General features: G+C 46.1%; 45 protein-coding genes (2 of these 45 only partly in view). 27 read left to right on the top strand and 18 right to left on the bottom strand.

Annotated features, from left to right (window positions below; all coding sequences use genetic code 11):
- The 7 genes from murG to lpxC form a co-directional block, all read left to right on the top strand.
- On the top strand, window positions 1-1,016 hold the 3' portion of the coding sequence (gene murG / locus DQX04_RS07065) for an undecaprenyldiphospho-muramoylpentapeptide beta-N-acetylglucosaminyltransferase (RefSeq protein WP_111915195.1). The gene continues 82 nt to the left of window position 1, outside the view; 1,016 of the gene's 1,098 nt are visible here — the last part of the coding sequence; the start codon falls outside the window, past its left edge; its stop codon occupies window positions 1,014-1,016.
- Window positions 1,017-1,022: 6 nt separating this feature from the next.
- Window positions 1,023-2,486: a UDP-N-acetylmuramate--L-alanine ligase gene (gene murC, locus DQX04_RS07060; RefSeq protein WP_111915669.1), complete on the top strand. Its 1,464-nt coding sequence runs from the start codon at window positions 1,023-1,025 to the stop codon at window positions 2,484-2,486.
- Window positions 2,483-3,409, top strand: a complete 927-nt coding sequence (locus DQX04_RS07055) for a D-alanine--D-alanine ligase (RefSeq protein ID WP_111915194.1) — start codon at window positions 2,483-2,485, stop codon at window positions 3,407-3,409. The genes murC and DQX04_RS07055 overlap by 4 nt, the downstream gene beginning before the upstream one ends.
- Window positions 3,410-3,412: 3 nt before the next feature.
- Window positions 3,413-4,150, top strand: coding sequence for a cell division protein FtsQ/DivIB (locus tag DQX04_RS07050; RefSeq protein WP_111915193.1), 738 nt, complete (start codon window positions 3,413-3,415; stop codon window positions 4,148-4,150).
- Between the two features lie 29 nt (window positions 4,151-4,179).
- Window positions 4,180-5,388: a cell division protein FtsA gene (gene ftsA, locus DQX04_RS07045; RefSeq protein WP_207916254.1), complete on the top strand. Its 1,209-nt coding sequence runs from the start codon at window positions 4,180-4,182 to the stop codon at window positions 5,386-5,388.
- Window positions 5,389-5,442: 54 nt separating this feature from the next.
- A complete protein-coding gene (ftsZ, locus tag DQX04_RS07040; protein ID WP_111915667.1) occupies window positions 5,443-6,627 on the top strand; it encodes a cell division protein FtsZ in 1,185 nt (394 codons plus the stop codon).
- Between the two features lie 150 nt (window positions 6,628-6,777).
- Window positions 6,778-7,692, top strand: coding sequence for a UDP-3-O-acyl-N-acetylglucosamine deacetylase (gene lpxC / locus DQX04_RS07035; protein WP_111915192.1), 915 nt, complete (start codon window positions 6,778-6,780; stop codon window positions 7,690-7,692).
- Here lpxC and DQX04_RS07030 read toward each other — a convergent pair.
- The gene (locus DQX04_RS07030) at window positions 7,668-7,994 is read right to left on the bottom strand and encodes a DUF721 domain-containing protein (protein ID WP_111915191.1); all 327 of its coding nucleotides are present in this window, start codon (window positions 7,992-7,994) and stop codon (window positions 7,668-7,670) included. The genes lpxC and DQX04_RS07030 overlap by 25 nt on opposite strands.
- A gap of 28 nt (window positions 7,995-8,022) precedes the next feature.
- Here DQX04_RS07030 and DQX04_RS07025 point away from each other — a divergent pair, with 28 nt between their 5' ends.
- From DQX04_RS07025 to mutT, 3 genes are all read left to right on the top strand, one after another.
- The gene (locus tag DQX04_RS07025; protein WP_111915190.1) at window positions 8,023-8,952 is read left to right on the top strand and encodes a M23 family metallopeptidase; all 930 of its coding nucleotides are present in this window, start codon (window positions 8,023-8,025) and stop codon (window positions 8,950-8,952) included.
- Between the two features lie 124 nt (window positions 8,953-9,076).
- Window positions 9,077-11,803: a preprotein translocase subunit SecA gene (gene secA / locus DQX04_RS07020; RefSeq protein ID WP_111915189.1), complete on the top strand. Its 2,727-nt coding sequence runs from the start codon at window positions 9,077-9,079 to the stop codon at window positions 11,801-11,803.
- Window positions 11,804-11,880: 77 nt separating this feature from the next.
- On the top strand, window positions 11,881-12,288 hold the full coding sequence (gene mutT, locus DQX04_RS07015) for an 8-oxo-dGTP diphosphatase MutT (RefSeq protein WP_207801100.1): 408 nt from the start codon (window positions 11,881-11,883) through the stop codon (window positions 12,286-12,288).
- Here mutT and yacG read toward each other — a convergent pair.
- From yacG to DQX04_RS06975, 8 genes are all read right to left on the bottom strand, one after another.
- Window positions 12,250-12,450 carry a DNA gyrase inhibitor YacG gene (gene yacG / locus DQX04_RS07010; RefSeq protein WP_111915187.1) on the bottom strand — a complete coding sequence of 67 codons (201 nt, stop codon included), beginning with the start codon at window positions 12,448-12,450 and terminating at the stop codon, window positions 12,250-12,252. The genes mutT and yacG overlap by 39 nt on opposite strands.
- A gap of 13 nt (window positions 12,451-12,463) precedes the next feature.
- Entirely contained in the window at window positions 12,464-13,093 is a 630-nt protein-coding gene (coaE, locus tag DQX04_RS07005) for a dephospho-CoA kinase (protein WP_111915186.1), read from the bottom strand.
- Window positions 13,090-13,920 (bottom strand): A24 family peptidase, encoded by an 831-nt coding sequence (locus DQX04_RS07000; RefSeq protein WP_111915666.1) that lies wholly within the window; start codon window positions 13,918-13,920, stop codon window positions 13,090-13,092. Before DQX04_RS07000 ends, coaE begins: the two co-directional genes overlap by 4 nt.
- A 55-nt stretch (window positions 13,921-13,975) precedes the next feature.
- Window positions 13,976-15,160, bottom strand: coding sequence for a type II secretion system F family protein (locus DQX04_RS06995; protein WP_111915185.1), 1,185 nt, complete (start codon window positions 15,158-15,160; stop codon window positions 13,976-13,978).
- On the bottom strand, window positions 15,148-16,128 hold the full coding sequence (locus DQX04_RS06990) for a GspE/PulE family protein (protein ID WP_111915184.1): 981 nt from the start codon (window positions 16,126-16,128) through the stop codon (window positions 15,148-15,150). Before DQX04_RS06990 ends, DQX04_RS06995 begins: the two co-directional genes overlap by 13 nt.
- Before the next feature lie 3 nt (window positions 16,129-16,131).
- A complete protein-coding gene (locus tag DQX04_RS06985; protein ID WP_165831959.1) occupies window positions 16,132-16,590 on the bottom strand; it encodes a prepilin-type N-terminal cleavage/methylation domain-containing protein in 459 nt (152 codons plus the stop codon).
- Window positions 16,591-16,690: 100 nt separating this feature from the next.
- Window positions 16,691-17,584: a carboxylating nicotinate-nucleotide diphosphorylase gene (gene nadC / locus DQX04_RS06980; protein ID WP_111915182.1), complete on the bottom strand. Its 894-nt coding sequence runs from the start codon at window positions 17,582-17,584 to the stop codon at window positions 16,691-16,693.
- A 21-nt stretch (window positions 17,585-17,605) separates the two neighbouring features.
- A complete protein-coding gene (locus DQX04_RS06975; RefSeq protein ID WP_111915181.1) occupies window positions 17,606-18,142 on the bottom strand; it encodes a TIGR02281 family clan AA aspartic protease in 537 nt (178 codons plus the stop codon).
- Window positions 18,143-18,245: 103 nt separating this feature from the next.
- Here DQX04_RS06975 and ampD point away from each other — a divergent pair, with 103 nt between their 5' ends.
- The 10 genes from ampD (at window position 18,246) to DQX04_RS06925 (ending at window position 32,721) form a co-directional block, all read left to right on the top strand.
- A complete protein-coding gene (gene ampD, locus DQX04_RS06970) occupies window positions 18,246-18,812 on the top strand; it encodes a 1,6-anhydro-N-acetylmuramyl-L-alanine amidase AmpD (protein ID WP_111915180.1) in 567 nt (188 codons plus the stop codon).
- Window positions 18,809-19,603 carry a regulatory signaling modulator protein AmpE gene (gene ampE / locus DQX04_RS06965; protein ID WP_111915179.1) on the top strand — a complete coding sequence of 265 codons (795 nt, stop codon included), beginning with the start codon at window positions 18,809-18,811 and terminating at the stop codon, window positions 19,601-19,603. The genes ampD and ampE overlap by 4 nt, the downstream gene beginning before the upstream one ends.
- 114 nt (window positions 19,604-19,717) lie before the next feature.
- Window positions 19,718-20,479 (top strand): pyruvate dehydrogenase complex transcriptional repressor PdhR, encoded by a 762-nt coding sequence (gene pdhR / locus DQX04_RS06960; protein WP_111915178.1) that lies wholly within the window; start codon window positions 19,718-19,720, stop codon window positions 20,477-20,479.
- 29 nt (window positions 20,480-20,508) lie between these two features.
- Window positions 20,509-23,175: a pyruvate dehydrogenase (acetyl-transferring), homodimeric type gene (gene aceE / locus DQX04_RS06955; RefSeq protein ID WP_111915177.1), complete on the top strand. Its 2,667-nt coding sequence runs from the start codon at window positions 20,509-20,511 to the stop codon at window positions 23,173-23,175.
- Window positions 23,176-23,185: 10 nt separating this feature from the next.
- Window positions 23,186-24,895 carry a dihydrolipoyllysine-residue acetyltransferase gene (gene aceF, locus DQX04_RS06950; protein WP_111915176.1) on the top strand — a complete coding sequence of 570 codons (1,710 nt, stop codon included), beginning with the start codon at window positions 23,186-23,188 and terminating at the stop codon, window positions 24,893-24,895.
- A gap of 117 nt (window positions 24,896-25,012) precedes the next feature.
- Window positions 25,013-26,440 (top strand): dihydrolipoyl dehydrogenase, encoded by a 1,428-nt coding sequence (lpdA, locus tag DQX04_RS06945; protein ID WP_111915175.1) that lies wholly within the window; start codon window positions 25,013-25,015, stop codon window positions 26,438-26,440.
- Window positions 26,441-26,556: 116 nt separating this feature from the next.
- Window positions 26,557-29,316 carry a bifunctional diguanylate cyclase/phosphodiesterase gene (locus DQX04_RS06940; protein WP_111915174.1) on the top strand — a complete coding sequence of 920 codons (2,760 nt, stop codon included), beginning with the start codon at window positions 26,557-26,559 and terminating at the stop codon, window positions 29,314-29,316.
- Between the two features lie 5 nt (window positions 29,317-29,321).
- Window positions 29,322-29,924: a GTP cyclohydrolase II gene (ribA, locus tag DQX04_RS06935; RefSeq protein ID WP_111915173.1), complete on the top strand. Its 603-nt coding sequence runs from the start codon at window positions 29,322-29,324 to the stop codon at window positions 29,922-29,924.
- Between the two features lie 121 nt (window positions 29,925-30,045).
- Complete coding sequence (locus DQX04_RS06930) at window positions 30,046-32,094, top strand: M13 family metallopeptidase (RefSeq protein WP_111915172.1); 2,049 nt, start codon at window positions 30,046-30,048, stop codon at window positions 32,092-32,094.
- A gap of 72 nt (window positions 32,095-32,166) precedes the next feature.
- Entirely contained in the window at window positions 32,167-32,721 is a 555-nt protein-coding gene (locus DQX04_RS06925) for a hypothetical protein (protein ID WP_111915171.1), read from the top strand.
- Here the strand turns inward: DQX04_RS06925 and DQX04_RS06920 are convergent.
- The 3 genes from DQX04_RS06920 to DQX04_RS06910 are packed head-to-tail and all read right to left on the bottom strand — an operon-like array spanning window position 32,687 to window position 36,402.
- Window positions 32,687-33,691: a LacI family DNA-binding transcriptional regulator gene (locus DQX04_RS06920; RefSeq protein WP_111915170.1), complete on the bottom strand. Its 1,005-nt coding sequence runs from the start codon at window positions 33,689-33,691 to the stop codon at window positions 32,687-32,689. The genes DQX04_RS06925 and DQX04_RS06920 overlap by 35 nt on opposite strands.
- 27 nt (window positions 33,692-33,718) lie before the next feature.
- Complete coding sequence (locus DQX04_RS06915; RefSeq protein ID WP_111915169.1) at window positions 33,719-35,044, bottom strand: glycoside-pentoside-hexuronide (GPH):cation symporter; 1,326 nt, start codon at window positions 35,042-35,044, stop codon at window positions 33,719-33,721.
- Window positions 35,041-36,402 carry a GH1 family beta-glucosidase gene (locus DQX04_RS06910; RefSeq protein ID WP_111915665.1) on the bottom strand — a complete coding sequence of 454 codons (1,362 nt, stop codon included), beginning with the start codon at window positions 36,400-36,402 and terminating at the stop codon, window positions 35,041-35,043. Before DQX04_RS06910 ends, DQX04_RS06915 begins: the two co-directional genes overlap by 4 nt.
- Window positions 36,403-36,500: 98 nt before the next feature.
- On the opposite strand from DQX04_RS06910, the gene DQX04_RS06905 reads away from it, so the two are divergent.
- Window positions 36,501-37,742: a sugar MFS transporter gene (locus DQX04_RS06905; protein WP_111915168.1), complete on the top strand. Its 1,242-nt coding sequence runs from the start codon at window positions 36,501-36,503 to the stop codon at window positions 37,740-37,742.
- Window positions 37,742-40,243: an exo 1,3/1,4-beta-D-glucan glucohydrolase gene (locus DQX04_RS06900; protein WP_111915167.1), complete on the top strand. Its 2,502-nt coding sequence runs from the start codon at window positions 37,742-37,744 to the stop codon at window positions 40,241-40,243. The genes DQX04_RS06905 and DQX04_RS06900 overlap by 1 nt, the downstream gene beginning before the upstream one ends.
- A gap of 369 nt (window positions 40,244-40,612) precedes the next feature.
- Here the strand turns inward: DQX04_RS06900 and DQX04_RS06895 are convergent, their stop codons facing one another.
- The 4 genes from DQX04_RS06895 to hexR form a co-directional block, all read right to left on the bottom strand.
- Complete coding sequence (locus DQX04_RS06895) at window positions 40,613-43,597, bottom strand: TonB-dependent receptor (protein WP_111915166.1); 2,985 nt, start codon at window positions 43,595-43,597, stop codon at window positions 40,613-40,615.
- Between the two features lie 34 nt (window positions 43,598-43,631).
- A complete protein-coding gene (locus DQX04_RS06890) occupies window positions 43,632-46,271 on the bottom strand; it encodes a glycoside hydrolase family 16 protein (RefSeq protein WP_111915165.1) in 2,640 nt (879 codons plus the stop codon).
- Between the two features lie 162 nt (window positions 46,272-46,433).
- Window positions 46,434-47,465, bottom strand: coding sequence for a type I glyceraldehyde-3-phosphate dehydrogenase (gene gap, locus DQX04_RS06885; protein ID WP_111915164.1), 1,032 nt, complete (start codon window positions 47,463-47,465; stop codon window positions 46,434-46,436).
- A gap of 10 nt (window positions 47,466-47,475) precedes the next feature.
- Window positions 47,476-48,333, bottom strand: a complete 858-nt coding sequence (gene hexR, locus DQX04_RS06880; protein ID WP_111915163.1) for a transcriptional regulator HexR — start codon at window positions 48,331-48,333, stop codon at window positions 47,476-47,478.
- Window positions 48,334-48,448: 115 nt separating this feature from the next.
- Between hexR and zwf the strand changes: the two genes are divergently transcribed.
- The 5 genes from zwf to DQX04_RS06855 are packed head-to-tail and all read left to right on the top strand — an operon-like array spanning window position 48,449 to window position 54,120.
- The gene (gene zwf, locus DQX04_RS06875) at window positions 48,449-49,933 is read left to right on the top strand and encodes a glucose-6-phosphate dehydrogenase (RefSeq protein WP_111915162.1); all 1,485 of its coding nucleotides are present in this window, start codon (window positions 48,449-48,451) and stop codon (window positions 49,931-49,933) included.
- Entirely contained in the window at window positions 49,926-50,621 is a 696-nt protein-coding gene (gene pgl, locus DQX04_RS06870; RefSeq protein WP_111915161.1) for a 6-phosphogluconolactonase, read from the top strand. The genes zwf and pgl overlap by 8 nt, the downstream gene beginning before the upstream one ends.
- Before the next feature lie 19 nt (window positions 50,622-50,640).
- Window positions 50,641-52,494, top strand: coding sequence for a phosphogluconate dehydratase (edd, locus tag DQX04_RS06865; RefSeq protein WP_111915160.1), 1,854 nt, complete (start codon window positions 50,641-50,643; stop codon window positions 52,492-52,494).
- Between the two features lies 1 nt (window position 52,495).
- Window positions 52,496-53,482 carry a glucokinase gene (gene glk, locus DQX04_RS06860; protein ID WP_111915159.1) on the top strand — a complete coding sequence of 329 codons (987 nt, stop codon included), beginning with the start codon at window positions 52,496-52,498 and terminating at the stop codon, window positions 53,480-53,482.
- The gene (locus DQX04_RS06855; protein WP_111915158.1) at window positions 53,479-54,120 is read left to right on the top strand and encodes a bifunctional 4-hydroxy-2-oxoglutarate aldolase/2-dehydro-3-deoxy-phosphogluconate aldolase; all 642 of its coding nucleotides are present in this window, start codon (window positions 53,479-53,481) and stop codon (window positions 54,118-54,120) included. The genes glk and DQX04_RS06855 overlap by 4 nt, the downstream gene beginning before the upstream one ends.
- Here the strand turns inward: DQX04_RS06855 and DQX04_RS06850 are convergent.
- Together DQX04_RS06850 and DQX04_RS06845 are read right to left on the bottom strand one after the other, a co-directional pair.
- A complete protein-coding gene (locus DQX04_RS06850) occupies window positions 54,106-55,332 on the bottom strand; it encodes an Nramp family divalent metal transporter (RefSeq protein ID WP_111915157.1) in 1,227 nt (408 codons plus the stop codon). The two genes, DQX04_RS06855 and DQX04_RS06850, sit on opposite strands and share 15 nt — an antisense overlap.
- Window positions 55,332-57,671 carry the 3' portion of a zinc-dependent metalloprotease gene (locus DQX04_RS06845; RefSeq protein ID WP_111915156.1) on the bottom strand. Its footprint extends 171 nt past the window's final position, so only the last 2,340 of its 2,511 coding nucleotides appear in the window; its start codon lies beyond the right edge, outside the window; it ends in the stop codon at window positions 55,332-55,334. The genes DQX04_RS06850 and DQX04_RS06845 overlap by 1 nt, the downstream gene beginning before the upstream one ends.

The raw sequence follows: 57,671 nt of genomic DNA, 5'->3' as shown, positions 1-57,671 counted from the left end.
CTGGCTTCACAATTAGCTGGTTAGGCACGGAAGATCGAATGGAAGCACAGGTGGTGCCAAAGGCGGGGTTCGACTTTACCGGAATAGAGCAAAAAGCCGTTCGCGGTAAAGGTGCGTTAGGGTGGTTAATTGCCCCCTTCCGTTTGCTTGCAGGAGTGATTAAAATGCGTCGCTTTTTGGCGCTGAAAAAGCCTGACTTAGTGCTGGGTTTTGGTGGTTATACAGCTGGTCCTGCGGGCGTTGCTGCGAAAAGTAAAGGTATACCGCTGATTATTCATGAGCAAAATGCTGCAGCGGGTATGACGAACAAATTACTGGCGCCATTATCTGCGCGAGTGTTACTCGGCTTTCGTGGCGCCAGTGAACAGTTAAAAAGAAGTGAATGGGTAGGAAACCCTGTGCGTCAAGACATCGCTCATCTGATGCAAGAGGCCGTGCCACTGCCGGAAATAGAATTAAAAATTTTAGTGGTTGGCGGCAGTTTAGGTGCTCAACATTTGAATGAAGTAATGCCTGAAGTTTTAAGTCAATGGACTGGCGGAAAGGTTAGCGTGCTACACCAAACGGGGAAAGGTAAGCGCGAGCAAGTATTGACGGCATATAGCGCCATTGATAATGACACCGTTAAAAGTGAAGTTGTTGAATTTATTGAAGATATGAAAGCGGCTTACTTAAATGCAAATTTAGTGGTTTGCCGTGCTGGAGCATTAACGTGTAGCGAGTTGGCCTGCGTTGGCCGTGCAAGCTTGTTGGTGCCTTATCCTTATGCCGTGGACGATCACCAGACTAAAAATGCAGGTGAACTAGTGAGCGCAGGCGCGGCAAGATTGATTAAACAACACGAGTTTACTTGTGCGCATGTAACTCAAGTTTTACAAGAGCTATCGGCTCACCCAGAACAAGTGAAAGAGATGGGAGAGCATGCCAGACAAATAGCTCAACCTGACGCTGCGGCGAAGGTAGCGGCTATTTGTGCTGAGGAAATGAATACTGAAATGAATGTGGAGCAACACTAAGTGACGATGCTAGCGAGCAAACAACCGTTTAAAGTGGTGACCGTACCCGAGATGCGTCGGGTGCGTGTGATTCACTTTGTGGGTATCGGTGGCGCCGGTATGGCGGGTATCGCAGAAGTGTTGTTGAACCAAGGCTACCAAGTTTCAGGTAGTGACATTGCTGAAAATAACAATACGACGCGATTACGTAGTCTAGGCGCGGAAATTAAGTTGGGTCATGCGGCGTCAAACATATCTAGCGCAAGTGTTGTGGTGGTGTCGTCTGCGGTGAAAGCTGACAACGCCGAAGTTGTAGCAGCGAAAGAACTATTGATTCCAGTGGTGCGCAGAGCTGAAATGCTCGCCGAATTGATGCGCTTTAGGCATGGAGTTGCGGTTGCTGGGACACACGGTAAAACCACAACAACGAGCTTAGTAGCGAGTATTTTTGCCGAGGCAGGCAGTGATCCTACATTTGTAATTGGCGGCTTGCTGAACAGCGCTGGTGCTAATGCGCGGTTAGGGTCTTCTAAGTATTTGATTGCAGAAGCAGACGAAAGCGACGCTTCATTTCTGCACTTGCAGCCGATGGTCGCTATTGTGACCAATATAGAGCCCGATCACATGGATACCTATCAAGGTGACTTCGCGAAAATGCAGGACACCTACGTAGAGTTTCTACATAACTTGCCTTTTTATGGGCTTGCAGTGATGTGTGCTGACGACCCGATAGTGACTGAGTTGCTACCTCGTGTAGGTCGTCAAATTACCACCTACGGGTTTAATGAAGGGGTAGATGTTCAGGCTGTGCAGTACGAGCAGTTTGGTAACCAAAGTCACTTTACTGTGTTAAGAAAAGAGCACCCACCACTAGCTGTAAAACTGAATTTACCGGGTAAACATAACGTATTGAATGCCCTAGCAGCGATAGCTGTAGCGTCGGACGAAGGATTGAGTGACGAGGCAATTGTAAGTGCGCTTGAAAAATTTGAAGGCATTGGTCGACGTTTCCAACAGTTTGGTCATTACCCCTGTGGTGATGGTGAAGTTATGTTGATAGACGACTATGGTCACCACCCTTCTGAAGTAGCAGCCACTATTCAGGCGGTAAGAAGCGGTTGGCCTGAGCGTCGTCTAGTGATGTGCTTTCAACCGCACCGTTACTCTAGAACACGAGACTTATACGAAGACTTCGTAGACGTGCTGGTAAACGTGGACGAGTTACTGTTGTTAGAAGTTTATGGCGCGGGAGAAGAACCTGTACCGGGCGCTGAAAGTCGAGCTTTATGTCGTTCGATTCGCCAACGTGGGCAGTTTGAACCGGTGTATGTGAAAGGCCCTGAACACCTTCCGAAAATGTTGGCTGAAGTTATTCAGCCGGGTGACATTGTGCTCACGCAAGGGGCAGGAAACGTGGGTGGTATTGCCAAAGAGTTGCATCGATTACAGTTGAACGTAGAGCAAATGAAAGCAACAGGAGGAAAAGCATGAGTGCTTTGAAACGTGTTGCATTGTTAGCGGGTGGAACTTCGGCGGAGCGGGAGATTTCGTTGCGCTCAGGTCGAGCCATAGAAGCTGCATTAAAAGAAAACAATATAGACGTTGTGTGGTTTGACCCTCAAGAGCGCTCTTTATTGACCTTAGCTAACGAAAATGTGGATGCGGCGTTTATTGCACTTCATGGCCGTGGCGGCGAAGACGGTGAAGTACAAGCGGTGTTGGATTACTTAGAGATTCCATATAGCGGGTCTGGTGTGCTTGCGTGTGCTTTAGCCATGGATAAGTCGAAAACTAAGGCGCTTTGGCAAGGTATGGGCTTACCTACGGCACAGTCTCTTACAGTGAACGCGTCAATGTTGGATTCGTTAGACTTGCGTGCTGTGCTGGAGCAGCTGGGTGGCGAGGTTATGGTTAAGCCGGCGCATGAGGGCTCTAGTATTGGTATGGCGCGAGCCACCAATGAACAAGAATTAGAAAAAGCGCTTAATGCTGCAAAGCAATTTGACTCAGAGTTATTAATTGAACAGTGGCTGGCGGGGCCAGAGTTGACGATTGGCATATTAGGTGACTCGGCACTACCAGTGATTCGAGTGAAAACGCCACATGTTTTTTATGATTACCAAGCGAAGTACGAAGAGCAGACTACTGAATATATATGCCCTGCAGGCCTTTCGAATGAGGATGAGTTTGCAGCGCGTGAGCTAGCTTTAAAAGCCTTTCAAGCCGTGGGTGGGGAAGGCTGGGGTCGCGTTGACATGATGTATGACGCAACCGGTAACTTGCAATTATTGGAAGTAAATATGGTGCCTGGTATGACCGAGAAAAGCTTGGTTCCCATGGCTGCCAAACAATTAGGATTGAGTTTTTCGCAATTAGTGATGCGCGTATTGGCAACTACGCAGCCTTCGGAGTAAGGCATGAGCGAGCCGGTGGCGCGCACAGGTTATGAGTTTTGGGCAGGTGTTGTCGTATTTATCTGCATTTTGGCAGGTTTAATTACCGGCATTGCGGTTTTGTTCAAAGTTGTAACGGACGTGGAGCAAACACCGTTTACGGAAGTGGTTATTAAAGGAGAGCGCGTATTCACAACAACGGATGATGTGGTAGGCGCATTACGAAGCGAGCGATTAGGTGGATTTTTTACAGCTGACGCAGACGTTTTGAGACAAAGAGTAGAAGGATTGCCGTGGATTTATTCGGCATCGATAAGAAGAGAATGGCCGGGAACGCTACACGTGTTTTTGGTTGAGCAGCAAGCACAAGCGCTATGGAATAACGAGGCTGTGCTTAATGTGCAAGGTGAAGTATTTAACGCTCCGGTCGCGGATGTTAAGGGCAGAGTTCCTGAACTCTACGGACCAGCGGACAATGTGGAAGAAACCTTAGATTATTTTCAGAGGTTTCAAACTTTGCTCGAGCAAGGTGGTTTCTCAATACAGGTTTTCCGTTTGAGCGACCGATTTTCCGCAAATTTGGTGTTACAAAATGGCATTGAATTGAGGTTAGGAAGAGAGTCACAAATTGAAAGGATTCAGAGGTTTATGGATTTATTGCCGGTGATTCGAGAAGAAAAAGAAGAACAAATAGATTATATCGATTTGCGTTACGACACTGGCGCAGCAGTCGGTTGGCAAGAAACCAGTACAGGTGAATAAACGTGATAGTGAAAAATGAAGAATCAAACATGATCGTTAGCCTTGATGTAGGCACCAGTAAGGTGACTGCGTTAATTGGTGAAATTATGCCTGACGGTGAATTGAGCGTAATTGGTGTGGGCATGACCCCAAGCCGCGGTATGGATAAAGGTGGCGTGAACGACTTAAACCTAGTGGTGCAGTCGATTCAACGCGCCGTGAATGAAGCTGAGTTAATGGCTGACTGCCGTGCGACCAATGTTTATTTGAATATTTCTGGTCGCCACATTGGCTGTCAAAACGAAAATGGCATGGTTCCCATCAACGACGTGGAAGTAACTTTAGACGACGTTGAAAGTGTCATTCACGCAGCGAAGTCTGTGCCAATTGCCCAAGAGAGAAGAATTTTACACGTATTGCCGCAAGAGTTTGTGATTGACTCGCAAGAGAGCATTAAGAGCCCTGTGGGTATGTCGGGTGTTCGTATGGAGTCGCGCGTACACATCATCACTTGTGCCAATGACATGGCAAAGAACATTGTGAAAGCTGTAGAGCGCTGTGGCTTACAAGTGGAAAGCTTAATTTTCTCGGCATTGGCTTCGAGCCATGCGGTGCTTACCGATGATGAGAAAGAATTGGGTGTAGCGCTTGTTGATATGGGCGGCGGTACTATCGACATTTCTATTTTCTCTGGTGGAGTGTTGCGTCATACAGCGGTTATTCCTGTTGCAGGAAACCAAGTGACCAACGATATTGCGAAGATTTTTAGAACACCACTTGGCCACGCAGAAGACATCAAAGTTCAATATGCGTGTGCGTTACGCCAGTTGGTTAGCATGGAAGACACCATTGAGGTGCCATCAGTAGGCGGAAGACCTGCCCGTGCCATGAGTAGACATACATTGGCAGAGGTTGTGGAACCTCGCTATATGGAATTATTTGAGCTGGTTAGAGACGAAATAGAAAAAAGTGGCTTAGACGAACAAATTGCTGCGGGTGTAGTGCTTACCGGCGGCACAGCAAAGATGGAAGGTGCGGTTGAGTTTGCAGAAGAGGTATTTCAAATGCCCGTGCGTATTGGCTCACCGTTAGGGGTGAAAGGACTTTCAGACTATGTCGACGATGCAATTCACGCTACATCTGTTGGGTTGTTGAGATTTGGTCAAATGGAGTTAGCGGAACAGGAGAGGGAGCGCAATCGCCAGCAGCAAGCACACTGGTGGGTTCGCGTGAAAAGTTGGTTCCGCGGTGAATTTTAAATTTTGGGGTAACACAAAAAACTACAGGAAAGTGGAGAGGTAATAACTATGAACATGTTCGAAGTGATAGAGCAGTTTGAGTCAGACGCGGTGATAAAAGTCATCGGCGTTGGTGGTGGTGGCGGTAACGCCGTTCAGCACATGGTGACGCAATCTATTGAGGGCGTTCAATTCATTGCAGCTAATACTGACGCACAAGCGCTTCGTCGCAATGGTGCTGATGTTGCCGTGCAGTTAGGTGGCGAAATTACTAAAGGCTTGGGTGCTGGCGCAAACCCAGAAATTGGTCGTTTAGCTGCTGAAGAAAACCGTGAAGAAATTCAGCGTTACCTAGACGGTGCTGACATGGTTTTCATCGCTGCAGGCATGGGTGGTGGTACTGGCACAGGTGCTGCACCAATCGTTGCTGAAATTGCCAAAGAGATGGGCGTACTTACGGTTGCGGTAGTGACTAAGCCTTTTCCATTTGAAGGCAAAAAACGTATGGAGTCTGCCGACGCAGGTATTGCTGAGCTTGCACAGCACGTGGACTCGTTGATCACGATTCCTAATGAAAAGCTTCTTAAAGTATTAGGTCGTGGAACTTCGTTGCTAGACGCTTTCGGCGCTGCGAACAATGTATTGCTAGGTGCAGTGCAAGGTATTGCAGAACTTATTACGCGCCCTGGTTTAATTAACGTCGACTTTGCAGACGTACAAACCGTAATGCGTGAAATGGGTACAGCCATGATGGGTACCGGTATTGCGAGCGGTGAAGACCGTGCTCAAGAAGCTGCTGAAATGGCAATTAACAGTCCGCTTCTTGAAGATATCGACCTTTCTGGTGCGCGCGGTGTTTTGGTCAACGTGACTGCCGGTATGGATATGAGCATGGACGAGTTTGATACTGTGGGTGAGACAGTTCGTGCTTTCGCTTCAGACAACGCAACAGTGATCATTGGTGCGGTTATCGACGTAGAAATGTCTGATGAAATGAGAGTCACAGTTGTTGCTACGGGTCTTGGTGCAGAGCGTAAGCCTGACATCGCTCTTGTAGAACCACGCAAGACCGAAGCAACCGGTATGCGTTCAAGCGGTAGCGTTTCTCAACCTTATTCTGGTTCTAGTTCTGCAGCACCAAAATTAGAGCCTGAAAGCGAAGTTGAAGAGCCGATGGTACAAACCGGAACTCAAAGTCAGCCGAGAAAAGAGCAAAACTTCCTGGACATCCCAGCGTTTCTGCGCAGACAGGCTGATTAAAAAATAGACTGGCTTGACCAGTAATGTGACTTTTGTTATAGTTTGCGCCCTTTAACTCCAGTTTTTCAAGGGTTGAAGGGGGCGTGAGTCACACGGTGAGGCAACGCGAGAAAGCGTTTGAGGTCTCAGCGATACAGTGAGGGTAGGTGTATGATCAAACAACGGACAATTAGAGAAGCAATTTCAACGACAGGTGTTGGCCTCCATAAAGGAAATAAGGTCAATCTGACGTTGCGTCCTGCTGCGCCAAATGCAGGCATTGTTTTCCGTCGCGTCGATCTCGAGCCTGTAGTCGAGATTAAAGTTGAGCCTGAACTGGTGCGCGACACGCGCATGTGTACTTGTTTGATCAATGAAGAAAACGTACGTGTTTCTACGGTAGAGCACTTGCTTGCGGCAGTTGCAGCAATGGGAATCGACAACTTGTATATTGAAGTTGATTCACATGAGATTCCTATTATGGACGGTAGTTCTCATCCGTTCATTTTCTTATTGCAGTCTGCAGGCGTGGAAGAGCAAGGGCCGGCTAAGCGCTTTATTCGCGTGAAGAAACCCGTACGTGTGGAAGAAGGTGATAAATGGGCCGAGTTGTTACCCCATGACGGGTTCAAAATCGACTTCTCGATCGACTTCGACCACCCCGCGATCGCTGATACTAACCAAATGGTTTCTATGGACTTAAGTTCACAGAACTTTATTCGCGACATCAGCCGCGCCAGAACCTTCGGGTTTATGAAAGATATTGAAGTACTTCGTGCTAACAACCTAGCGTTAGGTGGCAGCATGGACAACGCTGTAGTGTTAGACGAGTTCCGTGTATTGAATACGGAAGGTTTGCGCTATGACGACGAGTTCGTAAAACATAAAGTACTAGATGCGGTGGGAGACCTTTATATGCAAGGCCACAGTATTCTAGGACACTTGCGTGCCCACAAGTCGGGTCACGCTTTAAATAACAAGCTTTTGGTGGAATTAATCCAGAACCAAGAAGCTTGGGAATTTATAACCTTTGAAGATAAAGAAAGCGAAGCGCCAATTCGTTATTTAGATCCGGTTACAGCGTAAGACATACTCGGGTCTACTTGAACATTTAAGGCGTTGACTTTTATCTCAGGTATCTGATTAAATCGTTGAATAATCTCGGATTCGGTAATCCGGATTCGAGTAACCCAAGCGGGTGAAGCAACGTGAATAAATAGTGTGTCGTCGCGATGGGCGATACAACGAGAGGCTGCGGCAAGTGCAGGTGAAACGGCTTGCTGCCAGAGTGCGTTAAGATGCTCAGCCTGATGAGTACGTTTACTCAGTTCAGCAAGGGGTCCAGTGGACAATAATTGTTGTGCTGTTTTCGGTGGACGTTTGAGCATCTATCTACTGAAGTGAGTGAATTATTGCATGAGTTTAGCAATCCTTTATAAGGGTCGAAAGGTTAGATTTAAAATTAGCCTGTCGCGTCGGCGACTCCTCACCATATTAGGCATTTCTGCATTCCTAACTTTATCTATTACTCAACCTTGGAAAGAACAAGGTATAGACCCTCTTGTCGCGCAAGAAAGTATTCGTGCAGAACAACTCCGTATTGCCGCTGAGTCTGAAGCGGTCAAGCAAGTGCGAGAGCACGCTCAGCGCGAACTTACTGCTATGTCGATTAAAATGGGTGAGTTGCAAGGTCAACTTATGCGTTTAGAGGCTTTCGGTCAGCGTCTTGCTGAAGTGGCAAACTTCGATGATGGAGAGTTCCTATTCGACACACCTATGCCTTTGGGTGGCCCTGAAGCTTCTCTGAATGAATGGCCCGTCGTTACTGACCATAATATTCTTGATGACCTTGATCAGATGATTGCTCAGCTTGATGATCGACAAAATCAGCTTCACCTACTTGAGTCTGTGATGGTTAATCACCATATAGAAGAAGCACGCTTCATTGCAGGTCGTCCAATTGGCGCTGGCTGGTTGAGTTCGCAGTACGGTATTCGTCGTGACCCATTTAATGGTAACCCGACGATGCACCGCGGAATAGATTACGCTGCAGCCAATGGCTCACCCGTGTATGCTACGGGCGCAGGTATTGTGACTTATGCAGGAAGACGTACAGGTTATGGCTATTTAGTTGAAGTTGACCATGGTGCTGGGTTAAGAACTCGTTACGCACATTTGGGTGACTATGATGTAGCCGTTGGAGATGTGGTCACACGCGGTCAAGAAATTGGTAAAGTGGGTCAGACAGGTCGAGCAACCGGTCCTCACGTTCATTATGAAGTATTGCAGAATGGACGCCATTTGAACCCCGCTGAATATGTGACACGCCGCGCGCCAACTGAGTAAGGCGTAGGGTAGTTTCGCAACGGCACCTGACAGGTGCCGTTTTGTTTTTTAAATTTAATTATCTTTTTGTGTGGTGAAGCGAACGTAAGCTAGCCCAAAGCAAATTGCAGGAACCTCGAAGCAGATGATTGGTAGTTTAGTAAAGAGCATTTTTGGAAGTCGTAACGACCGGATAATAAGCAAACTTGGCAAGCAAGTTGACAAAATAAATGCGCTAGAAGCTTCTTACGAAAAGCTGTCTGACGATGAAATCAAAGCTAAAACAGCTGAGTTTAAAGAGCGCCTAGCGAATGGCGAATCTTTAGACAGTATTTTAGTTGAGGCGTTTGCAACTGTACGCGAAGCGAGTAAGCGTGTGTTTGGTATGCGCCATTTCGACGTGCAGCTTATTGGCGGTATGATTCTTAACGACAACCGCATTGCCGAAATGCGTACTGGTGAAGGTAAAACCCTAACCGCTACATTACCTGCGTATTTGAACGCCCTTACCGGTGGCTGCGTGCATGTTGTTACCGTGAACGATTACTTGGCGCGTCGTGATGCTGACTGGAACCGTCCTCTATTTTCGTTTTTGGGAATGACCGTTGCTTGTAACGTCGCAGGCATGCGCCCACAAGAGAAGCAAGAAGCCTATCAAGCAGACATTCTATACGGAACGAATAACGAGTTCGGTTTTGACTACCTGCGCGACAACATGGCATTTTCACCGAAAGAGCGTGTGCAACGCGAACTTTATTACGCCATTGTCGATGAAGTTGACTCGATTCTTATCGACGAAGCTCGTACACCATTGATTATTTCTGGCCCTGCAGAAGACTCTTCTGCGCTTTACAAGCAAATCAACCAGTTAGTGGGCGTGTTAAAACGCCAAATGGTTGAGGAAACTAAAGACACTGAAGTTGCTGAAGAAGACCGCGCAGACTTCACGATTGACGAGAAAGCACGCCAGTTACATTTAACGGAGCAAGGCCAAGAGCGAATCGAAGATATCCTTCGTGAAGCCGAGTTATTAAAGCCAGAAGATTCATTATATTCTGCTGCCAATATCTCATTGTTGCACCATGTAAACGCTGCATTACGTGCGCATCATTTATTTAAGCGCGATGTTGATTACATAGTTAAAGACAGCCAGATCGTTATTGTTGACGAACATACTGGTCGTACTATGGAAGGTCGTCGTTGGTCTGAAGGTTTACACCAAGCTATTGAAGCAAAAGAAGGTGTATCGATTCAAAACGAAAACCAAACATTGGCGTCGATTACATTCCAGAACTATTTCCGTTTGTACACTAAGCTAGCGGGGATGACTGGTACAGCAGACACCGAAGCGTTCGAATTCCAGGATATCTACGGGTTGGAAACAGTGGTTGTTCCAACCAACAAACCTATGATTCGTGACGATCGCGGCGATTTGATCTACCTAACTGCTGCAGAAAAATACGACGCCATTATTAAAGATGTGAAAGAACAACGTGACGCAGGGCGCCCGGTATTGGTGGGTACGTCATCAGTAGAAAGCTCGGAATTAGTTTCTAAGTTACTGAAAAAAGATAAAATCAAACACAAAGTACTGAACGCGAAGTATCACGAGCAAGAAGCGGAAATTATCGCTCAAGCCGGTCAAGCTGGCGCTGTAACCATTGCCACGAACATGGCGGGTCGTGGTACTGACATTGTACTCGGCGGTAACTTACAAACAGAGCTCGACGCTTTAGAGAATGCAGACGAAGCTAAAGTTGCTCAAGTTAAAGAAGATTGGCAGAAACGCCATGACGCAGTTATTGAAGCGGGTGGCTTGCACATTGTGGGTACCGAGCGCCACGAATCTCGCCGTATCGATAACCAGTTGCGCGGACGTTCGGGCCGTCAAGGTGACCCTGGTTCTTCTCGTTTCTATTTGTCACTCGACGACAGCTTAATGCGTATTTTTGCGTCGGACAAAATGGGTGCGATGATGAAGCGCTTAGGTATGAAACCTGGCGAAGCTATTGAACACCCATGGGTTTCAAAAGCTATTGAGAATGCTCAACGCAAAGTGGAAGCGCGTAATTTTGATATTCGTAAACAGCTGCTTGAGTATGACGATGTTGCCAATGACCAACGTAAAGTGGTTTACGAACAGCGCAATGAGTTATTAAACGAAGGCGATATTAAAGAAACCATCGAAGTGATTCGCGACGATGTATATAACGTGGTTATTTCTGAGTACATTCCGCCAGAGTCGTTAGAAGAAATGTGGAATGTGAAAGGCTTAGAAGACCGTTTGCGTGCGGACTTTGATCTAGATTTACCGATACAGCAATGGCTTGATGACGACGATAAGTTATTTGAAGAGCGTTTACGCGAACGTATCATTGAGGAAGCGGCAACTGCCTACCAAGAGAAAGAGCAACAGGTAGGTGAGAAGGTTATTCGTAACTTTGAAAAAGCCGTAATGCTACAAAGCCTTGATACCCACTGGAAAGAACACTTGGCTGCAATGGACCACCTGCGCCAAGGCATCCATTTGCGTGGTTATGCTCAGAAGAACCCGAAACAGGAATATAAACGTGAAGCGTACAACCTGTTCATGGATATGCTCGAAGGCTTGAAGGTCGATGTTATCGGGATCTTGAGTAAGGTTAAGGTTCGTGCTGAAGAAGACGTAGAAGCGGTTGAAGCGCAGCGTCGTAAGTCTGAGGAAGCGCCAAAGGAGTACAAGCATGAGTCTGCCCCGACTTCAGGCGGAGATTCAGCAGCTAGTGAAGGTGCGCAAACTGTTGTGCGTGAAGGCGCGAAGGTAGGGCGTAATGATCCTTGCCCTTGCGGTTCAGGTAAAAAGTACAAGCAGTGCCACGGAAAGCTAACCTAACCAATTAAGTTATTGCGTAATAAATACAGCGGTGTGACTGTTACAGTGACACCGCTTTTTTATAATCCGAGGACAATATTGTGAAACGAGTTCATGTTGCCGTTGCTGTTATTGTAAATAACGAACAAGAAGTTTTGCTTAGCTTTCGTGCAGCAAACCAGCACCAAGGAAATTTATGGGAATTTCCAGGCGGAAAAGTGGAAGTGGGTGAAACGGTACAACAAGCCTTAACTCGAGAATTGCTAGAAGAGTTAGCTGTAGAGGTGCGAAGCGCTGAGCCCCTTATTGAAATAAGTCATGACTATGGTGACAAGACAGTGCTACTAGATGTTTGGTGGAGTGAGGACTTTAGTGGAGAACCTCACGCGAATGAAGGGCAACCTTGGAAGTGGGTGCCTCTTCATACGTTGTCAGATTATGAATTTCCTGCGGCGAATGCGCCTATTTTAGAAGCCATCAACCGAAGAGTCGGATTCGTTGGCTGAGGGAGGAAGCTCTTCCCCTGGAATTCTTTTTTCCTCACTTGCCCATTCACCCAAATCAATGAGTTTGCAGCGTTCGCTGCAAAATGGACGGTACTTCGCTTCAGATGTCCACTTTACTTTGGTATCGCAAGTGGGGCATTGAACTGTAGTTGTATTCGGCATGGTTCCTCTAAATTTATTTAATGGCGCGAGCAAGCTCTAAGTACTTTGCGTGGAGCTCATCGACTTGTTTGTTCAAAAATGACTGAGGGCCGCTATTATCGATAATATCGTCGGCTTTTTCCAATCGTTCATTACGACTTATTTGTGCTTTAATAATCGATTCAACTTGTGTTTGGTTTACTTTGTCTCTTGCGGAGGTTCTTTCGATTTGAATATGCTCCGGCACATCGACGACAAGATCTCGATGTGTGATGGCATCTAGATTATTTTCAAACAATAGAGGGGCACTCAGAATAACGTACGCAGATTGTGCGGAACTTAGTGCATCTACGATATGTTTGCGTATAACCGGATGCATCAGTTGGTTTAGCTTGGTTTTTTCGTCTGGGTTAGAGAAAACGATTTCCCTGAGTTGAGCACGGTTGATACTCCCATCTTCGTTGATTACTTTGTCGCCAAAGTGTTTAGCAATTTCAGTAAGTAATGGGGAACCCACGGTAACTACTTCTCGTGCGATAATGTCAGCGTCGACAACCTTGATGCCTTTTTCTTCAAACAGGGCACTTACAGACGATTTACCACTTCCGATACCACCGGTTAAGCCAACAATAAATTGCGTTGAAGGAAGGTTGGGTGAAGTCATGTATTTAATTCCCAATACCAAGTATAGATTTCTGCACCCCAAAATAGAGCAACTACACCTGCAGCGGCAATAAATGGACCAAATGGCATTGCTTGTCCCGCCTTAGACTTCTTTAACAACAGAAAAGCTATGCCAACGAGGGCTCCAATGACTGATGACGCCAACACAATAAAAGGTAAAAACTTCCAGCCAAGCCACGCGCCAAGAGCGGCTAGCAGTTTAAAGTCTCCGTAGCCCATACCTTCTTTACCGGTTGCTAGCTTGAATAGCCAAAATACAGACCATAAAACCAAGTAGCCTGCTGTGGCACCGATAATAGAGTCGATGGGAGAGATAGGGAGAACGGAGATGCTGAGAATTAAGCCGAGCCAAATAAACGGTAATGTTATTTGGTCGGGTAACAGCATTTCATCGAGGTCGATACAGCTTAGCGTAAGTAGAATGAGTAGAAATGCGACATAGCTAAGTGCCAATAATGTAAACCCAAACTGGTAAACCGAGGCCCAAGTCAAACATGCAGCAGCCAGCTCTACGATTGGATAGCGAATAGAAATTTTTGCGCTGCAATGTCGGCACTTTCCACGCTGGAGCGCATAACTCAATACGGGGATATTCTCATACCAACGCAGTGACGTTTCACAATGAGGGCAGCGTGAGCCGGGTACTGCTAGATTAAACTTGTCAAATTGCGGAGGTGCTTGTTTTGTCGATTCGGCGCAGTCTATTTGCCACTGCCGTTTTAACATTACGGGTAGGCGCGCAATAACCACATTGAGAAAGCTGCCCACCATTAGGCCAAATAAAAAAGCGAATACCTGGGCTAGCATGGGTTCTTGTTGTAATAGTTCTAACACGCACTTTCTCCTTGGTGAAAAGACAATGTTACCCCACTGTTTGCCCTAACTGAAATAGCGGAAGATACAAAGCCGCCATTAAGCCAGCCGTAATAAGACTCATAATACTAAGCATGATGTGCGGAATAACTTGTAAAAGATGCTGCTGCCGCTGTTGTTGGGTGCTTTCAAGCTGATGCACCACAAGTCGAAGTTGTTGAGTGAGACGGCCGCTTTGCGTACCTATGGTTATCATCGCGGTAAATCGTTCGGGTAGACGTAATAACTGAAATATACGCTCTATGGGTTGACCGCGATGGACAAACTGGAGGGCTGTGAGCCACAGGTAGGTACGAAGTGTGCATTTAGAGTGAGTGGAAAGTGTTCTGCAAATATCTTGTATGGGCATATTTTGCTCAAGCCCTTTGAGCATGAGCCCTAGCTCGATTGCTGTAGCTTTTAAAAACATGGGACTCAATGCGTTAGAGAGCTGCCAAATCTTAGATTTCAAATAGAAGCTGTTTTTCCATAAACGAAGCGCGCCATTGAGCAATAAATAGAGACTTGATGCAATTAAAGTTATGACGGCAAGGTCTTGCAGCGTATAAAAATCACTGGGGTTTAATATAACCCGAGTAAGTCCAGGTAGTTCGGCCCCTGTTTGTGCGTATAGATTGGCGAACCTTGGGAAAATAAAGAACTTGAGTCCCAGAATAAGCATAACGCCTAAAATTAAAACCATCACAGGGTAGGCCATCGACTTCTTTAGCTGTTGGTAGCTGTAAAGTTGATGTTCGAAGTCGTCGGCAATATCTTTAAGCACGGCCTCTAATGAACCGCTTTGTTCGGCGAACTGTATTTGTCGTATGACATGGGTGTCTTTGGCGAGGAAACTGCGAAGTAATCCTTGGGATAGAGGACGACCTTGCTCGACCTGCTGTATGCAGGAATGCGAAAGCTGACACTCTTGCTGTGTCGTTCCATGCATCAATAAACTATGTAATGCTGCATGGTGGTCAAACCCAGATGCGACTAATTGATGCCAACCGTGGAACCAACGCCAACAGGCACGCAAATACACAGATTTAGTCTTCTTTAAGTCGGGTAAAGTTCGAACAGACTTTACGTGGTGCTCTTGTTGCCAGAGTTCGATAATGAGTAATGACTTACTTTCTGCCAAGCGTACGCCCGAATGATCTGCGGTTCGCCACTTCAACCATTTCAATGTTCGCATACAGTTTCTTGACCGTTTCCTAATGCATTTTTGATTTGATTCCAGCAGTTGCTGCTGTTTGAGTGCGCGAGTAGGGCATGACTAAGCTGCTCGGTCATGGGGTTTATGTCGAACACACCCTTTCGTTGTTTGCCAATAGTCACAAGGCGTTGGTTCATCAACAATCGTAACGAACTAGCAATTTGCACTGCTGAACATTGCAGCTGCAATAGCCTGACAATGGCAGCAAGTCCATTACTCGCATGCAGTGTGGCGAGGACTAAATGCCCTGTTTGAGCCGCTTGTAGGGTTACTTCCGCTGTTTCTGCGTCTCTAATTTCTCCTACCATAAGTATGTCGGGGTCTTGTCTGAGTAACGCTCTTAGGCATTGCGCAAAAGAGCGATGGAAGCTGGAGTTCACCTCTGTTTGGTTTACACCGTCTATCGGAACTTCGACAGGGTCTTCAACGCTACTGATGTTAAGGCTGGCATTATTGAGCGATTCTAACATGGCATACAGCGTTGCGGTCTTACCGCTACCTGTAGGACCTGTAGTTAAAATCAGCCCGTGCGAATGAACGAGCTGTTGCTGAACTATTTTGAGTTGCTCGGGTAGCATTCCCAAATGGTCAAGGGATATCAATGTACCCTGCGTGTTCAGCAGACGTACCACTGCTTTTTCACCCCAAATGGTGGGCATAACATTTAAACGGCAATCTATATTTTGGTGTTCAACTGCCAATTGAAACCTACCGTCTTGTGGTGTTTGGCGCTGAGTCACGTCCATATTGGCCGCATTTTTTAACGCTGCAATGCACTGAATACCCTGTGATTTAGGTAGTTTTTCCACAATAGACAAGCGGCCTAAAATCCGAGAACGAACTATGAGGTGTTCTTTCGACGGCTCAAAATGCACGTCGGAGGCTTGCGTTTGGCAGGCATTCACAATGAGTTCGTGAAGGGCTTTAGGTAGGTTAGCGGTTTCCATAGGTTAACCCTCTAATGAGCCAATACAACGAGAGATGCGAGGTTGAAGGGTGAAGTCAGAACAAAAGACTTGCCATGAAATTTGAGTGTCGGTTGTTTGGGGTACTAACTCTACTTGAATCGGCTCTCCGGTTGTGTCGGTTGCCGCTAAAGTGGCAGCAATAGAGCCAGTATTGGAGCCGGAAGCTATTGCTGTAATACCTTCTGGAAAAATTGATGGTGACGCCGGTATGCCTTGTGTACCTAACTCATTGCAACTATTAAGCGTCCCATACTGCTGCCAACACAGCGTAATTCCAGTTTGCCACGGCTGTAAGCCGAGTAAGGCTGTTGTGGCGCGAGAACGTTGGGTGTAGTCGGTGAACGCTGGAATAGCGACTGAGCTCAGGATGCCTAAAATGGCCACAACCACCATGAGCTCGATTAAACTAAACGCCCTTTGTTTGATACTTGCTTGATTCACACTCACCTCCTTGTTTGCGAACAAAGAAGGTATAGTGTTTAAGGTAAAAGGTAGCGAACTTAAGTGAGCTATTTCAGCAATAGCTCACATGCTTTTCGGCTTAGGTTTCAATAAACCTCATGGATAAGTCTAGTGCTTGTACGTGTTTGGTGAGCGCCCCTGAGCTTATGTAGTCGACGCCCATAGCTGCATAGTGAGCCAGTTGATCGGCGGTGACATTGCCTGAGACTTCTAATTTAGCTTTTCCATGGGCTTGCTCAACAGCGGAGAGAATGTCTTGGTCGGAAAAGTTGTCGAGCATAATAACGTCGGCACCTGCTGTTAACGCCTGTGTTAATTCCTCCAAACTTTCTACTTCCACTTCTACCCATTTACTCGGCTGGTTGATACGAGCTTGTGATACTGCTGCATCAATTCCCCCGCAGGCTGCGATGTGGTTTTCTTTAATCAGGTACGCGTCGTACAAGCCGATTCTATGGTTGGTGCCACCACCACATTGTACCGCATATTTTTGCCCTAACCGCATACCTGGTAGCGTTTTACGAGTGTCTAATAACTGTGTCTGACTGCCTTTTAAATGCGTCATAGCACTTGCTACGGCGCTTGCAGTACCACTGTAGGTTTGCACAAAATTGAGTGCGGTGCGCTCGCCCGTAAGTAAGCTTCGTGCAGAGCCTTCTAATGTGAAAAGAGTTTGGTCTTCATGGACGTTGTCACCGTCATCAACATGCCAAGTGATGCTCACCGTGTTGTCGAGCTGGCGGAATGTTTCATTCACCCAAAGCTTGCCGCAAAATACGCCAGGTTCGCGCGTAATAACCCGAGCCAGTGCTTGCTGCTCACTGGGGATTAACATGGCAGTAATGTCGTGCTCACCAGAAATAGAAACAGTGTCGGCAGGCAACCCTAAATCCTCTTGTAATGCGCGGGTAACTTCCTGCTGCACAGAGTCTTCTAATTCGGGCGTAATAACGGGTTGAACTGCATTAGTCATGTAATTGTCTCGGTCTTAATTCTAGGGGTAAGAAGTGTTTTTGCGCTGACGAATCGTGAGTTGCCCGTCGCGCTGATTGAATTCTAACGCGCGAAGGGCGCTCATGCCTAGCAGTATATGCTCACTGTCGTAGTCGGGTACTACACTTGCGGCCACGCCTGTAAGTTGAATTTCTCCTAATTGCAGCGTGTTCACTTCGGTTTGATAGGCTGTGGCAATACCGTTGGCGGTTTGTACTCGAATCGGCGTGCCTTGTTGCAGATTAAGCCGCCGCGCGAGCCGTCCTGGTATAGCTACTTGTGTTGCACCCGTGTCGAGTAAAAAGGTGACCGGTTCATTGTTGATATATCCATTGGCAACGTAATGCCCTGCACGGTTCTGTTGCAACACCACAACAGCGTCTGAACCTTGTTGATAGGTTTCTACCTGTTGATTCGGATTGAACTGAGCTTCGAGTGCGTCATTAAAAAACCAATACAATAGGCCCAACGCAGCAATCCATGCGAACCAGTTAAAGAATTTTCCGATTTGTGCAGTATTGTCGTTTGTACCGTTCATCTTTTGTATGCTCAATGTCTGATAACTCGATCTTCTCGCAAAGGTGTCGTTATAATCAACTCAAGTTAAAATAAATTATACCCATAGTGATTAGGGAAAGATCTTGAAGATTCAACAACACGTTGTAAAAGAGGGTGTCTTTCGAGCGTCACCACACGCAGACGAAAGGCCAGATAGTAATGATATAAGTTTGCTGGTTATTCACGGCATAAGTTTGCCTGCGGGGCAGTTTGGTGGTCCTTATATTGATGATCTATTTATGGGATGCCTAGATTGTAAAGCCGATAGTAGCTTTGGTGAGCTTGAAGGATTGCGGGTCTCGGCGCACTGTTTAGTAAGAAGAAACGGGGAAGTGATTCAATACGTTCCATTTGACCGTCGAGCGTGGCACGCAGGTCGCTCAGCGTTCAAGGGGCGAGAGCGTTGTAACGACTTTAGTATTGGTATTGAACTTGAGGGAACGGACACCACACCCTACACTGATTTGCAGTATGAGAAATTAGCTGAACTCGCGGCTGCCATTATGCTCGACTATCCAGACATTACGTTAGATCGTATAGTGGGGCACGAACACATTGCTCCAGGTCGGAAAACAGACCCAGGCGAAGCTTTTAATTGGTCACGCTTTATTGACGAAGTTCGTCAATGCGTAAAAAGGACAACTGAATGATCGTATTTTCTTTATTTTTAGCTTTGGCTTTAGAGAGGCTTCGTGTCACGCCTGCAGGTTGGGAGCTGGACGAGAAAGCCCGCAGTTTTGATGCTTGGCTAACAGGGCATCGAACCTTTGGTAGTGCGCGGCAAAATACAACATTTGGTCCCTTTCTGCTTCTTATTCCTGCGTTTATATTAGCTATTTTACTACTGATGAGCGACCAGAGTTTACTTCTGCTGCTTGTTAATGTGTTAGTACTTACTTTGGTTATTGGCTGCAGAAACAAAAGAGATGCAATGCGTGAATGGTTTTTGGCAGTGCAAAGAGAAGATTTAGCAAGCCAAAAGGAACAAGCGGAAAAATTTTTAGGTGATGGGGCCGGTCCGGGAGCCTCTATAGGTGACCATATTTTATGGCTTAACTTCCGTTTTTACTTTGCGGTAGCTCTTTGGTTTGTGCTGTTAGGAGCGCCAGGTGCTTTAGCTTATGCGTTCTTCCGAGCCAACGCAGACCGCGTAGGTGCATTCATGGACTGGATTGACTGGATTCCTAGTCGTGTAGCTAGTTTCGCATTTTTGTTAGTAGGTAATTTCTCGAAAGCGCTACCGGTTTGGCTGGAACATTTAACTAAAGTAGAAGCTTCACAAGAAACATTGCTCACCATTGCCCGTTCCGCAGAGGAAATACCCAGCGGTGATGTTGCGGTAAACGCCGAGCCAGAGGCAATGTTGGCATTAGCTAGAAGAAGTACTATTTTGCTTTTGGCTGCTATTGCACTCGCCACACTGTTTGGTTGGGTGGTATGACCATTGGCTGAAAACTCAAGATTCCAATAGGCGGTACTAGAAAGATTATAGCAATAGCGTTATAATTTTCTGGAAAATTGGTAAGACCAAATAACCAGAGGGTATGCGCAAACCATGGTTGCTGTTGGAAAAATCAAGCACACCAAGCTTTCAGACGTCATTGTTGGCCAGATGGAAGCTCTTATTGTTGACGGGACATGGCCCGCCGGCACGCGCTTGCCTGCTGAACGAGAACTAGCGCGGCAATTCGAAGTTTCCCGACCTTCATTACGCGAAGCTATCCAAAAGTTAGAAGTGCGTGGTTTAGTTAGCCGTCGCCAAGGCGGAGGCACCTATGTTACCGGTGCTCTAAATCAGCAGGTTTCTGACCCTTTATTCGACTTACTCTCTCGTCATCCGGAATCACAATTCGACTTACTAGAATTTCGTCATGCGCTGGAGAGTGTGTCTGCTTATTTCGCAGCGCTTCGCGGTACCGACGACGATCTTGAGCGAATTAAAGAGAGTTTAGCTACGGCTACCCAGTCGGAATTGTCGGTAGAAGCGCAAGCTGATGCGTTAGTTAAGTTTTATACCACTGTGGCGGAAGCTTCGCACAACTTGGTGTTGTTACATTTAGTGCGAGGCATGCAGTCGGTACTACGAGACAATATTTTTAAGAATCTAGAACAGCTACAAAACCGTAGTGATGTTCGAGAGCAGTTGCATGTTCATAGGAATGCTATGGTTAAGGCTATTACGGACAGGCAACCTGAACAAGCGCGAGAGGCGTGCCATGCGCATCTTGCCTACATTGAAAATATTCTTTTACAACTGAATAGAGAACAGGGGCGTCACGAGAGAGCGCTCAGACGATCTCAGGACACAGTGTCCTGAATCACGAATTTTAAGTGAAAGGAGCCGTTATGGCAGAGCATGATCATAAAGATGTCGATCCACAAGAAACGTTAGAGTGGGTAGAAGCGCTAGAGTCAGTATTAGATGCTGAAGGTCCGAAGCGTGCGCATTATATTTTAGAACAACTTATTGATAAGGCACGCAGAAGTGGTGCTTACCTACCTTATCAACCGACAACAGCTTACTTGAATACTATTCCGGTAAGCCAAGAGCCGGTAATGCCAGGTGACCAAACGCTTGAGTCTAGAATTCGTGCTGCAATTCGTTGGAATGCGTTGGCTATGGTGTTGCGAGCTTCTAAGAAAGAGCTTGAATTAGGCGGACACATCTCGAGCTTCGCTTCTTCTGCGATGCTTTATGACGTTGGTTTCAACCACTTCTTCCGTGCGCCAGGGGAAGATGGCGGCGACTTCCTATTTATTCAGGGACATGCGTCTCCTGGTATCTACGCGCGTTCATTTTTAGAAGGCCGTATTACTGAAGAGCAGCTAGACGGTTTTCGCCAAGAGGTAGACGGAGAAGGTTTGCCGAGTTATCCGCACCCGAAACTTATGTCGGACTACTGGCAGTTCCCAACGGTGTCTATGGGTCTTGGTCCGATGCAGGCGATTTACACCGCACGTTTCTTGAAGTATCTGACCGACCGCGGCATTAAAGACTGTTCTAATCAGCGCGTTTACTGCTTCCTCGGTGATGGTGAAGTAGATGAGCCAGAAAGTTTAGGTGCTATTGGTCTTGCTAGTCGTGAAGGCTTGGACAATTTGACGTTCGTGATCAACTGTAACCTTCAACGTCTAGACGGTCCTGTGCGCGGTAACGGTAAGATCATTCAAGAGCTTGAAGGCACATTCCGTGGCGCAGGCTGGGAAGTGATTAAAGTGATTTGGGGGCGTTATTGGGATCCTCTTCTTTACCGTGACACTGAAGGCAAACTTGCTGAAATTATGCAAACGAGCGTGGACGGTGAGTACCAAAACTATAAAGCGAAAGGCGGAGCATACACCAGAGAACATTTCTTCGGAAAAACTGAAGAAACTAAAGCTATGGTGGCCAACCTTTCCGACGAGGATATTTGGCGTTTGAATCGTGGTGGCCACGATCCAGTTAAGGTTTATGCTGCATATAACAAAGCCGTAAATACGAAAGGTCGCCCACAAGTGATCTTAGCGAAAACGGTGAAAGGCTACGGCATGGGTTCTGCTGGTGAAGGTAAGAACGTAGCGCACCAAGTGAAGAAAATGGATATGGACGCCATTAAACACTTCCGTGACCGTTTCAATATCCCAGTGAAAGACTCTGAGCTTGAAGACATTCCGTACTACCGCTTCCCTGAAGACAGTGAAGAGCTTAAATACTTGCGCGAACGCCGTGAAAAGTTAGGTGGTTCCATGCCTGTGCGTCGCCAAGAAGCAGACCAGACTCTAGAAGTTCCAGGTTTGAAGGCATTTGAAGCTGTTCTGAAAGGTTCTGGTGATAGAGAAATTTCAACCACAATGGCATTTGTACGTGTTCTAACAGCAATGTTAAAAGACAAGAAAATTGGCCAACGTGTTGTGCCTATCATTCCAGACGAAGCTCGTACTTTCGGTATGGAAGGTTTGTTTAGACAAGTAGGTATTTACTCGAGCCAAGGCCAGAAGTATACGCCGCAGGATGCCGACCAAGTTGCGTATTACCGCGAAGATAAAAAAGGCCAAGTTCTGCAAGAGGGTATCAACGAGCTAGGTGCTATGGCGTCTTGGGTCGCTGCGGGTACGAGTTACTCGACCAACAACGAGCCCATGATACCGGTTTATATTTACTACTCGATGTTTGGCTTCCAACGCGTTGGTGACCTTGTATGGGCCGCTGGCGACAGCCAAGCAAGGGGCTTCTTAATTGGTGGTACAGCGGGCCGTACAACGCTTAATGGCGAAGGCTTGCAGCACCAAGACGGACACAGCCACCTGCATTTCGGTACTGTTCCAAATTGCGTAACTTACGACCCAACCTACGGTTATGAAGTGGCCGTGATTGTACAAGACGGTATGCGTCGTATGTTCGCAGAGCAGGAAAATGTTTTCTATTACATCACCGTGATGAATGAAAACTACAAACAACCAGAAATGCCTGAAGGCGCTGAAGAAGGTATTTTGCGAGGTATTTACGAGCTAGACCAAGTGAAAGCCACTAAGAGTGCCGGTGAAGTGCGTTTAGTTGGTTCTGGTACTATTTTACAGGAAGTGCGCAAAGCTGCAGATATCTTGAAAGATAAATACAACGTGAGCTCTAAAGTTTATAGCGCAACCTCGTTTAACGAGCTAGCGCGTGACGGCTTGGATGTTGAGCGTTACAACATGCTCAATCCTTCTAAGAAAGAGAAGAAGGCATTCGTTACAGGTGTTCTTGAGAGTGGTAAGGGTCCTGTAATCGCTGCAACAGATTATATGAAGTTGTATGCGGACCAAGTACGTGCATGGGTTCCGGGATCGTACCGTGTGTTAGGCACAGACGGTTTTGGCCGCTCAGACAGCCGTGACAACCTACGTCGTCACTTCGAAGTGAACGCTAACTATGTAGTTGTTGCAGCGCTTGCTGAACTTGCTAAGTCTGGTGATATCGAGAAAAAAGTGGTGACCAAAGCGATTAAAGACTTGGGCATCGACGTTGAAAAAATTAACCCGCTAAACGCATAAGGAGTAGATGATGGCAGATTTAAAAGATGTCCTCGTACCCGACGTAGGCGGGGAAGCGGTTGAAGTTATCGAAGTCTTAGTCAATGAAGGCGATACGGTTGAAGTAGAAGACGCGCTAGTTACAGTGGAGAGTGATAAAGCGTCTATGGATATTCCTGTACCGTTTTCAGGCACCGTTAAGTCGTTAAAAGTGAAAGTTGGCGACAAAATTAGCGAAGGTGACTTGCTAGCGCAGCTTGCTGCTGAAGAAGAGTCACAAGATGAAGCTAAGGAAGAAGAGCCTGAAGAAGAAGAGCAAGATAGCTCTTCTGAATCGGAAGACAAAGGCGATACAGAGTCTTCAGATTCAGAGCAAAGTGACACAGAAGAAAGCTCTGGAAGTAGTTCAGAAACCGAGTCAGAAACGATTGAAGTTAAGGTTCCTGATATTGGCGAGTCTGGTGAAGTTGAAGTCATTGAAGTTTTGGTTGCTGAAGGCGACGAAATTGCGGTTGAAGACGGCTTAATCACACTTGAAACCGACAAAGCAACGATGGACGTACCTAGCCCTAAAGCAGGTAAGGTTGTGTCGTTGAGTGTGAAAGTTGGTGACAAGGTTAGCGAAGGCTCGGTAGTTCTGAAATTAGAAACACAGAGTGAGCAAAGTAGCTCTTCAGAGTCTAAGCCTGAACCTAAAGAGGACGAGTCCAAAACTGAAAAACAGTCAGAGCCAGAAAAGGAAGAGAAGTCGAGCAAGTCGGATAGGAAGCCTCCGGTACCAGATCACCCATTAGGGCGTAAGGAAAAAGGCGGAAAACTACCTCATGCTTCTCCTTCTGTGCGCAGGTTGGCTAGAGAGTTTGGCGTAGAGCTTGAAAACGTAAAAGGCTCGGGACCAAAAGATCGTATTTTGAAAGAAGATGTGCAGTCTTATGTGAAATATGAGCTTTCTCGTCCGAAAGCCTCTGCCGCACCAGGTGTTGGTGGAGAAGGTGGCTTGCAAGTTATTGCGCCACCTAAAGTCGACTTTAGTAAGTTTGGTGAAATTGAAGAAGTGCAATTGACACGTATTCAACGTATTTCAGGTCCAAACTTGCATCGCAATTGGGTCACCATTCCTCACGTGACGCAATTTGATGAAGCTGACATTACAGAGCTTGAAGCATTCCGTAAAAGTGAAAACGAACAGCTTGCAAAACGCAAAGCCGACGTTAAATTCACGCCGCTAGTGTTCATTATGAAGGCTGTTGCGAAAGCATTGCAGGAATTCCCTGTGTTCAACTCGTCATTGCATGAAGACGGTGAGCACCTGATCATGAAGAAGTACATTCATATTGGAATTGCAGTAGATACGCCAAACGGTTTGGTTGTTCCGGTGATTCGCGATGTGGACAAGAAAGGAATCGTGGAGCTTTCACGTGAACTGACTGACGTAAGCTTGCGTGCTCGCGACGGAAAACTGAAAGCTGCAGATATGCAAGGTGGCTGCTTCTCCATTTCAAGTTTAGGTGGTATCGGTGGTACTGCGTTTACTCCAATCGTAAATGCGCCAGAAGTTGCCATTCTAGGTGTGTCAAAGAGCGACATAAAACCGGTTTGGAATGGATCAGAGTTTGAACCGAAGCTGATGTTGCCATTGAGCTTGTCGTATGATCACCGTGTGATCGACGGAGCCGTTGCAGCACGATTCACGGTTTATCTGAGTCAGGTATTGTCAGATATACGCAAAATTATTCTGTAAATTGAACCACGTCTTGCCGTTTGGGCAAGACGTAGCGGTTATTTCTCGTTACAATATGGCTCGCGATTCGGGTCAACGTGTCGAAACCGTACTTTGACTGAAATAATAGGGGTCAACATGAGCAATGAAGTTAAAACACAGGTAGTGGTTCTAGGCGCAGGTCCTGGCGGCTACTCTGCAGCCTTCCGTGCTGCTGATTTAGGATTAGACGTAGTATTAGTAGAGCGCTACAGCACCCTGGGTGGTGTATGTTTGAACGTGGGTTGTATCCCTTCAAAAGCGCTTTTGCACCTAGCTAAGCATATTGAAGATGCGAAACATCTAGGTGACGCAGGTGTTGAATTCGGCACCCCGAAAATTGATTTAGACAAGATTCGTGAGCACAAAGACAAAGTGATTGGCCAACTTACGGGCGGCCTTGGACAAATGTCTAAAATGCGCAAAGTAAAAGTAGTTACCGGTAAAGGTGAATTTACGGGAGCGAACGAACTTAAAGTTGTGGGTGAAAAAGAAGAAACCACGATTAAGTTCGACAACGCTATTATTGCAGCTGGTTCTCAGCCTGTTGAATTGCCATTTATCCCTCATGACGACGACAGAATTTGGGACTCAACAGATGCACTTGAGTTACCGTTTGTACCGAAGAAAATGCTTATCTTGGGCGGTGGTATTATCGGTCTAGAAATGGGCTGCGTATACAATGCGCTAGGTACCAAAATGGACGTGGTTGAGTTTATGGACCAACTTATTCCAGCTGCCGACAAAGATTTGATTAAAGTATTTACCAAGCAGATGAAGTCGAAGTTCGAGAACATCATGCTGGAAACAAAAGTAACTAAAGTTGAAGCGAAAAAAGACGGCATTCACGTTACTTTTGAAGGTAAAAACGCTCCAGAAAAACCGGTTAAATACGACGCAGTACTTGTTGCTGTAGGTAGAACACCGAATGGTAAGAAAATTGCTGCAGACAAAGCAGGTGTAAATGTTGACGACCGTGGCTTTATCAAAGTTGATAAGCAGATGCGTACCAACGTAGACAACATTTTCGCGATTGGCGACATTGTTGGCCAGCCTATGCTTGCGCACAAAGCTGTTCATGAAGGGCACGTAGCAGCGGAAGTTATTTCTGGTAAGAAACATTACTTCGACCCGAAAGTGATTCCTTCAATTGCTTATACTGATCCAGAAGTAGCATGGGCAGGCTTAACCGAGAAAGAAGCGAAAGAGCAAGGTATTGCGTACGAAGCAGCAACTTTCCCTTGGTCTGCTTCTGGCCGTGCAATCGCATCGGGCGCTACCGATGGTTTCACTAAGCTTATCTTTGAAAAAGAAACACACCGTATTATTGGTGGTGCTATGGTTGGTTCTCATGCGGGCGAACTTCTTGGTGAAGTATGCTTAGCGATTGAAATGGGAAGTGACGCAGAAGACATCGCACTTACTGTTCATGCTCACCCAACGTTGCACGAGTCTGTTGGTTTAGCTGCAGAAGTGTATGAAGGTTCTATTACTGACTTGCCAAATAAAAAGGCAAAAAAGAAGTAATAGATAGATAAAGCTTCATGTTTGGAAAGCCTTGTGTCCGCACAAGGCTTTTTTTTATAACCATTTCTGGCTAAAGTGGCAAGAGCACTCTTTACGCTTCATAAAGGATACCTCGCTTGCGTAACTACTTGAGAACCCATCCGTCACCTGCTGGCGCGACATACTATACCGTTGTTATGGCTGGTGTGCTGATTGGCTTAGTGGGTATTGGCTTGGAATATAGGTTTGGTAACGATCAACCTATTATGAGTGTCCTTTCTTTAACCGCCTCGATCATAGCTTTGATTTCCGGTATAGCGCTTTATATCGTTATGCGCGGTAGTTCGGTTATTCGTGTTGCTTTGGGTACGTTTATAGCGCTTATGTCGATGTATTCCATTACCCGCAGCGTTATTTTAGAAGATGCGATTATTGGTGATATTGGTCCTATTGGCTCTAGTGCGCATTGGCCGCTGGCCGCCCCGTATTTAATTTTTGGTCTGTTGATAGCTGTTGGGGTTCGGTCCGACTGGCGGAAGCAGCTTTGGCAGTATGGTGGTGCGGCAATGATCATTTGGGGCATCATCCTCAGCCTGTTTTCATGGTTTCAACTGACTTACACATGGGTTGCTCCTCATCCAATGGTTGCGGATATCGCGAGCCGTTTCGTCATACTCATTGGTATTGCTGTTTGGTTTGGTGGTGAGCACGGTATAAAGCTCAATCGGTTGCCGTCTACCCGTGGTTTAATCGTGGGTTTCTTGGGTGTGTTGTTACCCACTATGGTTTGGTTTTCACTGTCTGTAAAAGAGTCTCGAGCCGTTGTATACAGCGGAATGGAACTCGTAGAGGAAGTTGCCACACGCAGAGAACAAACGTCTTGGCGTAATGTAAACCTTATCATTCGACTGGTGTCGAGTTGGTCATCTGTTTCAGATTCCGAGCTAGTTGATTATCAAGAGCAAGATATTTTACGTTTACTGAATGACGAGCCCCAGATTCTTTCAATCATGGTTTTTGACCAAAACTGGAACGTTCTGGTGGAAAAAAGTTCAGACCGAAGTGCTTACTCCCACTACATTACAGCGACAGACTTTGAGCCGTTCGAAGACGTTCGACGCTGGATAAATCATAGCCCTGAATCTCGTTCAGTTACGGTGCCTATGCACTCTATTGAAGAAACCGCTACGCCAGTCATACTGTTCAGACAACCTATGTATCGAAATGAGCAGTTATATGGGTATGTAGTAGCAGTGTATGACTTCGCAAAGTTGGTCAACCCATCTACGATTGAGTTGAATTCCGAATTTAAAACTAGCGCAAGTATTGGTCCTTATTTATTAAGTAGTCGCGGTGATTTTACCGAAATCTTGTTGTCTAACGACGGTCACCGTCATTCGTTGTTTTTGTATCAACAAACAATGAATTTGCCATATATGCCAGAAACTGAACTTTCGGTTTACCTAGACGACACTTCTGAGCTCAGAACGACCTCTAATATCCAAGCGTTTGTTCTGGTCAGTGGCTTCTTGGTAGCTATTTTCCTCGTGATAAGTTTAGAGAACAGTAAGATATTACGCCGACAACGAAAACAACTTAAGCTGCAAGCTACAGAAGATGAGTTAACCGGGTTGGCAAACCGGGCAGTATTGGAAAGTCATTTGGAAGTTTTATGTGAGCGTTACCGCTTTAAAGGCGACGGCATTGCAGTTTTGTTTGTGGATTTGGATGGATTCAAACCGATTAACGACAGTTTAGGCTTAGAGGTCGGTGATGCGTTGCTGAAGGAAACTTCAGCAAGGCTTAAGTCTTTAAGTCCAAATCATGTTCTGGTTGCACGTTTTGGCGGTGACGAGTTTGTCATGGTAGTTCGGCGCAACACCGAGCAGCGCAAGTTAAATAAATTGATTCAAGATATTCTTGCGAGTCTGGCACAGCCATTCGACATCGATGGTAATAAAATTTACTTAACAGCAAGTATAGGTATTACGACAACGGACGAAACACCGCCATCTCCAAGGCTGCTGATTCAGCATGCCGACATGGCGATGTTTCAGGCCAAGCGCCGCGGTAGAAATCAGTCACAGTTATTTAGCCGGACCATGGTAGAAAAGTTCCACGAAGCTGTATCTCTAAGAAACAAGTTACAACAAGCACTAGACAACAAAGAACTGTCGCTACACTACCAGCCAGTAATGTCTGCGGTGAGCCGTGAAGTTATTGGCGTCGAAGCTCTGCTGCGTTGGGAAATTGCTCCAGGAAAGTTTATCTCGCCAGCAGACTTTATCCCGCTTGCTGAAGATAGCGGACAAATTATTCCAATTAGTGAGTGGGTTCTGGAGCAAGCAACACAGGATGCATTAGCGTTGCAAGAATATGGAGACATCATTCTGTCAGTGAACTTGTCTGCTGTGCAGTTCCAGAGAGCGAACTTTATCGACAGCTTGAAAACTGCGCTCGCCAAAAACAATTATCCTTCTGAAAAGCTTCGCTTAGAGTTAACTGAGAGTATATTGGTAGAAGATCAGCGTGAAGCAATTAACATCCTAAACCGTATTAGAGAGTTAGGGATGTCGGTGTCTATTGATGACTTTGGTACCGGCTTTTCAAGTTTGAGCTATTTGAAGAATCTACCAGCGGATCAATTGAAAATTGATCGCAGTTTTATTGCAGACATTGTGTCTGAAAACTCTGACGGGGCTATAACTCGTGGTATTATAGCCATGGCTTCGCAATTAGGGATGCATATTGTCGCCGAAGGTGTAGAAACTGAAACCCAAGCTTCATTCTTAGAAAAAGCGGGCGTGAACGCAATGCAAGGTTTCTACTTCGCTAAGCCTATGCCTATTGAGAACGCCAAAGAGTTTATCGCTAAACACACGTCACAAGAGAAGTAGTAAAAATGAGCTCGAGCAATGAACAGCCAGTTGTGGTGAAAGCCGCTGAAACCAAATTACCCACACCTTTTGCAGAGTTCCGGCTGGTTGGTTTTACCGACCGGCATGGCAAAGAGCATGTGGCTATGGTACTTGGCGATGTTGCTGATGGCGAACCTGTACTCGCGCGAGTTCATTCTGAATGTTTAACCGGTGACGCACTATTTAGCCAACGCTGTGATTGCGGTCCACAGCTTTATTCTGCGCTAGAGAAAATAGCTAAAGCGAAACGAGGCGTGCTGGTTTACTTAAGGCAAGAAGGGCGAGGTATTGGACTCATTAACAAGCTTCGGGCTTATGCCGAACAGGACAAAGGGTTGGATACTGTTGAAGCAAATGAAATTCTTGGATTTCAGGCTGACGCTCGGGAATATGACATTGCAGCAGGAATCTTTGAGCTGCTGGGTGTAAGTAGCGTACAACTGATGACTAACAACCCTCGAAAATTAGAGGCACTGTCTGAGTACGGTGTGAAAATAGATACGCGAATTCCTCATATTACCGAGGGAACCCCCCATAATAAGCACTACTTGGAAACTAAAAGCCGGAAGTTCGGACACCTATTTTAAGGTTCAAGTCGTAGCATCTCGTTACAAAAACGCAAGAACAATGCCTTTTGTCGAATTTCGATTGGAATTAGACTTGTTGGGGTATAGAACTACCTCCGCATCCAACAAAGAGGCATGAAGTATGTTGAAAGTTAAATTAGCTGCTGCGAGTATCGCATTGGCACTTGGTCTGGCGGCGTGTGTCAGTACCGACGATAACGATACCACAGCGTCCACAGATCTAACTTCTGGCTTAATGCTAGAAGACTTTGATACCAGCGTTCGCCCACAAGACGACTTGTTTATGTTTGTGAACGGCTCTTGGTATGAGAATACTGAAATCCCTAGTGATCGTTCGCGCTTTGGTTCATTTGATATGCTAGCGCGTCAAAACGAGACACGTTTACGTAGCATTATCGAAGACGCTGCTGACAAGAGCGCAGCAGAAGGCACCAATGAACAGAAAATTGGTGATTTCTACAACAGCTTTATGGACGAAGAGCGTATTGAAGCTCTCGGTTTAAGCCCAATTCAGCCTATGCTGGCTCAAATTGGTGGCATTAATAGCCATGAAGAACTAACGACTACCATGGCTTCTATGCGCCGTGACGGTTTAGGCGGCCCTCTCGCGTTCTATGTGTCTACCGACGCAAAGAACCCTGAAGTTTACGCACTTCATTTAGTACAGTCTGGTCTTGGCTTACCGGATCGCGATTACTATTTCCGCGACAACGCTGAGTTCGAGAACATCAGAACTAAGTATGTTGAATATTTAGAAGCGATGTTTGCAGAGCTTGGTCATGAGAATGCAGCAGACGCTGCACAGCGCGTTTACGACTTAGAGTTGTCACTTGCCGAGCACCACTGGACGCGTTTGGAAATTCGCGACGCTGAAGCACGCTACAACAAAATGTCGATTGACGAAGTTCGTGCTTTAACTGGCGACATTAACTACGACGCAATGGCGGAAGCAGCAGGTGTAACAGCGGCAGATTACGTGATTGTAAATACGCCTTCTTACATTGAAACTTTAGGTGAAATGTACACCGATGTAGACCTTGCTACTTGGAAAGACTATCTGCAAGTTCGCTTATTGAGTAGCTTTGCTTCTCGTCTACATAGCACAGTTGCAGATCTTCAGTTCGACTTCTACTCAACTACATTGAATGGTACTCCAGAACAGCAAGAACGTTGGAAGCGCGGTGTTCAAGCGACTAACGGTGCGTTAGGCGAAGTGCTGGGTCAAGAATACGTAGCACGCCACTTCCCACCTGAAGCAAAAGAGCGTATGGGTGAGCTTATTGATAACCTATTGGTTGCGATGGAGCAGTCTATTAACGAACTTGAGTGGATGACACCAGATACTAAAGTAGAAGCGCTTGAGAAGCTTGCTAACTTTACACCGAAAATTGGTTACCCAGACGAGTGGAGAGACTTCTCTGACTTGGAAATCATGCCAGGTGACTTAATCGGCAACACGATTCGTGCAGCAAACTTTGAATACGACGAAAACATTGCAGATATCGGCCAACCGGTAGACCGTTCACGCTGGGGAATGAACCCACAACGTGTGAACGCATACTACAGCCCAACTGCTAACGAAATCGTATTCCCAGCGGGTATCTTGCAGCCTCCGTTCTTTGACATGAATGCGGACGATGCAGTGAACTATGGTGGTATCGGCGCAGTTATCGGTCATGAGATCGGTCACGGCTTTGACGACCAAGGTTCACGTTACGACGGTCAAGGTAACCTAAGAAACTGGTGGTCTGATCAAGATCGTGAGCAGTTCGAAGCACTTACTGGCATGTTAGTAGAACAGTACTCTGCATTTGAACCGCTGCCGGGTATGCATATCGACGGTCGCATTTCTCTTGGTGAGAACATTGGTGACCACGTGGGCTTGTTAAGTGCTTATCGTGCTTACCAAATGTCTCTAGACGGTGAAGCATCTCCGGTCATGGATGGCTTTACTGGCGAGCAACGTTTCTTCTTGAGCTGGGCACAAATTTGGAAAGGTAAGTATCGTGAAGACGCGATGCGTGCTCAGCTAGCGCGTGGCCCTCACTCTCCTGCACAGTATCGTGCATTGGGTGCACCACGTAACATTCCTGCGTTCTACGAAGCATTTAACGTGCAAGAAGGCGATGGTATGTACTTAGCTCCTGAAGATCGTGTAATTATCTGGTAATTCAGCTTATTACTTGGAATTATAAACGCCTCAGTGGTTTTCCCCTGAGGCGTTTTTTTTCAAGGACATTCGATGCGTAATTTAAAAGTTTTGCTTGTTTTTCTTATAGGCCTAGCAGCGGTAATCTGGATATTGCGTTGGAAAGGCTCGTCTTCGTTCGTTTTTGCATGGACACTTAATTTCATATTAATGATGGTGATGCTGTTTTATACCGAAACACTCAAGCCCAAACTTAATTGTGCATATTTCGATACGCGAGCGTGGGAGCAAGCAGGAAATGCTTATCGTTACGTTGGTGTTCATATGTTTCGCAAGATTCTAATTTGGACGGGTTGGGAAAGGCTGAATAAACAAGCGAACCCAGTAGGAAAAAAGAAAGAGTTGCTAAAGCAGCTTGAGTACCGAACGCGTGTGTCCGAATTTGGGCATGTCGTAATATTTGTGGTGGTATCGCTTGTGGCCGTCGTGGTGGCGTGGTTACATGGATTGCAAGGTTCCGTATGGTTGATTGCAACCAATATACTGCTCAACCTCTATCCAGTCATTGTACAAAGGTACAATCGTCCGAGATATCAGAAAATCCTTTCAAAAATCAGCAGGAATCCCGAAGCATCAGTCTCGGTTTAAATACCGATTGGATTCTTTCGATGTCTTGTTTGTAAACATGTTTAAGCACCCAGCGCGCGGCCATTTGCCCGATCTCTGCTATCGGATAATCTATGGTGGTTAATTTCGGATAGGTGTAATGTGAGAAATTGACATTATCAAAGCCAACTATAGACAGGTCATGCGGAATATCTAACCCTCTATCATGGGCTACGGCCATCGCACCAGCGGCCATCTCGTCATTTCCGCACACAAGCGCGGTGAATCCTAGCTCACTATGTTTACTGTGCTTAGCGCTTAAATGAGCAAAGCCATGTACGCCGCCTGTTTCTTGGAAGTCTCCCTCGTAGAATAAAGAGATGTCTTCTTCGATGTGGTATTCCTTTAATGCTTGAAGGTGTCCCTTATAGCGCTCACTCGCGTCATTTTTCCACATAGGCCCGGAAATATATGCAATGCGCTTATGACCTTTTCGAAGCAAGAATTCAGTAGCTAAGTAGCCACCTAGTTGATTGTCGAGGGTAATGCAGCGGTCGGAGAGAGCCGCTACCGAGCGGTTAATAATCACGAACGCTTTGTTTTGCTCTGCAAGCTCTTGTAAATATTCGTCACTAACTGATTCGACGTGCAGAATCAGTGCGTCGCAATTACGACTCATTAAAAACTCGATTCGCTCTCGTTCAACTTCTTCGTGACTATGACCTGCTGCAATGATGACGTGCTTACCAGCATTTCTAAATTCCGCCTCAATGCGGCTAATTAACTCACTATAAAATGGGCCACCTAATTCAGAAACGAGAATGCCCACACTATTTGAGCGGTTGGTGGCTAGCGATTGGGCAACAGAGTTAGGGCGGTACCCAAGTTCTTTCATTGCCGCTTCTACTTTAATTTTGGTGGACTCGCGAACTGGAGCCGTTTGATTAATGACACGAGAAATCGTGGCAAGGCTCACTCCGGCAAGTTTCGCAACTTCGTATATTGTCGCCATATGTGTTGGGGTCTCGCTAGCTTCTAATTATATTTTTTGTGTGAGCTCTTTAGATATCCGTAAAACACGTGTTTGATCGAGTTTATATCCACGCATTACCCAAGCTACTAATATAGAACAGATTGCCGGTAATACGGTAAAGGCTACGAGAATACCAAATTGACTTTCGGCTGTCTGCGTTTGATCTGCTTGATACCCATATAGGGCGAGCCACCATCCTGCGATAGCCCCACCAATAGCGATACCTATTTTAATGAAGAACACTACCGAAGCATATATTAATCCGGTAGCGCGGATACCAGACTGTTTTTGCCCTAGATCGACAACATCAGCAATTTTTGCCCAAAGCATGGGGGTTGCCATTTGTAAGAAAAATGACCAAAAGAAATAGAGAATAAAAGCGAGTGAAAGTTGGTTAGGCGCAACCCAAAATGCAAGTAGCGAAAGAGCGGCTGCAATAAGTTGTAACGCCTTGTACGCAATAACTTTGTCGACTCGGCGCGTTAGTGGATTCGCTATCGCACAACCTAAAATATTACCCACCATACCAATCGAGACAAATTCTGTGACCAAGTCGTCACGCATCAGGTAATATTTCACATAATAAATGGCGAGCGTATTTTTTATTGCGATACCGGTTAACAGAAGCACTGCAACTATCGCCAAAGTTTTGAGCGCATCATTTTTCCATAGAACTTGGAGCCCACTTTTTAAGGTAAGATTTTGGGAGTGGTTCGGTTGAGTACGCTCTTTCGTACCCGCGAAACATATCAGAAAGAAAATGACACCGAGCACGCTCATGAAGGCGATGGTGAGTTGATAGCCTAGCGCTCTATTTCCATTTCCCAAAGCCTCAACCAACGGCAGCGTACATAACGTGACGATTAGCCCCCCAAGCATACCGAAAACGAATCGGTAGGATTGAACTGACACACGCTCTTCCGGGTCTTGTGTGATTGCTGCACCTAACGCTGAATATGGAATATTAATTGCCGTGTATGCGAGCATAAGCAGAGTGTAAGTTACATACGCGTAAACTAGCTTTCCGGAGCCTGATAGCCCCGGTGTTGTAAAAGCAAGAATACTAAAGACGGCGAAAGGAATAACGAGCCAGATTAAATACGGCCTGAATTGGCCGAAGCGGGTTTGAGTTTTATCTGCGAGTAATCCCATTAGCGGATCAGTGACTGCGTCTATCAGTCTGACCACTAAAAACATAGTTCCTACGGCCGCTGCGGAAATACCAAATATGTCGGTATAGAAAAATGCCAAAAATAGCATGACCGTTTGAAAGATAAGATTGCTAGCAGTATCACCCAATCCATAGGCCACTTTCTCCTTACGAGAGATCATAAGCCCTCCACGGACTGATTCTGTAGTTTCCTATCGAGCCACAGGGCTCTCAAAGCCTTAGCACTATCTTTCAATATTCTTTCCTGTGTTTCAAAGTCAACATACACAATACCAAAACGCTGCGTATACCCCTCAGCCCACTCAAAATTGTCGAGCAAGCTCCAAGCGAAATAGCCACGTATCTCTACACCAGCTTCTATTGCGTCATGGACCGCATGCAGGTGCCTTTGATAGTAATCAATTCTTGCGATGTCGTGAATACTTCCTTGATCGTTATAGTCAGGGAATGCTGCTCCATTCTCCGTAATATAGATCGGAGGAAGGTTGTCGAAGGTTTCGTTAAGCTGAACGAGTATTTCAGTGAAACCTTCCGGGTAAACTTCCCAGCCCATTGTTGTGAGGGGTTCTTTTGTCGCGGGAACATCGGAGAACCAGTTATTTTTCTCTCGAAAAACCGTTTTGGTGTAATAGTTCACACCTACAAAGTCTATATGCTGGGAAATTACCTCCATATCTCCTTGCTCAATTTCAGGATATTCATCCTTCTTGAGTGGATAAATGGGGGTTGGATAGGTACCAGTCAAAATAGCCTGCAAATACCATAAATTGTGGTAAGTGTGCCCTGCAAGTGCCGCACGGCGATCAGCTTCGGTTTCTGTCGCTGGGTAACACGGACTAAAGTTGAGAACAATGCCATGCTCTGAATTTGGTGCATACTTTCTTAATACAGGTAGTGCGAGTCCGTGGGCGAGTAATAGGTAATGAGCTGCTTGTCTGCCACTTTTGCGATTCTTATGGCCTGGTGCATGAATGCCCGCTTCGTAGCTTAAGTAAGCGCTACAGAATGGCTCATTGATTGTGGAGTATTGAGCTACCTTGTCACCCAGGGCTTTTACGACAACTTCAGCGTATTCGGCAAATCGGTATGCCGTTTCGCGATTAAGCCAGCCCCCTCGGTCTTCGAGATACTGAGGCAAATCCCAGTGGTAAAGCGTGACATGAACTGCGATACCTTTTGCCTTGAGCGCATCTACAAGTTTCACGTAAAAATCTAATCCGACTCTATTCACACTGCCGTCAGCGTTGATGACGCGTCCCCAAGCTATAGAGAACCTATAGGCCTCCGCTCCTAAATTAGCGATAAGCTGAACGTCCTCTTGCCATTTTGCAACGTGGTCGCACGCTACTATACCGTTAGAACCGTCTTTTATACGTCCCGACTGAGAGCAAAAGGTGTCCCAGATGCAAGGCTCCCTTGTGTCCGCAGAACCTTCAATTTGGAATGAGCTGGTCGCAACTCCAAACATAAAGTGTGAAGACTGTAGTTTAGACTGCTTGGGTAAAGTGATTTTCTTCATAAGCATTGCGAATCCGTCTAATTATGCTATAAATGAAAGCGCTTTCATAATAGGCTCAAAGTAGCTAAAGGTCAAAAAATAATTAGATTGAGGCAACCATGACCAATCAAAACAACAACTACCGGTTTGCATTAACCGCACTGACGTCCCTTTTCTTTATGTGGGGCTTCATTACATGTATGAACGATATTCTTATTCCTTACCTTAAAATCCTATTTGACTTGAACTATGCCAAGTCAATGCTCATTCAATTTTGCTTTTTTGGAGCCTATTTCATTGTCTCAATACCAGCAGGTATGTTGATAGGAAAAATAGGTTACAAAAATGGGATTGTGACGGGTTTAATGATTGCTGGAGCCGGTTGCGTATTGTTTTATCCAGCCGCACAAGCGGAAGTTTATGGTTTATTCTTGCTGGCGCTATTTGTTTTAGCTTCGGGGATCACTATTCTGCAGGTAGCTGCGAATCCATATGTAACTGTCCTTGGCGCTCCTGAAACAGCTTCTAGTCGTTTAACAATGACGCAAGCTTTTAATTCATTAGGTACAACCGTAGCTCCGTTGTTTGGGGCATGGTTAATTTTCGAAGGTGTTACCGACCCAGAAATATCAGGTGTGTCTAAAGACGCCGTAAGCCTGCCTTATTTTATTCTGGCCGCAACTCTTGTAGTAATGGCAGCTGTCTTTTTGAAGCTTAAATTACCCAACATGGGTAAAACGAATACCGCAAGCGCGTTACCCTCGCAAGGGTCCGCTTGGAAGCAGCGTCACTTAGTACTTGGAGCACTGGGTATTTTTGTATACGTAGGCGCGGAGGTGAGCATTGGTAGCTTTTTAGCTATGTATATCGCGCTTCCTGAAATAGGAAATATGCCAACGTCTCAGTCTTCTCATTACATCTCTTGGTATTTTGGTGGTGCCATGGTGGGAAGATTTTTAGGTGCTGCAATTATGCAGAGAATTTCAGGTGAAAAGGTGTTGATGTTTAATGCTCTTGCAGCAGTGCTATTGTTGCTAACGACAATGACAAGCTCGGGAACTTTAGCCATGTGGGCGCTGATATTCGTAGGCTTATGTAACTCCATTATGTTTCCAACTATTTTTAGTTTGGCGTTACAAAACTTAGGTGATAGCCGAGGGCAGGGCTCAGGTATTTTATGCTTAGCGATAGTAGGTGGCGCTATTGTGCCGCTTCTACAAGGACTGCTAGCTGACCAAGTCGGTATTCAGACGGCTTTTGTGGTTCCTCTTGTCTGTTACTTATATATCGCGTTTTATGGTTACAAAGGATATAAACCACAAACTAAACTTCAGCAATCACCAGAAGGGGAGACAGCCTAATGCTTAGGAGCAAACATGCACTCAATGGGTGTTTACTCACAGTAGCTTTGTCTGTTGCTGGATGCGCTGAAAATACGAGTGAGCCGACAGTAGCGGAGTCCAATATATGGCCGCACATAGAGTCTCCAGTTGGTCTTGATACTGAAATTGAGAGTCGAATTACCCAGATGCTCGAAACGATGACGTTAGAGCAAAAAATAGCGCAAATGATTCAACCTGAGATTAGAGATATTACCGTTGAAGATATGCGTGAGTACGGATTTGGCTCGTACTTAAATGGCGGAGGTGCATTTCCGGGCAATGATAAATATGCAACCCCGGAAGACTGGATTGAGCTCGCCGACGCTATGTATCAAGCATCCATTGATGACAGTCTTGATGGAATATCTATTCCCACAATGTGGGGGACAGATGCAGTTCATGGCCACAATAACGTCATTGGAGCCACGATATTTCCACATAATATCGGTCTTGGCGCAGCCAATAACCCGGATCTTATCCGAGATATAGCTGGTGCTACGGCGCGGGAAGTCATGGTTACTGGCATTGATTGGGTATTCGCTCCAACAGTTGCCGCTGCTCAGGATTTACGTTGGGGACGCTCTTATGAGAGTTACTCTGAAGACCCAAATATTGTTCGTGAATATTCTGCTGCTATCGTAAATGGGTTGCAAGGTGAGGTTGGCGAAGACTTCCTTAACGAGCAGAGAGTAATTAGTACCGTTAAACACTTCGTAGGGGACGGAGGAACGACGGACGGCATAGACCAAGGAAATACCGAAGTTACCGAGCAGACATTATTTGATTTGCATGCGCAAGGATATGTTGGCGGCTTAGCAGCTGGCGCTCAAACGGTAATGGCTAGCTTCAATAGTTGGAATGGCGAAAAAATCCACGGTAGTAGGTATCTACTTACAGAAGTACTCAAGGAACAAATGGGTTTTGACGGATTTGTTGTAGGGGACTGGAATGGTCACGGACAAATTCCAGGTTGCACTAATGAAAGCTGTCCTCAAGCTGCGAATGCGGGACTCGACGTTTATATGGTGCCAACTCAATCATGGCGTCCTTTGTTTGATAACCTTGTTGCGCAGGTACGAGAAGGAATTATTTCACAAGAACGTGTGGACGATGCCGTAAGAAGAGTATTGCGTGTTAAGTTCCGTGCGGGCCTTTTCGACAAGCCGAGTCCAGCTAATCGTCCTTTGGCGGGTCGTAGTGGAATTATTGGTTCTCAAGAGCATCGAGCTATCGCGCGTGACGCGGTGCGTCAATCTTTAGTGATGTTAAAAAACGATAGCCAATTACTACCTCTACATCCGACCCAAAATATTCTTGTAGCAGGAAGCGGCGCGCATAATATTGGGCAGCAGTCCGGGGGATGGACAATTAGTTGGCAGGGCACAGGTAACACCAATGATGATTTTCCTGGTGGCACTTCTATCTTTGATGGTATTGCTGAGCAAGTTGAGGCTGCGGGTGGACAAGTTCGGTTATCAGAGGACGGAAGCTTTGATGATAAGCCAGATGTCGCAGTTGTAGTTTTCGGTGAACAACCTTATGCAGAGGGCAATGGTGATTTAAATAACCTCGATTATCAGCGTGGCAATGCGAGCGACTTAGCGTTGCTAGAGCGCTTTCAAGAGCAGGGGATACCTGTGGTGACCTTATTCATTAGTGGTCGTCCTATGTGGGTAAACCCTGAACTAAATGCATCAGATGCCTTTGTTGCTGTGTGGCTTCCGGGTAGTGAAGGGCAAGGCGTGGCTGATGTAATTCTTCGAAATGCTGATGGCGACGTTCAATATGATGTTACGGGCCGACTTTCTTTTGCTTGGCCTGCGGACCCTGAGGATAATCGTGAACTGCTTCCGGTTGGCGCCGGAATGAGTTACGGCGACACGCCTTTGTTCACAAGCTTGCTTAATGAGGAACTAGGCGGTGAGAGTGAAACAGAGGATCTCGTGATTTTCGAACGTGCAGTGAAAGCTCCATGGCTATTAGAGCTGCGTAGCGGAGATACGCGCGCTATTGTTGAAAGTAGCATTCAGTCTCAAGGAGCCGTCGCTGTTTCTACGTTCGATGATGAGGTACAAGAGGACGCAAGAAGGTTTGAGTTCAGCGGTGCTCAGGAGGCGGCGTTTAATTTTGTAGCTCCCTTCCCAAGAGATCTTAGAGCATTTATGGGCGACCGAAGTGCACTTGTTGTTACCTTAAAAGTACCTGAAACTGTTGCGACTAACGTCATGTTAAATATGTACTGTGGCAATGATTGCGGACTCAATGTAAATGTTCAGCCTATTTTGGCGGAGCTACCTCCAGGTCAGTGGCAACGAACTTACTTTGATCTCTCATGTATGCAGCAAGAAGGCCTGAATTTAGGACACGTTAGTGGTGTATTCGGTTTATCTTCGACCGACCCGTTGGAAATCAGTTTTAATGATATCCGTTTTGTTCAGCAGGCTCCTGAAAATGCTCATTTGCATTGCGTAAGTCCTTAACTGAATTGAGCGAACCAACCAAATAAAAGCCCACCGTGAGGTGGGCTTTTTTGTTCTTGTAGGCTCTTGTCTATTGCTATTATTTACTTTCTCTATATTGTCTTTGGCGGCGCACGAAAAGTTGAGCGGTGAATGGTTGGGGCATGTTTAGTAGAAACGTTTATGAATCGTATATTCATTGCTGAATATCGTTATCCGATACTCAGGCCGCTTAATTTCAATTGAAAAATGCACCTTGCGGGATAGCAGGTCTTGTTGCGTAAGGTAAGTTTAAGGTGCGATAGGATAAAAAAAGGGACAGCGATTAGCTGTCCCATTGTCTTGCTTAAATAAGCATCCATGCTTTTGCACTATGAATTGAAGACCGCCTTAGAAGCTGTATCTAAAGCCTAGTGAGTATCTTGGTCCGTACTGACGAGCGAATAAGAATTGCTCTTCGTAACGACCATAACCTTGCTCGGTTTCGTTCGTAAGATTTAATCCTTCAAAAGACACAGAAAAGTTTTCTGTGAAGTTGTAGTTCACGCTCATATCCCATTGCCCGTACTCTCTAGCATATTGTGGAGGAGCGTCAGCAGAACCTTGCGCTTGGCCTACACCGATAAGGTAACTGTCACGCCATGCGTATGTTACTTTCACAGACAAGCCATGCTTTTCATAAAACCCTTGGAAGTTGGCAGAGTCACTTAAGCCCACAAGTGGTGATTGTTGCGTTAAGCTCTCGTTATCAAAATCCACGTCTCCGTCGACGACCGTAGCATTCACACCCAAGCCAAAACCAGACTCTCCAAACACATGTTGAACAGCAATTTCAAAGCCGTCTACGGTTTTGGTGTCGGTGTTGGTCGGTTGTGAAATTTGCCATTCCATCAGAGGGTCATCAGCGTTAGGTTCAATGACGCCTTCGCCATTACCGAACCCAAGAGCAATCATCTCGTTGAAAATGTTTGTACTCGTTGCTTGTTCACCGCGTTCTTCCAAAGATGCAACAGCCTGTGCATAGCGAGGACCATTGAGAATGTCTCTTAAACCGTCGATTGTCGTTGTTGTAATAGACCGTTGGATAAAGTTATCAACCTCTTTACGGAAATAACCGATAGCGGCATAACTACCGAAGTCATAATAGTATTCTAACGACAAATCGAAGTTGGTGGACTCAAATGGAAGCAAGTTGGTATTGCCTTGTCCACCTGAGCGAGAGCCTGGTTTTGGACTTCCGCTCAGTGAGCGTCCACCAGCGAGATCACCTAGAGGAGCGCGAGCTATTGTTTTGCCGTATGAGAAGCGACCAATTAGGTCAGGTGTTAACTCGACCTTGAAGTCTAAGCTTGGAAGGAGTACGTCATGATTACCTTCGAGGGTAAGGAACGTAGCTTGGTCTGAAGGCTCATATTGCATAATCCACTCAGACGGACTTACCCAGTTGACTTGTCGCTCAACGCTTTGACGAACTCGGCTTGTTACATCAGTCTCTTCGTAGCGTACACCGACATTTAACTGAACAGGGAAGTCTGCAACGTAGAACTCCCAATCAGACTGAATAAATAGCGCGTTTGTTACTTCGTTAACATAACTTTCGCTGTCAATTCCGTCGAAATAAGGATCTGCTACATAGGCATCACTGCCCATCAGTGCTTCTGTGATGTATGCCATTTGACGGGCCACTGCTTCGTCAAAATCATAAGTATAATAATAGTCGGTTAGGAGGTTACTACCACCGCCTAAAAGCTCGTCTAAAAAGCTTCCTGTGCCATTATATGTAAACATACTGTCGGGAAGAATTTGAGCGAATGAAGGGTTAAATCCAGGTCCTCCTCTCAGCCCACTCCAAGCAGTATAGCCTCCCATCTCTTGGTCAGTTCTAGATAAACCAGCTGTAACTTTCACGAGTGGAACATCAAACGTGCCATAGTTATACCAGTCTGTTTTGAATTGATACTGAGTAATATTGCTCTCACCAGGGCGGTGGAAGAACTGACTGAAGTTAGAGTCAATTGACGCAGGGTCTAGAACATTTGTTCCGTTGTTCCAGTTAATTAAAACTTGTGGAATTTCACCCGTACGGTAGTCATAAACTTTTGAGCGAAGTTGGTCAGAGCCCAGAATCACTTGACCAAACATTCCGCTACCTGCATCGGCACCGTCATCTGTTTTGTTGCTTGAGTCATGCGCATCAAACCAGAAGCTCCAGCTGTCGCTTAATTGATATTCTAAGTTGAAGCCTACCGATTCTGCCTCGGTTTCAGTCGTTCCTTTCTCTGCTGTGAAAGAACCGTCGTTACCGGCAATATCTGCATAAACTGCCGTTCCGTTTTCGTCTAGCTCGTAAGCATTAATATTTCCGCCGAACTCATTCCAGATACCCCAACCAAAGGCTTCACGACCTGTTAAGTTGCGACTTGCAGTGTAGTCAGTCGTTAAGACCAAACCATTTATTGGCTCGAACTGAAGGGTTAGTTGGCCGTTTGTTCTCTCTTGTGCGAGATCCGCGATACCGTAGTTCATATCTTTAGGAAAGAAATGATTACCTACGCGATTACCTTCCTCGTCGACTGGGCGAGGATCGATTACTGAAGACTCTGGTAAGTCTCCTGGCAATGGTACATTTGCTTGCCAACCTTGAATGTTCGCCTGTTGAATTTGAAAGTCGCGTCGATATTGGGAGAACGAAAATGCAACCCCAAAGCGGTCGTCTGCGAAAGTGTTACTGTAGACAGCTGCAACTTCAGGGGTTACATCGCTTCCGTCAGCGACAGAGGAGTCATGTAGGGCTCTGCCTGAGACAGAAAAGCGTTGTCCCGGTCTTTCCAGAGGTTGAGTTGTAACGATGTTAACGGTTGCTCCCAAACCACCACTTGGAGTGGCTGCTCTTGCGGTTTTGTATACTTCGAGCGCATTTACCCCTTCAGAAGACAGGTTCTCTAGGTTATATGAACGCGTATAACCAGTACCCGGCATTTGGCGGCCGTTAAGGGTAATCAAATTAAATTCAGGACCAAAGCCGCGAACCGTAATTTGACTACCTTCGCCATTTACGCGACTTACTGAAACACCTGTGATGCGCTGTAGAGACTCAGCAAGGTTGGTGTCTGGGAATTTCCCCATCTCCTCTGCAGAGATTGCGTCCACAATGCCGCTACTATCTCTTTTAAATGCAGTTGAACGAGCCAAGCTTCCAACAATTCCTCGAACTTCAATGACCTCGAAGTTCTCTTGCTCAGTTTGTTGAGTTTGTTCCGTTTGCTCTTCTTGTTCTTGTGCGTCCTGTGCGTACAAAGGTGTAATAAAGCTGCTGGCTAAAACCAACGACACAGCTGCAGCAACAGGGCTCTTCATAAACGTTAATTTTTTCATAATTTAGTTATCCGTTTTGTCAGTGCTGTGCGCATTAAAAGTTATCGATTCTAACGTTATCAACTTGATAAACCGCGCCTTGGCCGGTTCCCCACGCTGGGAATATCATGATGACATTGATATCGGTTAAATCGAGACCCGCATCGAATAACTCTTGTAACGGGAAGTGATATGTTGCCCATTCACCTGTAACAAGAGGCGTGTCGTAATTACCAGACTCTAAAGCCAATTCGACAGCTGTTGCGGCACCTGTAGACTCTACTTTGAATAGCCAAGATGTTTCGCCGCCATCCGGTTGAGTAACAATGCGCATATCAAAACTTATAGCGCCGTTTGCCACCATGCTTGACGCATCATAGGAAACACCCTCGTCCGCAAGAAACCCTAGTACTGTTTCAGGCCATCCTGGAATCGAGAATTCAGCAACTGACCCGTATGGTGCGTCTTCAGCAACAACTTCAGGCGTTGTACCTGCACAACAGTCCCACAAAGACCAACCCTCAACGATTTCATTTTCGAACACAGTTAAACCTGAACCACCTGCGCTCGGGTTGTATATTCTAGCTTCATCCACACGGTATGTTGCGCCGTCACCAGTTCCCCATGCAGGGAAAATCATGACAACGTCGATAGCAGAAACATCGAGCCCTAAGTCAGACAATGTTTGTAAACTGAAAGTGTAAGTTTGCCATTCACCAACCACCGGCTCGTTACCTGCATTACCAGTAGATAGGTCAACTTCCACTGCTGTTGAAGCGCCATCGGACTCGATTTTGAATTTCCACACTGATGATGAGTCTGTTGGTGCAGAAACAACTTTCATGTCAAATTGGACAACACCTTCAATTAACAATGCTGACGCATCAAATTGAATCCCGCTGCCATCTGCTGGTTTGAAACCCATAACTGTCGGCGTGGCTCCAATCGTGAATTCACCTACAGGGCCTCGCTCTTCATCTTCAACAACACTTGGGATGGTACCGCCACAGCAGTCCCAAAGGGGCCAGTCTGAATTCTCGCTATCATCGAACAAGACCAGCTCAGGAGATGCCACCTCTGGCGCCGAAATTTCAACATTGGTAATGAGGTACTGTGCGCCTTCACCCGTTCCCCATGCTGGGAACACCATAAAGGCATCAATTGCAGAAACATCAAGACCCGCGTCTGAAAGTGCTTGTAATGAGTAAGTAACGGTTTGCCACTCGCCTGTTGCTGGCGCTAGTCCTTCATTACTGTCTGTGAGAGGTAATTCAGCAGCCGTAGACGCGCCGTTACTCTCTACTTTAAACAGCCAAACTGAAGAAGCGTCATTCGGTTGAGATTCAACCTTAATGTCGAAAGAAATGGAACCCGTTTCCAATATCGGTGACGCGTCAAACGGAGAAGGTGAGCCAGCTGGATCGGTAATAAAATCTGAACGCGTAATAAACCCATTTACTGTTGGCGCACTACCTACGACAAATCGATATGAACTGCCTTTCTCAGCGTCATCTACAAGTTCTGGTGTAGAGCCGCCACAGCAATCCCATGCAGGCCAGTTTGGATTCGGTGTGCCATCAAAAATAGTTAAATTACGAGCAACACCATCAGACGGAGGCGAGGGAATGGGGGCGTCGCCCTCTACGTAAGTTTCTGCGTCTTTATATCCGTCGCGAACTGTTTCACAACCGCGACCTGTTTGTGGGTTAGAGCCACACTCATACACGCGGACATAATCGATTTCGAATGTTTGACCGTTAGCGAGAGCATCAGCATCGATACCGGTTTCGTTTACATTTTCAGGCCATGTTCCACCCACAGCCAAGTTCATAATTAAGTAAAAACGTTGGTCGAAAGGCGCTGCATCCCAAGTTGTTTCTAGGTCTCCGGATGCCTGATTAAAGTACTCCGCAAACCAACCACGATGACGCAAGCCAACCGCTTCACCGCGGCTATTGAATCTCACAAATGAGCGCGTTTGTGTTTGGTAGAGGTAGCCGTCTACGTACCAGCGAATTTCGCCTTCTTGCCACTCAATAGCATATGTATGAAAACCATCTGCAGGACTAGCGCCTCCAGGAAGAGCGTAGGCTGTGCCTGATGATGAGTTGTCTGGTGCGTCACGACCGTAATGAAGGGTGCCATATACGCGAGTTTCTTCCTCGCCTTCTGCTGTTTGTGCACCTAGGTTAACAGCTTCTACGATGTCTATTTCACCAGACTTAGGCCAACCTCCATAGACTTCGTCGGTTGGCATCATCCAGATAGCAGGCCATGTACCCTGACCTCTAGGCATACGTGCGCGCACTTCAATACGTCCGTATTTGAAGTCACCGTTATACCGGGTATTTAGTCGTGCCGAGGTATACGGCAAGTCAGCACCTTCTTCTGCTGGCAAGGCAACAATCTTCAGTGTGTCGTCAGAAACATAAGCATTTTCAGCGCTGTCCGTGTAGCATTGTTGCTCTTGGTTTCCTCCGCCGCGACAGTCAACCTCAAAGGTCCACTTATTGGTGTCAATTTGACTACCGGAAAACTCGTCACTCCACACGAGTTGCCAGTCATCTACGGGGGCTGTGGTGTCCACAGACTCGAAATCTGAGACCGTTTTAACGTCTTCACTACCACATCCGACGAGGCCTAACGTAATAAAGAGCGCCGTAATTACACTCTTGTTGGTTCTGCTGTTATACATAACTGAGTTCCTGATTGTTGACTCATACCGTATTCGTTGTTGTTTTATTTCTAATTTATATTTATTTGCTTATGAAAGCGCTTTCATAAAATAGAACAAGAAAATTTGAGCGTCAATCCATGTCGTTAAAAAATTATTAAAATATTGTAATTTTGCTTTGAATTAAGCTTGAATTTTTCTTTGTTCTGATGCGGTTGACCACGCCAGGCTGGTGTCTAGCATTCTTTGGCTAAATCCCCATTCATTGTCGTACCATGCCATGATTTTAACAAGTCTTCCGTTTACTCTCGTCTGGTTAGCATCGAAAATTGATGAATGCGGGTTGTGATTGAAGTCACTCGATACTAAAGGTAATCGGTTTACATCGAGAACTCCCTGAACGGAACTTGATTGAGCGGCTTTCGTAATACAAGCATTAACTTCCTCTACTGTTGTTTCGCGCTGTGCAATAAAGCTCAGATCAACCAGAGAGACATTTGGGGTAGGGACGCGAACCGCTAAACCATCAAACTTACCTTTCAATTCGGGAATAACCAAACCAACGGCAGCTGCTGCTCCTGTTTTAGAAGGAATCATCGACAGTGTTGCTGCTCTTGCTCTTTGCGGGTCTGAGTGAACAGAGTCCGTGAGGTTTTGATCGTTGGTAAACGCATGAACTGTGGTCATGAGTCCGCTTTCTATTCCAATTTCGTCTTGTATTGGTTTTGCTACTGGAGCAAGACAATTTGTTGTACATGAGGCATTTGAGACGATTCGATGCGCGTTCGAAAGAAGGTGATGATTAACTCCAAAAACTATTGTTGCGTCTGCATCTACTGAAGGCGCGGATATTAGAACTTTATTAGCTCCTGCTTGCAGGTGCAGTGATGCACTAGCTTTCGATGTAAAAAGTCCAGTGCACTCCAGAACGATATCAACCTGTAGCTGTTTCCAGGGGAGCCGCTCTGGCTCTCTTTCACGTAAAAGTAAAATTGAATAGTCGTCAATTCTTAGTTCATTTTCTGATGCTGATACATTGTGCGCCAGTGCTCCATGAATTGAATCGTATTTTAGTAAATGTGCATTAAGCTCTGGTCTTGCTAAATCGTTGATGGCAACAATCTGAATGTCATCGTGCAATTGGCGTTCAAGCCATGCGCGGACCACGTTTCTGCCAATTCGGCCAAAGCCATTTATGGCAACTCGAGTAGTCATGGTGTGCCTCCTATTCGTAGTTGGAATGATCAGGCTTGTCGTAGCGTGAATCGCGAAGCGTAGCCTTAATCAGTCGAAGTTTCTCCTGCAAAGCAGGACCTTTTTTCAATGTAAAACCAGTAACCAAAACATCGATCAATAGAAGTTGAGCTATTCTCGATGCCATGGGCATATACACGTCAGTGTCTTCAGGTACTTGGGTTGAAAGAACGAGAGAGCATACGTGGGCTAGAGGACTGTCTGCATCAGTAACACCTACGACAATGGCGTTCGACTGCCTTGCAAGTTCCGCTATCTCAATTAGTGCTTTAGTTCTTCCTGTGTGACTGACAAAAATAAGTACATCGCCTTTTTTAGCGTTAATGGCCAACATGCGTTGCATTAAAATATCGTCAGAAAAAAGCACCGGTGTGTCGAAGCGTAAAAACTTGTTGTGAGCGTCGTGGGCTACAGAGGCAGAGGCGCCTAGCCCCATAAAGATAATCTTGCCAGCTCGATTGAGATGCTCAATTGTTTGTTCAAGCGTTTCAATATCTAAATTCTGTTGAGTGAGACGCAAGGATGAAATAGTTGATTCGAAAATTTTAGAGCTGAATGATGCTGCACTATCGCTCTGCTCGACATGTCGATGTACATAAGGTGTTCCCTTTGCAAGACTCTTGGCTACTTGAAGCTTAAAGTCAGGGTAGCCTTTGGCTCCCATAGTTCTGCAAAAGCGATTTACCGTAGGCTCGCTGACGTCGGCAAGATGAGCGAGATGCGCAATACTGTGGTGAATTGACGATTCTGGATCCGCCAAAATGACTTGAGCTACTTTACGCTCTGATTTACTAAGTTGATCTAGCTGATTTCTTATTTCGTCTAACATGCGTGCTGTACCGTGTATTATTTTGTAGTTAAATTACATTTAATTGGTAAATCATGCAAACTATTGCTAACATCGAGTGATATTTTGTAGCAAAACTACATTTCGTGAGTGGGATATGACTTCAGCTGAACAGAAATATGACCTTGTTCTTTTTGGTGTTTTAGGTGACTTGTCGCGAAGAAAGTTACTGCCGGCGCTTTATCAATTGGAGAGAGCAAACTTGCTAGATGAGAATTCTCTCATTGTTGGCGTCGCGCGTGAGGAGCTCACTGAAAAACAGTTCCAACAAGAAGTTAAAGCGAGCTTACAACGCTTTATTCCAGTTGCAGAATTTGACGATTCAATTTGGCTTCGAATGGCCGAAAGATTGCGCTATTGCGAGCTAGATTTAGCGGATAGTGACGGTTTTCAGAAGTTGCCGTCGGTCTTAAATAACGAGAATAACAATAGTTCACGCTCTGTCATGAGCTATTTAGCTGTTCCTCCGTCGCTTTTTGCTCAAGTTTGTAAGGGACTCGAATCAATTGGTTACGCCTCAAGTCCTTCGCGAGTAGTCCTTGAAAAGCCACTAGGTCATGATTTTGAGTCATCGGTAGAAATAAACGATGAGGTAGCTCGATACTTTGACGAAGAGCAAATTTATAGGATTGATCACTACTTGGGTAAAGAAACAGTTTTGAATCTTATGGCTTTGAGATTCGCAAATCCCATCTTTTCCAGTCAGTGGAGTCGTAAGTACATTGACCATATTCAAATTACAGCTGCAGAGCAGGTTGGTGTTGAGGGTCGCTGGAGTTACTACGATGACGCAGGCCAACTACGAGATATGGTACAAAATCACTTACTGCAAGTCCTCGCTCTTGTGGCTATGGAGCCGCCAACCCAACTCGACGCTGAATGCGTAAGAGACGAAAAAGTAAAGGTGTTAAGGTCATTACGCGCAATTACCACTGAAAATGTGAACGAAGATGTAGTGAGGGGGCAGTACGCGGCGGGATTCGTAAATGACCAGAAAGTACCAGCCTATCTAGACGAAGAAGGTGCGAGAAAAGCCAGTGACACCGAGACCTTTGTCGCACTTAAAGCACATATTGATAACTGGCGTTGGGCGAACGTGCCATTTTACCTGCGCACAGGCAAACGGATGGCGAACAAGTGCACTGAAATTGTCATAAGCTTCAAACCGCAGCCGCATAACATATTCAAAGATTCCATCGGGAATCTGTCTCCGAATCGTTTAATTATTCGATTGCAACCTGATGAAGGGATTGAGATCGAAATGATGAATAAGGTGCCTGGTTTAGGTAAGCAAATGGAGCTGAAGTCCACGACGCTTGATCTTAGCTTCGATGAAACCTTCAAGAACAATCGTATTTCAGACGCTTATGAGCGGCTTTTACTTGAAGCTTTTCAAGGTCACCAGTACCTGTTCGTCGCTCGGGAAGAGGTTGAATACGCTTGGCGCTGGATAGACTCCATTCGCAAAGCATGGCAACAGTCCGGCGAAAAACCTAAACCTTATAAAGCAGGGAGTTGGGGCCCCGTTGCTTCCGTATCTCTCATGGCCCAAGAAGGAAGAGAGTGGGAAGACGATGTCTAAAGCGCAAATTCATATTTTCAATCATAAAAATGAACTTGCCGATCAACTCACACGGCAAGTGTGTCGAAAGCTCGAGGAAGCTATAAAAGAAAGAGGTTCTGCAACACTTGTAGTATCCGGGGGAAGCACTCCTGTACCTTTCTTCCAAAGGCTATCTGTTCAAATGTTACCGTGGGACAAAATTACAATATTACTTGCTGACGAACGTTGGGTTGATGTGAATAACGAGGCGAGTAATGAAAAATTGGTGCGAGAGAATCTTCTTCAACATCGTGCCGCATCTGCGAAATTTATATCTTACATTAAAGACCCAGAAAGTATTGATGCCTCGGTTGCACTGGTGAATCAAGAATTGTCGCTCATGCCCGCGTTTGACGTGGTCATTCTCGGTATGGGAGATGATGGGCATACCGCTTCATTGTTCCCTTGTAGTGAAGAAATCGACGAGGGCTTAAACGGGAAAGAATCATTCATTGCTGTTTATCCTAAGACAGCTCCTCATGCACGTGTTTCTATGACCAAACGGCGTTTACTCAATAGCCTTCAAATCTATGTTCACCTCGTGGGTCAGAACAAGAAACACACGCTAGATGAAGTAATGGACTCTGGTTCTCAACTCCCGATGAACTATTTTATTCATCAAGACTTGGTCTCTGTAGATGTCATGCTTGCAGTACCTAAGCAGTAATTTGAGCGAGGATTAGATCATGCATCCTGTTATAGAGCGCGTTCAAAAGCGTATTGAAGAAAGAAGCCAAAATACCCGAAAAGACTACATGGAAAGAATGGCGGCGGCGCGTCAACAAGGACCACACCGTGGCGCACTGTCATGTGGCAATCTTGCTCATGGGTTTGCTGCCTGCGGGCAGAGCGAAAAGACAAACCTCAGAAGTTTAACCAAGGCCAACATCGGCATTGTGACCTCTTATAACGATATGTTGTCTGCGCATCAGCCTTATCATGATTACCCGCAAAAACTTAAACAAGCCATCCATGATGTAGGTAGCGTTGCGCAAGTTGCGGGTGGTGTACCTGCAATGTGTGACGGTGTGACCCAAGGTCAGCCTGGAATGGAATTAAGCTTAATGAGCCGAGACGTAATAGCTATGGCTACCGCAGTAAGCTTGTCCCATAACATGTTTGACGGCGGCTTAATGCTCGGGATATGTGACAAAATCGTACCCGGGCTTTTAATTGGCGCTTTAAGCTTTGGCCATTTGCCGTTTGTATTTGTGCCCGCAGGGCCGATGCCCTCGGGTATTACAAATAAGCAAAAAGCTCGCGTGAGAGAGTTATACGCTGAGGGAAAAATTGGTAAAGAAGAATTGTTGGACGCAGAGTCAGCTTCATATCACAGCCCTGGAACATGCACGTTTTATGGCACTGCTAACTCAAACCAACTTATCGTAGAAATTATGGGCTTGCAGCTTCCTGGGTCTTCATTCGTAAATCCGGGTAGTGAGTTACGAGAAGAGCTTACGCGAGTTGCAGCCCAGCAAGTAACCCGTATTACTGATTTGGGCACAGAATACACTCCAATTAGTGAAGTGGTAGACGCGAAAGCTATAGTTAATGGTCTTGTAGGACTTCTGGCTACAGGAGGTTCGACTAATCATACTATGCATCTTGTAGCTATTGCTCGGGCTGCGGGCTTTGTGATTAATTGGGATGATTTCGCTGAACTCTCGAGCGTAGTGCCGCTAGTTACTCGTATTTACCCGAATGGTGAAGCAGATATAAATCACTTTCAACGTGCTGGCGGAATGGCTTTCCTAATTCATACCCTGCTTGAGAAGGGGCTATTGTTTGAAGACGTTAATACTGTTGCCGGCTTCGGGTTATCAAAGTATACGAAAAAGCCCGTATTAGTGGGGGGGCAGGTCACATGGGAAGAAGGGCCGAAAGAGTCATTAGATACATCGGTGCTTCGTAGTGCGGAAAACCCGTTTAGTGACCATGGTGGCCTTGCTGTACTGTCGGGGAACCTAGGGCGCGCCGTTATTAAAACTTCAGCCATTCCAGAAGGTAAAGAGTCGATTACCGCACCTGCTGTGGTGATGTCTTCTCAGCATGAACTGGATAAAGCATTTAAAGCCGGAGAGCTCGACCGTGACTGTATTGTTGTTGTCCGGTTTCAAGGTCCCAAGGCGATTGGGATGCCGGAACTTCACAAGTTAACACCGCCATTAAGCGTGTTGCAAAAACGGGGCTTCAATGTAGCGCTCGTCACCGACGGTCGAATGTCTGGTGCTTCAGGAGCAGTTCCCGCAGCTATTCATGTAACACCTGAAGCAGTGGAAGGCGGATTGATTGGTAAAGTACAACATGGCGACATGATTAAGCTTGACCCACACTCAGGGACGCTAGAGTTGCTAGTAGACGCCTCGGTGCTTGAGCAGCGAGAGCAGTCCCATTGTGACTTAAGTACTAGCCATTTTGGCATGGGCCGAGAACTATTTAACGGTTATCGTGGCCAATTGAGTGGTGCGGAAGAGGGGGCGTGTGGCCTATTGGGCGGCTCTGTCGCGTGCGCGAATAACAATAAAAACGGTACTAAATAACATGTCTACATTTGCAGTAGTAGCGGATATAGGTGGCACAAATGCGCGTTTTAGCCGCATTAATTTGACTACCTTTGAGCTTGATCGGATTCAAGTTTTTGCTTGTGCTGATTACCCCACTCTGGGTGATGTTTTAAATGCGTATAGCGATGAACAAGAAGTGCCACTTGAGCATGTAGCTATAGCTATAGCCTGCCCTGTTGATGCTGACGAAATTGATATGACGAACCACCATTGGAAGTTTTCAGTGCGCGGTGTGAAAAAGGCCATGAGCTTGAAAACTTTCATCGTTCTCAATGATTTTGCAGCGGCAGCCATGAGCGTAGTGACTTTGAAACCACATGAACTCAAGCAAATAGGTGGAGGTAAGATTGCACCTAAGGCGCCGAAAGCAATTCTGGGTGCCGGTACAGGGTTAGGGGTTGGCCATTTAATTACTCTTCCAGATGGCAGCGCTATACCACTACCTGGTGAAGGTGGACACGTTGACTGGGCGCCTACTAATGAAAAAGAGTGGGCAATTCATCGGTATATTCATAACCGGTTTGGTCGTGTATCCGCTGAACGTGTTCTCTCCGGCCCTGGATTAGAAACGTTGTATCTCGCTTTGGCTGATTACCATGGCAAGAATGTGAATAACTTGAGCGCTGCTGAGATAGGAAAGCGCGCATTGAGCGGTAACGATACATTAGCTTTAGAAGCAGTAAACCAATTCTTCGCTAGCTTAGGAACTTTCGCGGGCAACTTGGCGTTAAACCTAAATACCTATGGCGGTGTCTATATTGCAGGCGGAGTAGTTCCAAAACTAATGAATTTGTTGGCAACATCAAACTTTAGAGCGCGTTTTGAGCATAAGGGGCGCTTTTGCAAAGTTGCAGAGGCTATTCCCTGCTTTGTAATCACAGCTGAACATGCTGGCCTTAGAGGGGTAGGGCAGTATCTCAAACAACAGTTACAAGAGAAAAAGCAACAGATGGGGGAGCTATGAGCTTTAAACACTGGAAACACCAACCTGAATACTTAATGAGTTTAACCCCTATCGTTCCTGTTATCGTTATAAACGATTTAGATGATGCGGTGCCCTTAGCTAAAGCTTTAGTTGGCGCGGGAATAAAGCTTTTAGAAGTTACTTTAAGAAGTGATGTGGCATTGGAAGCTATTTCTAGAATAGCTGAGTTTGTACCGGAAGCTGTAGTTGGTGCGGGAACTGTCAGTACCCCTGAAGAACTAGATTCCGCGCAAGAGGCAGGTGCCGAATTCGCAATAAGTCCAGGTATAACCCCCGAGTTACTTGACTCTGCTGCAGCTGGGAGCATTCCGCTGATTCCTGGAATTTCCACGGTGTCAGAGTTGATGTACGCCAAATCAAAAGGTTACACACATTTGAAGTTTTTCCCAGCTGAAGCTGCGGGTGGAGTGCCTATGTTGCAGGCTATAGCCGGACCTTTCCCTGCAATGCGGTTCTGTCCAACAGGGGGTATCTCTGCAGTAAATGCTAGTAATTATCTAGAGCTTAATAACGTGCTTTGCGTGGGCGGATCATGGATTCTTCCAAAGGATGTGATTGCTGACAAGAACTGGGAAAAACTTAAAAAATTAGCAGCGGCTGCCTTACCTAAAAAATAAAAACCAGAATGTTCTTAAACTGAGGGCAAGTGTAAATAGAACCACAACGAAACCTAAAATGTTTTGCGTGGTTGTGTTTTTGTATTTTCCAAGTTTGTTGTGGTTTACCGCCATTAAAAGGAAAGTTGCAATAAGCGGCAATAGTAGGGCGTTCATTATCTGGGCAAAGGTAATTAGGGTTAATGGCTGAATACGCAATGAAGCTATGATGACGCCCGTAATAAGAATGCCTATCCATGTCAGCTTAAACATTCGTCCGTTAAGACTTCTTTGTCCACCGAGGATGCCTGTTAAAGCGTATGCTGAAGCAAGTGGTGCTGTGATAGCTGAAGATATACCCGCTGCAAAAAGGCCAATTCCCATGAGTATTCCGGCGGCATCACCGAAGACCGGCTCTATGGTTGTCGCGAGATCTGCCGGGCCGCTAATCGTTAAGCCTTTCGCGAAAAAGGCCGTTGAAGCGGTAGAGAGAATGGCTAAGGTGATTAACCCGCCAATCGGAATTGAAGTCCAAAGGTCTTGATTAGACTCTTTCAGCGCATGCTGGGTGTCTTGACCATGCCAGCGTTGTCTCGCGCTATCCGCATGAAGAAAAATGGCGTATGGAACAACCGTTGTACCCACTAAAGCCATGAGCGTATATAAACTGCCGCTTGGCGCTGATGGAAGAAAGCCTTTAAATAGCCCTAGCCAATCTGGTCCTGTAAGTATAAATGTGCTTAAAAACGCTAGACTCATTAAAGCAACAAGTGCGATAAGTGCTATTTCTATCCTCTTATATTGACCTTGCCAGAGAATCACACCTGCGATAGTACCAATGACCAGGGTCCAAACATTGACATTGTAGTTCGATTGAAGAGTTTCAAATATTTCGGGCGAGGGCATTAACGCACTGACACCTATACTGGCACCGGTAATATTTCCACCCTGATATGCTGCGTTACCAATCACAATTGCAGCTATAACGAGAATGAAAAACAAAATTCGGAGAATAGGGTGAGTGACTAAAGTTCTAAGATTCTCCCCAAGTCCTTGTTGAGTAACCACGCCTACACGCGCGGCCATTTCTTGAAGGATAAGGGTAGCGCCGATTGCGCACACAAGTACCCAAATCAGCGCATATCCAAATTGGGCCCCAGCTAGAGAAGCTGTTACCACCGTGCCGGGGCCAATAAAGGCCGCGGCAACAAGGGTGGCTGGACCCAGTTTCATTAGGCTTCCATTGCCTGCTCAATCATACGCTTGATGTAGTCGAAATGAGCAACCACTTCGAAGTCAGAGCGGCGTGGAGCACGCATCGCTTTGATTCGTTCTAGTTGCGCATACGCCGCAGTACGGCTGATATGATCAAACGGTGAGTCACCTTCTAGGCCTGAAATTGCAATTAAACGCTCTACGTAAGCAATTTGCAGGTTGCGGCTAGTGGTTGTGATTGAACGAGGATTCGGGAATACCGCGTCTGTTAAATCAGTCATCACTTCGCCAAGTGGGTACTCGTTACCATAGCGTGTAGAGTCGGTAATACGCTTCATCGTGTTCGGATGAAGTACATGATTCAACACGTTCTGTTGCATCATCAGTACCATGTCATGAAAATTCGGGTCTTCGTTATTACCATAGTGGTTGAAGCCACGACGCTGTCTTTGCATGTATGCAAGAACAGGTTCCATAGACTCAAGAACGTCTGGTGCAAATACCGAGTCAGTTAGCGTTTGCATCGCTTCTTTTTGAAGCTCTTTTGGCACTGGTGTAAATGGAGCATTTTCAGCGCCTTGGCCTACGAATGCACGTTCTACATAAACACCACCAATTTGACGAGAAACCACGCCAGCTTGGCCATAGTAGTTACCAAACAAACGGCTAGCTAATGTCGATAGCTGTTCGTGAGACTCGCCTTCTGGGCGCGCTTCGTCAAGTAGAGTACCAAAAGTCTCGTTCACGATAGCGAAGCGACCTTGTGCATACTTCACAGGCTCTGAAGACATATCACCAATCATTACGCGTGGGTCGATGTGGCGACCAGGTGCACGCATATCGTCAGCGTCGTTACCGAACGCTAGTTCATGTTGGTGTGAACGGCTAAGAATTTCTTCTAAACGTTCTTCTTCAGCTTCTGGAGTTGCTGCAGCTTGGCTGTAACCGTACTCGATTGCCCAGCGGTCATAAGGACCTACTACGTACTGGTAATAATCACCTTGTTCAACGCCGGGTGGTGCGATGTTTACTGGCGCATAGTCCATAACAGAACCAGTAAGCTGACCTTGTGTTGTCGCTGCATCATGCACTTCTTCTGAATCCCACAAAATAGAAGCTTTCATATTGTGATTCAGACCTAGTGTATGGCCCACTTCGTGCAAAATTACGTGAATCATACCTTGGCGTAGTAATTCGTTGTCTTCAATAGACTCAACACCAAGTAAGCCAGACATCGCTGCACCAGCTAGTAGCCCTTCGTTGATCAAGTGACCTTGGCTGCAGTATGCCGCGTCATCAATTGAAGCGTCGTTTGCACCATATAGTTCACCTTCAATCCAGCGATTCGTCATGTAGACATATTCCATCATGATGTCTGCACCAAGAATTTGACCGGTATAAGGGTTAGCTAGAGACGGGCCATAGCCACCGAATGGAGGGTTCGGAGATGAAGTCCAACGGATTACGTTGTAATTAATGTCGCCTGCGTCCCATTCTGCGTCGTCTGGTTGAATGCGTACTTCTAACGCGTTAGAAATGCCTGCTTGTTCAAATGCTACGTTCCAAGCAAGTACACCTTCGGTAATTACGCCACGCCACTCTTCAGGAGTAGTATTTTCCAACCAGAAAACGATAGGTTCTACAGGATCTGAAACTTCAGCTGATGGATCTTGCTTAACCAAGTTCCAGCGGTTGATGTTGTCCATGTACGGAGCCCAGTCTGCTGAAGTCATATCGTCAAACTGGTTACCGAAATAACCTACACGAGCATCGTCGCGGCGTGCTTCAAAGTCATTTTCCGGTAGTGCAACAAAAGAGTGCTGCATGGTTACCGAAGTAGAACGTGGGTCTGCTACTGCAGCCGTTGGCCACGAAGAAGGATTCGGGTTATTGAACACGTAGTTCACAACAACGTCTAGGTTGTTGTCATATACACGCTCGTTCAGTACACGAGATTGTGACTTGCTGAAACTGCCTACGCTAAAACCGTCACGGTTGTTCGGGTTCGGGTAAGGAGATACACGGTGCAGTGCTTCACTTACAAAAATGTCGTCGGCAGGAATAACAATACGGCCGTCTTCTTCATGTTTGATTTCAAGCGAAGCAAGAACACTCGTGCTCATGTTTGCACTTTCTGCATTGCTTAGCGCGCTGTCTTGATCAAATTTGAATCGAATAGGGCGTTGGATAATGTCGATACGATTGTAGTAACGACGAAACTCAACGATTTTCTCATCACGATATGAACCACGGAAATGACCCGCTTCTAGTACACCGTCATGAGTCATCGCGAAGTAAAGGAAAGGGGTGTTCAATTGGTCTTCCGTGAGTGACATCATTAACTCACCAGATTCTGT

It is taken from the genome of Aliidiomarina sp. B3213 (assembly GCF_003290085.1).
GTDB lineage: Bacteria > Pseudomonadota > Gammaproteobacteria > Enterobacterales > Alteromonadaceae > Aliidiomarina.
The sequence above is the reverse complement of the archived record's forward strand: the minus strand, read 5'-3'. Positions and strand labels throughout refer to the sequence as shown.

Bases quoted from the DNA above. Each gene is read 5' to 3' on its own strand.
- murC (WP_111915669.1), top strand. From the start codon at position 1,023: ATGCTAGCGAGCAAACAACCGTTTAAAGTGGTGACCGTACCCGAGATG.
- DQX04_RS07055 (WP_111915194.1), top strand. From the start codon at position 2,483: ATGAGTGCTTTGAAACGTGTTGCATTGTTAGCGGGTGGAACTTCGGCG.
- DQX04_RS07050 (WP_111915193.1), top strand. From the start codon at position 3,413: ATGAGCGAGCCGGTGGCGCGCACAGGTTATGAGTTTTGGGCAGGTGTT.
- ftsA (WP_207916254.1), top strand. From the start codon at position 4,180: ATGATCGTTAGCCTTGATGTAGGCACCAGTAAGGTGACTGCGTTAATT.
- ftsZ (WP_111915667.1), top strand. From the start codon at position 5,443: ATGTTCGAAGTGATAGAGCAGTTTGAGTCAGACGCGGTGATAAAAGTC.
- lpxC (WP_111915192.1), top strand. From the start codon at position 6,778: ATGATCAAACAACGGACAATTAGAGAAGCAATTTCAACGACAGGTGTT.
- DQX04_RS07030 (WP_111915191.1), bottom strand. From the start codon at position 7,994: ATGCTCAAACGTCCACCGAAAACAGCACAACAATTATTGTCCACTGGA.
- DQX04_RS07025 (WP_111915190.1), top strand. From the start codon at position 8,023: ATGAGTTTAGCAATCCTTTATAAGGGTCGAAAGGTTAGATTTAAAATT.
- secA (WP_111915189.1), top strand. From the start codon at position 9,077: ATGATTGGTAGTTTAGTAAAGAGCATTTTTGGAAGTCGTAACGACCGG.
- yacG (WP_111915187.1), bottom strand. From the start codon at position 12,450: ATGCCGAATACAACTACAGTTCAATGCCCCACTTGCGATACCAAAGTA.
- coaE (WP_111915186.1), bottom strand. From the start codon at position 13,093: ATGACTTCACCCAACCTTCCTTCAACGCAATTTATTGTTGGCTTAACC.
- DQX04_RS07000 (WP_111915666.1), bottom strand. From the start codon at position 13,920: ATGCTAGCCCAGGTATTCGCTTTTTTATTTGGCCTAATGGTGGGCAGC.
- DQX04_RS06995 (WP_111915185.1), bottom strand. From the start codon at position 15,160: ATGCGAACATTGAAATGGTTGAAGTGGCGAACCGCAGATCATTCGGGC.
- DQX04_RS06990 (WP_111915184.1), bottom strand. From the start codon at position 16,128: ATGGAAACCGCTAACCTACCTAAAGCCCTTCACGAACTCATTGTGAAT.
- nadC (WP_111915182.1), bottom strand. From the start codon at position 17,584: ATGACTAATGCAGTTCAACCCGTTATTACGCCCGAATTAGAAGACTCT.
- DQX04_RS06975 (WP_111915181.1), bottom strand. From the start codon at position 18,142: ATGAACGGTACAAACGACAATACTGCACAAATCGGAAAATTCTTTAAC.
- ampE (WP_111915179.1), top strand. From the start codon at position 18,809: ATGATCGTATTTTCTTTATTTTTAGCTTTGGCTTTAGAGAGGCTTCGT.
- pdhR (WP_111915178.1), top strand. From the start codon at position 19,718: ATGGTTGCTGTTGGAAAAATCAAGCACACCAAGCTTTCAGACGTCATT.
- aceE (WP_111915177.1), top strand. From the start codon at position 20,509: ATGGCAGAGCATGATCATAAAGATGTCGATCCACAAGAAACGTTAGAG.
- aceF (WP_111915176.1), top strand. From the start codon at position 23,186: ATGGCAGATTTAAAAGATGTCCTCGTACCCGACGTAGGCGGGGAAGCG.
- lpdA (WP_111915175.1), top strand. From the start codon at position 25,013: ATGAGCAATGAAGTTAAAACACAGGTAGTGGTTCTAGGCGCAGGTCCT.
- ribA (WP_111915173.1), top strand. From the start codon at position 29,322: ATGAGCTCGAGCAATGAACAGCCAGTTGTGGTGAAAGCCGCTGAAACC.
- DQX04_RS06930 (WP_111915172.1), top strand. From the start codon at position 30,046: ATGTTGAAAGTTAAATTAGCTGCTGCGAGTATCGCATTGGCACTTGGT.
- DQX04_RS06925 (WP_111915171.1), top strand. From the start codon at position 32,167: ATGCGTAATTTAAAAGTTTTGCTTGTTTTTCTTATAGGCCTAGCAGCG.
- DQX04_RS06920 (WP_111915170.1), bottom strand. From the start codon at position 33,691: ATGGCGACAATATACGAAGTTGCGAAACTTGCCGGAGTGAGCCTTGCC.
- DQX04_RS06915 (WP_111915169.1), bottom strand. From the start codon at position 35,044: ATGATCTCTCGTAAGGAGAAAGTGGCCTATGGATTGGGTGATACTGCT.
- DQX04_RS06910 (WP_111915665.1), bottom strand. From the start codon at position 36,402: ATGAAGAAAATCACTTTACCCAAGCAGTCTAAACTACAGTCTTCACAC.
- DQX04_RS06905 (WP_111915168.1), top strand. From the start codon at position 36,501: ATGACCAATCAAAACAACAACTACCGGTTTGCATTAACCGCACTGACG.
- DQX04_RS06900 (WP_111915167.1), top strand. From the start codon at position 37,742: ATGCTTAGGAGCAAACATGCACTCAATGGGTGTTTACTCACAGTAGCT.
- DQX04_RS06895 (WP_111915166.1), bottom strand. From the start codon at position 43,597: ATGAAAAAATTAACGTTTATGAAGAGCCCTGTTGCTGCAGCTGTGTCG.
- DQX04_RS06890 (WP_111915165.1), bottom strand. From the start codon at position 46,271: ATGTATAACAGCAGAACCAACAAGAGTGTAATTACGGCGCTCTTTATT.
- gap (WP_111915164.1), bottom strand. From the start codon at position 47,465: ATGACTACTCGAGTTGCCATAAATGGCTTTGGCCGAATTGGCAGAAAC.
- hexR (WP_111915163.1), bottom strand. From the start codon at position 48,333: ATGTTAGACGAAATAAGAAATCAGCTAGATCAACTTAGTAAATCAGAG.
- zwf (WP_111915162.1), top strand. From the start codon at position 48,449: ATGACTTCAGCTGAACAGAAATATGACCTTGTTCTTTTTGGTGTTTTA.
- pgl (WP_111915161.1), top strand. From the start codon at position 49,926: ATGTCTAAAGCGCAAATTCATATTTTCAATCATAAAAATGAACTTGCC.
- edd (WP_111915160.1), top strand. From the start codon at position 50,641: ATGCATCCTGTTATAGAGCGCGTTCAAAAGCGTATTGAAGAAAGAAGC.
- glk (WP_111915159.1), top strand. From the start codon at position 52,496: ATGTCTACATTTGCAGTAGTAGCGGATATAGGTGGCACAAATGCGCGT.
- DQX04_RS06855 (WP_111915158.1), top strand. From the start codon at position 53,479: ATGAGCTTTAAACACTGGAAACACCAACCTGAATACTTAATGAGTTTA.
- DQX04_RS06850 (WP_111915157.1), bottom strand. From the start codon at position 55,332: ATGAAACTGGGTCCAGCCACCCTTGTTGCCGCGGCCTTTATTGGCCCC.